This is a genomic window from uncultured Serinicoccus sp., assembly GCF_947487915.1.
In the GTDB taxonomy this organism is placed as follows: Bacteria; Actinomycetota; Actinomycetes; order Actinomycetales; family Dermatophilaceae; genus Ornithinicoccus.
Genome location: NZ_CANKYH010000001.1, coordinates 346,030 through 403,700, shown reverse-complemented (window position 1 = coordinate 403,700; position 57,671 = coordinate 346,030). Strand labels below are relative to the sequence as shown.

Genomic DNA, 57,671 nt, shown 5'->3' with positions numbered 1-57,671 from the left:
GGCTGGGGCGAGTCGATGTCGCGGCAGGCCGGTGGCCGGGTCGCCGGGGGTGAGGGCATCGGCTCCCGCGGCCCCGGTGAGACCAAGATCGAGCTCGACCGCCGCCGGATCAACACCCGCATCTCCCGGCTGCGCCGGGAGATCACCGGGATGAAGACGGTCCGCGACACCAAGCGCTCCTCGCGTCGGGCCCACCGGGTCCCGAGCGTGGCGATCGTCGGCTACACCAACGCCGGCAAGTCCTCGCTGCTCAACCGCCTCACGGGTGCGGGCGTCCTCGTCCAGAACCAGCTCTTCGCCACCCTGGACCCCACGGTCCGGCGCACCGAGAGCGAGGACGGGCGCGGCTACACCCTCTCCGACACCGTCGGGTTCGTGAAGCGGCTGCCGCACCAGCTGGTCGAGGCCTTCCGCTCCACGCTGGAGGAGGCCGCGGACGCCGACGTGCTGCTGCACGTCGTCGACGGCTCGCACCCGGACCCGGAGGGCCAGGTGGACGCCGTGCACGCCGTCCTCGCGGAGATCGACGACGGCGCCGCCCTGAACATCCCCGAGGTCGTCGCGGTCAACAAGGCCGACCTCGCCGACCCCGAGGTCGTGGACCGGCTGCGCCGGGCCTACCCGCGGGTGGTCGTCGTCTCGGCGAAGACCGGGGACGGTGTCACCGAGCTGCTCGAGGCGGTCGAGGCCGCACTGCCGCGCCCGGAGATCCTCGTGGACGTGCTGCTGCCCTACGACCGGGGCGACCTCGTCGCCCGGCTGCACGACGAGGGCGAGATCCTCACCGAGGAGCACACCGCCGAGGGCACCCGGGTGGAGGCCAAGGTCGACCCCGACCTGCACGGCCAGCTGAGCGGCTACGCGGTCTGAGGGCGCGTCCCGCGTTGCCCCGAGGTGCGGTCAGCCGCCGGAGCTGAACCTGTCGGAGGCGAGATCGGTCTCGCCGTCGGCGATGGCCCGCACGATCAGGTCGGCCACCACGCCGGGTTCCAGGCCCTGGGGCAGCCGCGGGGCCTGCCCGTGGATGGCCCGGTCGACCAGGCCGGTCTCGGTGTGCGGCGGGCGGACGTCGAGCACCTGCACCTTGGCCCGCCGCAGCTCGCCGGCGAGGGCGCGGTCCAGCGCCGTGAGGGCGGCCTTGCTCGCCGAGTAGGCGCCCATGCCCGCCATCGGGCGCTCGGCCAGGACCGCGCTGAGGTTGACCACGAAGCCCTGCGACTCCTGCAGCAGCGGCAGCAGCCGGCGCAGCAGGAAGGCCGGCCCGATGACGTTGGTCGCGAAGACCTCCTCGATGACCTCGTCGGGGGTGTCCACGAGGGACCCGAACGCGGCGACCCCGGCGGCGTTGACGACGCCGTCCAGACCGCCGAGGTGCTCCCGCGCGGCGTCGGCGACGAGGTCGCCGGCCCCCGCGTCGACGAGGTCCGCCACGACGACCGGCGCGTCCGGGCCGCCGTCGCGCAGGCGCTGCTCGTCGCGGCCGACGAGCAGCAGACGGGCTCCCTGGTCGGCGAGCTGGTGGGCGATGCGCGACCCGAGGGCGCCACTGGCACCCACGACGGCGACGCGCAGGTCGGCGAGGTCTCGCTGCGGCATACCCCCACGCTAGACGGGCCCGACCCCGGCGTCGCGTCGGCAGGTCGTCGGGACGCCGCGCGGTGTGCCACGCTTCGGTCGTGAGCACCGCAGAGCACGACCGCCTCGCCGACTCCGACGACGCGCGCGCCGCCTGGCGCCGGTGGGGCCCCTACGTCTCGGCCCGGCAGTGGGGCACCGTGCGCGAGGACTACAGCGCCGACGGGGACGCCTGGGCGTCCTTCCCCTTCGACCACAGCCACCTGCGGGCCTATCGCTGGGGCGAGGACGGGCTGGCCGGCGTCTGCGACGTCGACGGCTTCCTCAACCTCGGCCTGGCGCTGTGGAACGGGCAGGACGACCGGCTCAAGGAGCGGCTCTTCGGGCTCACCAACCCGCAGGGCAACCACGGGGAGGACGTCAAGGAGTACTGGTGGGCGCTGGAGGGCACCCCGACCCACAGCTACGCGTCCTGGCTCTACCGCTACCCGCAGGCCGCCTTCCCCTACGAGGAGCTCGTGCGGGTCAACGGGGAGCGTGGGGTGGCCGAGGAGGAGTACGAGCTCGCCGACACCGGGGTGCTCGAGCAGGACCGCTTCTTCGACGTGCAGGTCACCCACGCCAAGGCCGGCCCGGGCGATCTGTGCGTCGAGGTCACCGCGACCAACCACGGGCCGGACGCCGCGCCGCTGCACCTGGTGCCGCAGCTGTGGTTCCGCAACACGTGGTCGTGGGGGCTGGACGACCGCCGCCCCCGGCTGTGGGCCGGCGACGGCGGCGAGGGGTATGCCGTCGTGCTGGCCGAGCACCACGAGCTCGGTCGGGTGCAGCTCACCGCGGAGGGCGGTGCCGGGGCGGAGGGGGTGGCGCCGACCCTCGTCTTCTGCGACAACGAGACCCAGCTGGCCACGCTCTACGGCCCGGACGCCGTCCCCGACGGGGCGAGCGCCTACCCCAAGGACGCGGTGGACCGCGCCGTCGTCCACGGACAGGGGGACGCGGGCAACCCGGACCGCACCGGCACCAAGGTGGGGCTGTGGTGGGACCTGGGCGAGGTCGGCCCCGGCGGGAGCGTCACGGTGCGGCTGCGGCTGAGCGAGGCCGACAGTGGGGCGTCGCGGGCCACCTCCTTCGACGACGTCCTGGCCGCCCGGGCCGAGGAGTGCGAGGAGTTCTACGCCGCGGTCGTCCCCGCGGGCACCAGCGAGCAGGACGTGCTCATCGCGCGCCGCGCCTTCGCCGGGCTGCAGTGGGGCAAGCAGCTCTACCTCTACGACGTCCCGCGCTGGATCGAGGGAGACCCGGGCCAGCCGCCCCCGCCGCCGGGACGGCATACCCGGCAGACCGGGCGCAACACCCGCTGGCGGCACGTCAACCTCGCCGAGGTCATCTCGATGCCGGACGAGTGGGAGTACCCCTGGTTCGCCACCTGGGACCTGGCCTTCCACTGCGTCGCGCTCGCGCACGTCGACCCGTTCTTCGCCAAGTGGCAGCTGCTGCTCATGTGCCGCGAGTGGGTGATGAACCCCAACGGCCAGCTCGCGGCCTACGAGTGGAACTTCTCCGACGTCAACCCTCCGGTGCACCCGTGGGCGGCCTGGCAGGTCTACAGCATCGACGGCGGGCAGGACCGCGACTTCCTCGAGCGCATCGTGCTCAAGATGCTGCTCAACTTCCCGTGGTGGGTGAACCGCAAGGACTCCGAGGGCTCGGACGTCTTCGAGGGCGGCTTCCTCGGGATGGACAACGTCGGGCTCTTCGACCGCAGCGAGGCACTGCCGGGCGGGCAGCGGCTGGAGCAGGCGGACGCGACCGCGTGGATGGGGATGTTCTGCCTCAAGATGCTGCGGATGTCGGCCGAGCTGGCCCGGCACGACCCGGCCTGGGACGAGGTCTCGACCAAGTTCCTCGTGCACTTCCTGTCGATCGCGCAGGCGCTGGACGACTTCGGCACCCACCACACCTCGCTGTGGGACGCCGAGGACGAGTTCTTCCACGACGTGCTCGTCGACGAGGACGGCACCGCGCACCGGATGCCGGTCCGCTCCATGGTCGGGCTGCTGCCGCTCGCCGGGATCTCCCTCGTGCCCGACTGGGTGGCGACCGAGCTGCCCGACCTCACCGACTTCTTCCAGGGGTGGACCGAGCGGCGCCCCGAGCTGGCGGACGCGCTCATCCACACCAACCACCGGGGGGATGCCCGGCGCACCCTCTCGCTGGTGTCCCGCGACCAGTGGTCGGCGCTGCTGGCGCCGTTGCTCGACGAGGCGGAGTTCCTCTCCCCGCACGGCATCCGGTCGCTGTCGGCGGCGCACCGCGACGGGGTGGGTGCGCACGTCGACGGCACCGACCTGTCGCTGCGCTACGTGCCGGGGGAGTCCGACTCCGGGATGTTCGGCGGCAACTCCAACTGGCGCGGGCCGGTCTGGATGCCGGTCAACGCCCTGCTGCTGGACGCGCTGCGGATCTACGGTCGCGGCGCGGGTGCCGGGGTGGAGGTGGAGTACCCCACCGGGTCCGGCCGGACGACGGGGATGCCGCAGGTCGCCCACGAGATCGAGGAGCGGCTGGTCTCGCTCTTCCGGCCAGGGCCCGACGGGCGCCGCCCCGGTACCCCGCGCCACCACCCGCACGGGCCGCTGTGGGACGCGCACCCGACGTTCAGCGAGTACTTCCACGGTGACGACGGACGCGGTCTCGGCGCCTCGCACCAGACCGGCTGGACCGCCCTGGTGGCGCACTTCATCTGCGCGCCGGACGGCATTCCGAACCGGTAGGGCGGCGGGCGCTCCTCAGCGGAAGCGGTCGGCGGCCTGCTGGACCCGCGCGACGTGGGCGGCCCAGTCCGTGTCCTCGGCGAGGTTGAGCAGGTCGGGCCGCGCACCGATCCGTCCGTCGAGTCCCTCGCGGAGGATGTCGAGCTGGCCGGCGTGCCGGTGCGTCTCCGTGGTGAGGTGGACCAGCAGCGTGTGCAGGGTGGGGTGGCGGCGCTCCGCCGGCCACCACGGAACCGTCCCGGTCGCGTCCCGGCCGAGCTGCGCCACCGTCTGGTCCGACCAGGCCGCCGCGCGACGGTAGAGGTCGAGGACCTCCTCGAGACTCTGGTCCGGGTCGGCCACGAGGTCGGCGTCCGGGTCGGTCGCGGGGTCGTCGAGGTCCCAGGGCTCGGGCTCGGGGAAGGGGCGCCCGAGGCACGCCCCCAGGTAGCCGCAGTCCACCCAGGTCAGGTGCGTGACGACTCCCAGCATGCTCGTGCCGGTGGGGGTGAGGGGCCGGCGCGCGTCGTGCTCGCCCAGCCCCTCGACCTTCCACACCACCGAGTCCCGCCCCGCCTGCAGGTAGCGCAGCAGGGTGTCCGTGGCCTCGTCCATCCCTCGAACGTAGGGGATACCGTGCAGGTATGGCGAGGGTCACCCAGCGACGGCGCGTGCGCCGCCTCACTGCCGAGGGTGCCGTGCGCGAGCGGGCCGACCTGCTCGCCGGGGAGGAGCCGCTGGAGATCCGGGTGGGCGGCCGGTCCTTCTCGGTGACGATGCGGACCCCGGGGGACGACTTCGACCTGGCGGTCGGCTTCCTCCACGGGGAGGGTGTCGTGTCGTCCTGGGACGACGTGGGCCAGATCGACTACCGCTCCGGGATCGGGTCGGACGGTCTGCGGGACTACAACGTCGTCGACGTGCGGCTCGCCGAGGGCGTCGCACCCCCCGACCCGTCCCTGGAGCGGCACGTCTACACCTCCTCCTCCTGCGGGGTCTGCGGCACCGCCTCCATCGAGTCGGTGCGCCGCACGAGCAGCTACGACCTGGGCGCCGACCGGGCGCGCCTGCCCCTGGCCGACCTGCTGGCTCTGCCCGACCGGCTCCGCGAGGGCCAGGCCGTCTTCGACCGCACGGGCGGGGTGCACGCGGCCGGGCTCTTCGTGCCGCGCACGGACGGCCCCGGTCTGCACCTGGCGTGCCTGCGCGAGGACGTGGGGCGGCACAACGCGGTCGACAAGGTGGTGGGCTGGGCGCTGCGGGAGCGGGGTATGCCGCTGCCCGGCGCGGTCCTGCAGGTCTCCGGGCGGGCCTCCTTCGAGCTCGTGCAGAAGGCGGCGCTGGCCGGCATACCGGTCCTGTCCGCCGTCTCCGCGCCGTCCTCCCTGGCGGTGGAGCTGGCCGAGGAGGCCGGCCTCACGCTCATCGGCTTCAACCGGGGCCGCAGCCTCAACGTCTACACCGGCGGCGAGCGCGTCGTGACCGTCGAGGCCACCGAGACCTGAGCAGAGAAACCGCCCTGCGGCAGCGGTGCCTCCGGGTGGACGCCGCGTGCCGTGGGGAGAGCATCGACCGCCAGGACCGGGCTGTCGACGGCGGGCCTGGCCCGGCTGTGGACGGCGTCCCCGCGGGCGGGGGCCACGGCATACCCTGAGGTCATGCCACCGACCGCCGAGCTCGAGGACCTCATCGCGGCAGCCGTCGGCGGGGTCGGGGGCAGCGAGCGCCCCGGCCAGCTGCAGATGGCGCAGGCGGTCGAGCGGGCCGTCGAGCGCGAGGAGCACCTGCTCGTCCAGGCCGGGACGGGCACCGGCAAGTCCCTGGCCTACCTCGTGCCGGCGATCGCGCACGCCGTCCGGACCGGCAAGCCCGCCGTCGTCGCCACCGCCACGCTCGCGCTGCAGGCCCAGATCGTCGACCGCGACCTGCCGCGGATCTCGCAGGCCCTGGCCCCGCTGCTGGGGCGACGGCCGACGTTCGCGCTGGTCAAGGGCCGGTCCAACTACCTGTGCCAGCACAAGCTCGTCGGTGGCTTCCCGGACGACGACGAGGACGCCCTGCTGGCCATGGGTCAGGTGGACCGCGAGCGCTCCCGGCTCGGCGACGAGGTGGGTCGGCTGCGGGAGTGGGCCGAGCTCACCGAGTCCGGGGACCGCGACGAGCTCGTGCCCGGCGTGAGCAACCGCGCCTGGCGGCAGGTCTCGGTCACCTCGCACGAGTGCCTGGGGAGCCGGTGCCCCGTCGTGGCCGACTGCTTCGTCGAGCGCTCCCGGGAGGCCGCGGGCGAGGTCGACGTCATCGTCACCAACCACAGCTTCATGGCGATCGACGCCTTCGAGGGGCGGTTCATGCTGCCCGAGCACGACCTGCTCGTCGTCGACGAGGCCCACGAGCTCACCGACCGGGTCACCTCCACCATCACCGACGAGCTGACCGCCTCGACGGTCTCGGTGGCCTCGCGGCGGGCGGGCAAGGGCGAGGCCGCCGAGCGCCTGGCCGAGACGACCGAGCTGCTCGAGGCCGCGCTGGCCGACCTGCCCGAGGGCAAGCTCGCGGCGCTGCCGGACCGGCTGGTGACCGCGCTGCAGCTCGTCCGGGACGCCGCCCGCGCCACCCTCAGCGAGATCCGGCCGGAGAAGGGTGCCGAGGCCGACGGGTCCACCCAGGTGGCGATGGCCGCGGTCCAGGACGTCTTCGACACCAGCGAGCGGGTCCTCGGCGAGGCCGAGCTCGACGTCGTGTGGATCACCCACGACCAGCGGCGCGGCGGGGTCCTGCGGGTCGCGCCGATGAGCGTGGCGATGATGGTGCGCGACAAGATCTTCCAGGAGCGCACCGTCGTCCTCACCTCGGCGACGCTGGAGCTGGGCGGCACCTTCGACGCCGTCGCGGGCACCATCGGGCTGCGTGGCCCCGGCGCCCCGGCCTGGGAGGGCCTGGACGTCGGCTCCCCCTTCGACTACCCCGCCCAGGCCATCGCCTACGTCGCGGCGCACCTGCCGCCGCCGGGGCGCGACGGTGCCGGCCCGGCGGTCTTCGACGAGATGGAGCAGCTGCTCCGGGCGGCCGGGGGGCGCACGCTGGGGCTGTTCAGCTCGCGGCGGGCCGCCGAGGCGGCGGCCGAGGAGATGCGCAGCCGGTTGTCCGACACGGGCATCACCATCCGCTGCCAGGGCGACGACCAGCTCCCGACCCTGGTGCGCGAGTTCGCCTCCGACCCGGCGGCCTGCCTGTTCGGCACGCTCTCGCTGTGGCAGGGCGTGGACGTCCCCGGCTCGGCCTGCCAGCTCGTCCTCGTCGACCGCATCCCCTTCCCGCGACCCGACGACCCGCTGACCTCGGCCCGCACCGAGGCGATCGGCCGGATGGGCGGCAACGGGTTCATGGCGGTCTCGGCCACGCACGCGGCGCTGCGCCTCGCCCAGGGTGCGGGACGGCTCATCCGCCGGGGGGACGACCGCGGCGTCGTCGCCTTCCTGGACTCGAGGATGATCAGCGCGAGGTATGCCGGGTTCCTCCAGCGCTCCTTGCCCCCCTTCTGGCCCACCACCGACACCGCGCTCGTGCTGGGGGCGCTGCGGCGGCTGGACGAGACCGCGCCGGACCCGGTGCCGGTCGCCGAGCCCGGGGCCCGGGGTCTCGGCGGGGCCCCGCTCGTGGAGGCCGCCGGGGCGGTGCCGGTGGCGCGCTCGCCCCGCACCGCGGTGACCGGGGGACACGCCTGGACCGACGAGCAGGACGAGGAGCTGCGCGACGGCGTCGAGTCGGGTGTGGGCCTCACCGAGCTGGCCGACCACCTGGGCCTGGCGCCCGACCTGGTCACCGCCCGGCTCACCCAGCTCGGTCTGGAGCTGGAGGAGGCCGGGGAGGCGACCAGGTCGGCCTAGCCGCAGGGGTGTCGCTCAGTGCTGACGACGCCCGCGGGCCGCCAGCATCACCCCGCCGAGCCCGAGCGCCATGACACCGGCACCCAGACCGATGAGCATGGGGTCGCCGGTGCCGGGGGCCTCGCCGCCGGTCTCCGCGCCGCCCACCGGGATCTCCTGCAGCTGACCGCGCACGGCGCCGGGCAGGAACTCGGAGGTGTGGGTGTCGGCGGAGAAGCCGGCCGGGTTGGCCTCGATCTCGGCGAGCGAGAAGCCTTCGCCGGTGTCGGTGCCGTCATCGCCCTCGAGCCCGGTGGTGAACGGGCCCTGCAGGCAGCCCGCGCTGGTGCGCACGTCCCCGTCACCGGTCGGGTTGGGGAAGGCCAGGCGCGGGGGGCCGCCCTCGCCGGCGTCGGCCTGGTGGACGTGGGTCGCCGTCTTGGCGGGGCTGTCGTACTCGCCGGTGACGCCGGTGAGCTCGATGTCGTAGCAGATGATCTCCTCGTCGGAGTTGATCATGAAGGTGAACATCCCCATGGCGCCCTCCTCGCCCGGAGCGGGGTTGCCCTCGCCGTCCACCACGTTCTCCGGCGTGGCGGTCACCGAGAAGGCGGAGGTGAACGTGTCCGGCATGTCGACCTCGGTCTCGGCGGCGGCCGGCAGGGTGCCGGCGGCCACCAGGGCGAGGGCCCCGAGGCCGCTCGCGGTGGCGGTCAGGCCGCGGCGGGTCGGACGGGCGGTGTTCGTCGTCGTGCTCATGCTGACTCCCATCGTGGTCGGCCCCGCTTCAGGGCCGGTGTGCAGGGGTATACGGCGCCACACCTCCCGGCGTTCATCGCGACCCGAGATCGTTCTGCGAGACTGGTCGAACGTCGCGGACCCCGCCGACGTATACCCCTCCGACGACCAGCAGGAGGGAGTGGACCATGACCACGGTCGGCCTCGCTGTGCTGGACCGCGCTGCGCCACGGGAGGCGAGACCGCTGAGCCGACGGGACTTCGACGTCGCCCGCGCCTTCGACGAGCACGGGTCGTTGCTGCTCGGTCTCGCGGTCAACGCCCTCGGTGACCGGCACGCGGCCGAGGACTGCGTGCAGGAGACCCTGGTGCGGGCCTGGCGCGCCCGGGACACCTTCCGCGCCGACCGGGGGTCGGAGCGCACCTGGCTCATCGCCATCGCCCGACGCGTCATCATCGACAGCGCCAGGGCCCGGTCGCGGCGGCCCGTGGAGGTGCGGGCCGTGCCGCCCGAGCCGGCGCCGCAGCCAGGGGTGGACGGGCAGGTGGCCGACCGCGTCACCCTGCTGGCCGGGCTGGCCCGGCTCAGCCCCGAGCACCGCCAGGTCGTCGTGGAGGTGCAGGTGCGCGGGATGTCCTACGACGAGCTGTCCCGCCGCACGGGGGTCGGGGTGGGGACGTTGCGGAGCCGGATGTACTACGCCCTGCGTGCCCTGCGCGGGATCCTGACCGAGGAGGCCGACCATGACGACGCCTGAGGGCGACCGGGTGGAGCTGGTCCTGGCCGCGGCCGACGGGTCGCTGGACGACGTCCAGCGGCGACAGCTTGAGGCCCTGCGCGCGGTGGACCCGACCGTGGACGCGGAGATCGCCGAGCTCCGGTCGACCCTGGAGGCCGTGCAGCAGCTGGACGAGTGGGACGAGGACGTGATGCTCCTGACCCCGTCGCCGGCGGTGCTGCGCGGGGCCAAGGAGCAGATCGCCTCGGAGGAGGACGCGACTGCCCAGCCGGGCGTCGCGGACGAGCCGCAGGTGCGGCCCGGTGACGCCGACCGCGCCCGACCCGGTCGCCGTGCCCTCTTCGGGCTGGCGGCCGCCGGGCTGGTGGCCACCGGAGCCGTGGGCCAGGGCGTCGTGCGTCGCCTGCGCCCCGGAACCCCGGAGGGGGACCCGGGCACGCTCGGCGCGCTCGAGCGGACCGTGCTCGAGGACGTGGCACCAGGCGCCGAGATCGACCTCGGGGTCATCGCCCACACCTGGGGCACCGAGACGGTCTGGGTCGTCGAGGGGGCCGAGCCCGGGGTGGTCTACGACGTCGTGCTCCTGGACCGGTCCGGAGGGCGGACGGGCTCGGGCAGCTTCCTCGGCACCCGCGACCCGCTCGACTGCGAGCTCAACGCCGCGATCCTGCGCGAGGACGTCGCGGAGGTGCTCGTGGTCACGGCCGGCGGGCAGGTCTGGGCCCGTGCCCCGCTGCCCCCGGTCGGGGCCTGACCCAGGTGTGCGGGGCCTGTCCGACCCGCGTGGCAGAGTGGCGCCCATGAGCGAGCAGGAGCAGCCGGGGGAGGTCGCAGGGGTGCTGTGGCACCTCGCCGAGGAGACCGCGTGGGAGCGGGCGCTGGGCACGGGGAGCTACGACCGGTCCACCCGTGGGGCCGGGCTGGCGGAGGTCGGCTTCATCCACGCGAGCCGCCCCGAGCAGCTGCCCGGCGTGGCCCGTGCTCTCTACGCGGAGGCGACCGAGCCGCTGCTGGTGCTCGAGATCGACCCGGCGGTCCTCGCTCGGCACGGGGTGGAGGTCCGCGTGGAGCCCGGGGACCCGGCCGAACCAGGATCCGAGCACTTCCCGCACCTCTACGGCCCGCTGCCGGTGGCCGCCGTCCGGCGCGTGCGTCCGGCCCGCGTGGAGCGCGGCTGGCTCGAGCTCGGGCCCTGGGAGCCGGTCGCCGAGGAGCCGCACCGGTGAGCGGGCCACCGCCCCTGGCGCTGATCACCGGCCCGGAGGAGCTGCGGGCCGAGCGTGGCGTCGACTCGATCCTGGCCGCCGTGCGCGCGTCCGAGCCGGACGCGGAGCTGATCCGTGTGTACCCCTCGAGCTACCAGGCCGGCGAGCTGCTGGTCCACGCCAGCCCCAGCCTGTTCGGGGGCTGGAGCGTCATCGTCGTCCACGACATGGACGAGGCCGACGACGCGCTGGTCGAGGACCTGGCCAGCTATCTCGAGCAGCCCGCCGACGCGGTCACCCTCGTGGTGCGGCACAAGTCGGGCAACCGCGGCAAGCGGGTGCTGGACGCCCTCAAGAAGGGCGGCGCCCGGGTGGTGGAGGCCAAGGCCGTCAAGACCGAGCGGGACAAGCACGACTTCGTCACCGGTGAGTTCCGCGACGCCCGGCGCAAGATCGCGCCGGAGGCCGTGGGGGCCCTCGTGCTCGCGGTCGGCAAGGACCTGCGCGAGCTCGCCTCGGCGTGCGAGCAGCTCATCCGGGACGTCGAGGGCCTGGTCGAGGTCGACGACGTGACGACCTACTACGGCGAGAAGGTCGAGACGACCGGTTTCCGGGTCGCCGAGGCGGCCCTCCAGGGCGACGAGGCGACCGCGATGGCCCTGCTCCGGCACGTCATGCTCGGGGGCCTGGACCCGGTGCCCATCGTGGCGGTGCTGGCCATGCAGCTGCGCCAGGTCGGCAAGGTGGCCTCGGCCGGGCGCGGCGGCTCGGCCCAGCTCGCCCGTGACCTGGGCATGGCCCCGTGGCAGGTGGACGCCGCGCGACGCGTCAGCCAGGGCTGGGACGGCGAGCGTCTGGGCCGCGCCATCCGGGCCGTCGCGCAGGCCGATGTCGACGTCAAGGGCGGCATCCGGACGGAGGCGAGCGTCCGCAGCCCGGAGTATGCCGTGGAGCGCGCGGTGCTGGAGGTCTGCCGACAGCGCAACGGCTGATCGGCGGACTTGGGTCGGGCGCCCTCGCGCTGCTAGCCTTGGCTGTTGCGTGCGCGCTCGGTCGTGCGCGCTCGCAGGACCACCAGCACCATCCCGCGCACCGGGCATCGCCAGGTATCCCCACGCCAGTTCGCCCCGCGCGGGCGTCGCCCTCACGACATCTGACCAACGACTGACCAGGAAGTTCTCAGTGGCAAACATCAAGAGCCAGATCAAGCGCGTCAAGACGAACGCGGCCCGCACGGAGCGCAACCGCGCCCACAAGTCCGAGCTGCGCACCTTCATGCGCAAGTTCCGCGAGGCCGCCGACAGCGGTGACACCAGCAGGGCCTCGGACGCGCTGCACGCCGCCTCCCGCAAGCTGGACAAGGCGGTCACCAAGGGCGTCATCCACCAGAACCAGGCCGCCAACAAGAAGTCGGCCATGGCCAAGCGCTTCAACGCGCTCGGGGGCTGAGCCCAGCTCGCCCCGAGCACGGGCACCGGGCGTCCACCCCCACGGGGTGGGCGCCCGCTGCGCTACCATGACGGCACCATGGCGACCCGCTGCGAGCTCCTCCTTACCGGGCCGCGCTGAGCAGACGACCTACCTGCGAGCGCGGCCAGCCCCTCCTGCGTGAGGGGCTTTCGTCTGCACCGGGCACGACGACGACGACCACGTAGCGAGAACGAGACGAGAGCACACGATGAGCGAGCGCACCCCCCAGCACCGCTACACCGCCGAGCTGGCCGGCCGCATCGAACGGCGATGGCAGGACCGGTGGGAGCGGGAGGACACCTTCGCCTCCGCCAACCCGGCCGGCCCCTGGGCGACGCCGCAGGACCCGCGGCTCGCCGACGGGCGTGAGCACCGGGTGGTCATGGACATGTTCCCCTACCCCTCGGGCGCCGGGATGCACGTCGGGCACCCGCTGGGTTACGTCGCCACCGACGTCCACGCGCGCTTCCTGCGCATGACTGGCGCCAACGTGCTCTACGCCATGGGGTTCGACGCCTTCGGGCTGCCCGCGGAGCACTACGCCGTGCAGACCGGCCAGCACCCCCGGGTGACGACCGAGGAGGCGATGTCGACCTACCGGCGGCAGATGCGGATGATCGGGCTCTCGCACGAGCCGCGACGCACCTTCGCCACCATCGACCCGGACTACGTGCGTTGGACGCAGTGGATCTTCCAGCAGATCCACGACGCGTGGTACGACCCGGAGGCGGACCCCCGACCGGGGTCGGGACAGACCGCGCCGGGCCGGGCCCGGCCGATCGGCGAGCTCGTCGAGCAGTTCTCCGACGGGCGTCGCGAGGTCCCGGGCGGTCGTCCGTGGGGGGAGCTCTCGACCGCCGAGCAGGCCCGGGTGCTGGACGGCTACCGGCTGGCCTACGTCTCGGCGGCGCCGGTGAACTGGTGCCCCGGTCTGGGCACGGTGCTGGCCAACGAGGAGGTCACCGCCGACGGCCGGTCCGAGCGCGGCGACTTCCCGGTCTTCAAGCGCAACCTGTCGCAGTGGATGATGCGGATCACCGCATATGCCGACCGCCTCACCGACGACCTGGACCGGCTGGACTGGCCGGAGCGGGTGCGGCTCATGCAGCGCAACTGGATCGGTCGCTCGACCGGTGCGCAGGTCGCCTTCCCCGTCCCGACCACGAGCGGTGCCGAGGCGTCCCTTGAGGTCTTCACCACCCGGCCCGACACCCTCTTCGGGGCCACCTTCATGGTGGTGGCGCCCGAGCACCCGCTGGTCGGGCAGATCGTGCCCGAGACCTGGCCCACCGGCACCAAGGACGCGTGGACCGGCGGCGCGCCGAGCCCGCTCGCGGCGGTCACGGCATACCAGCGGCAGGCCGCGGCCAAGAGCGACGTCGAGCGGCAGACCGAGGGCAAGGCGAAGTCCGGCGTCTTCAGCGGCGCCTGGGCGACCAACCCCGTCACCGGGGCGCAGGTGCCGGTCTTCGTCGCCGACTACGTGCTCATGGGCTACGGGACCGGCGCGATCATGGCGGTGCCCGGTCAGGACGAGCGGGACTGGGACTTCGCGCTGGCCTACGACCTGCCGGTGGTGCGCACTGTCCAGCCGACGCCGGACCACCCGGAGGACCAGGCCTTCACCGGGGACGGCCCGGCGATCAACTCGGCCAACGACGAGGTCAGCCTGGACGGCCTGGGGGTCGAGGACGCCAAGGAGCGCATCGTCGCCTGGCTGGAGCAGACCGGCCGCGGTCGCGCGACCGTGACCTACCGGCTGCGGGACTGGCTGTTCAGCCGGCAGCGCTACTGGGGCGAGCCGTTCCCGGTGGTCTGGGACGAGGACGGCGTCGCGCACGCGGTGCCCGACGACCAGCTGCCGGTGACCCTGCCGGACGTCCCCGACTACGCCCCGCGCACCTTCGAGGCCGACGACGCCGACTCCGAGCCGGAGGCGCCGCTGGCGCGCGCGACCGACTGGGTGCACACGACCATGGACCTCGGCGACGGGCGGGGCCCGGTGCCGGTGCGCCGGGAGACCAACACCATGCCGAACTGGGCCGGGTCGTGCTGGTACTACCTGCGCTACCTGGACCCGGAGAACGCCGCCGCGCCGGTCGACCCGGCGGTGGAGGGCTACTGGATCGGCCCCCGCGAGGAGACCGTCCCCGGGGCGCCCGAGGGTGCCGCCGACCCGGGCGGGGTCGACCTGTACGTCGGCGGGGTGGAGCACGCGGTGCTGCACCTGCTCTACGCCCGGTTCTGGCACAAGGTCCTCTTCGACCTGGGCCACGTGAGCAGCGAGGAGCCGTTCCGGCGCCTCATCAACCAGGGCATGATCGAGGCCTACGTCTACCGCGACGCCCGCGGCTTCCCCGTGCCCGCGGCGGAGGTCGAGGAGCACACCTCCTCCGACGGCGGGCCCTCGACGTTCACCTGGCAGGGCCAGCCGGTCACCCAGGAGTACGGCAAGATGGGCAAGTCGCTCAAGAACGTCGTCACCCCCGACGAGATGGTCGAGCAGTTCGGCGCCGACACCTTCCGGGTCTACGAGATGAGCATGGGGCCGCTGGAGCAGTACCGACCCTGGGAGACCCGGGCCGTCGTCGGCAGCCAGCGCTTCCTGCAGCGCCTGTGGCGCAACGTGGTCGACGAGGACACCGGCGAGGTGACGGTGACCGACGAGGCGCTGAGCCCGGACCTGGCCAAGGCCCTGCACCGGACGATCGACGCGGTCGGCTCGGACTACGCGGCGCTGCGCACCAACACCGCGATCGCGCGGATGATCGAGCTCAACAACCTGCTGACCAAGCTCGACGCCGTGCCGCGGGCAGCGGTGGAGCCGCTGGTGCAGATGGTGGCCCCGGTCGCCCCGCACCTGGCCGCGGAGCTGTGGGAGCGGCTCGGGCACGACGACCTGACGTACGCGCCGTTCCCGCAGGCCGACCCGGCCCTGCTCGTGGAGGACTCGGTGACGGCGGTGGTGCAGGTCAGGGGCAAGGTGCGCGACCGGCTCGACGTCGCGGCCGACATCTCCGAGGCCGACCTCGAGGCGTTGGCGCTGGGCAGCGAGAAGGTGCAGCGCTTCCTCGACGGCGCACCCGTGCGCAAGGTCATCGTGCGGGCCCCGAGCCTAGTCAACATCGTCGTCTGAGCCGGCCGCCCGCCATGGACGTCGCCCTCGTCACCGACAGCGCCAGCTGCCTGCCCCCCGGGGCCGGGCGGGCGCTGTCGGTGGTCCCGTTGCACGTCATGGTCGCCGGGCGCCGCGGTGACACGCGCGAGGTCGGGCACGCGGAGGTGGTGGAGGCGCTGCGGCCGGCCACGCACCGGGTCAGCGTCTCCACCAGCCGGGTCTCGCCCGGGGAGTTCGTCGAGGCATACCGCGAGCTGGTGGGTCGCACCGGCTGCCGGTCCGTCGTGTCCGTGCACCTGTCGGGCGGGGTCAGCGGGACGGTCGAGGCGGCCCGGCTCGCCGCGGCGGAGGTCGCCGACGAGGTCGACGTGCGGGTGCTCGACTCCCGCACGGTCGGTATGACGCTGGGCTGGGCCGCCCAGGACGCCGCCGCGCTGGCGGCGGACGGCGGGAGCCTGGCGGAGGTCGAAGCCCTGGTGCACCGGCGGCTGGCAGGAGCGCGTGCCTGGTTCTACGTCGACACCCTCGAGCACCTGCGCCGCGGAGGCCGGCTCGGCCGGTCGCAGGCCGTGCTCGGGTCGGCGCTGGCCATCAAGCCGCTGCTGACCGTGGCCGACGGAGAGGTGGTGCTCGCCGAGCGGGTGCGGACCCGTGGCAAGGCGCTCGCCCGGCTGGAGACGCTGGTGGCCGACGCGGTCGAGCGGATGCGCGCCGGGGGCGGGCGGCCGCGGCTGGCCGTGCACGAGCTGGACGCGCAGGAGGCCGCCGCCGGGCTGGCGGGCCGGCTGGGGGAGCGGCTGGGTCTGGACCCGCTCGTGCTGCCCCTGGACCCCAGCCTGGGGGTGCACACCGGCCCGGGCACCCTCGGGGTCGTGGTGGCCGACGCCGGCTGAGCCCCGCCGGCCGCCACGGGCCGACCGCGGGCGCCCTCGGGGCTCGGGCGCCAGGTCGGACCGGGGCCCTCGCGCCGTCCACACCCTCCGCGGCGTGGCTGGCCCGTCCACAGATCGGCCCACCCCCCTCCCGCGCGGGGTGCGGTGCTCCTAGCGTGCCGACCATGGACTCGGGGGACATGGAGGCCCTGCACCAGGGCAGGCACCGCAGGCGGCGTGCGTCGGTGGACGCCGACCGCGGCGACCACGGCGAGCAGTGGCAGGGGGAGGAGGATCCCGACGAGCCGGAGAGCGGAGGGGACGACGAGCTCGGGAGGGGTGCCGTGGTCGGCGAGCACGTGGAGGAGGGCGGGCACCCTGGGCCCGGGGCGCACGGAGGCGAGGTGCGGCTCGTGCCGGTGCCTGGAGCGGGGCGCAGCGCCAGCATCGGGGTGGGCACCCGGTCCGTGGGCGGTCTGCTGCTCGTCGCCGTGGTCGTGCTCGCGGTGCTCGGGGGGCGGTGGTGGTGGGTCGCTCAGCAGGCCACGGCGCTCCCGGAGGCCCCCGGGCAGGAGCAGGCGGGGCCTGCGCCGTCGGGGTTCGTCGGAGGTGGTGAACCGTCGGCGACGTCCGCCGCCGGGGCGGGCAGCGACCCCGGTCCGCAGGCGGGGGTCGGGGAGCCAGGTGATGGTGAGCCAGGTGATGGTGAGCCAGGCGACGGTGAGTCGGGTGCCGGTGAGCCGGCGGCCGGGCCCGGGAGCTCCGCGGCGCCCACCCCGGACCGGCCCGTCCTGGTTCACGTGGTCGGACACGTCGCCGCCCCGGGAGTCGTCGAGCTGCTGCCGGGGGCGAGGGTCGTCGATGCCGTCGACGCGGCGGGCGGCCTCACCCCGGGCGCCGACCCGGGCTCGGTCAACATGGCCCGGGTCGTGGTCGACGGCGAGCAGGTGTGGGTGGGCGCGCCCGGCGAAGAACCCCCTCCGGGGTGGCTCGCCGGCGCAGGACGTGGGGGCCCGACGACGGGCGCGGGTGCCGGGGTCGGGGCGACCGGCACCGAGGCCGTCACGGCGCCGGTCGACCTCAACCGGGCCACCCAGGCCGAGCTCGAGGAGCTCCCCGGCATCGGCCCGGTCACCGCCGGACGCATCCTGGCCTGGCGGGAGGAGCACGCGGGGTTCACCGCCGTCGAGGAGCTGCTGGAGGTGAGCGGCATCGGCGACCGGACCCTGGAGCAGCTGGCGCCCCTGGTCACGGTCGGACCGTGAGCCGCCCGGGGTCCCCGGTGACCCCGGTGACCCCGGCGGGCGCAGAGACCGGGGGCCCCGAGACGGCGGCCCCGGCAGCGACGGCACAGACGGCCGGTGCGGAGAGGGAGGAGCCCCACGACGCGCGGCTCCTCCTGCCGGCCGTCACGGCCTGGGCGGTGCTGGTGGGGGTGCTGCCCGGCCCCGGCTGGTTACCGGCGGTGGTCGCCAGCGGCGCGCTCGCCCTGGCGGTGGCTCTCCTGGTCCTGGCCCCCGGTCCCTTCCACGGCGCGCTCGGTGGCCCGCCGGAGGGCCGCCGAGGTGGGCGCACGACGTGGTGGGCTCGCCGGGCCGAGCGGTCCGGACGGCGGGGCCGTCCGCTGGTGCCGGTGCTCGCGCTCGCGGCGGCGGCGGTGGGCCTGGTGTGCGGCGCCACCGCGCTGCACCTCGCCGTCGCCCGTGCCGGTCCGGTCGCCGGCTGGGCGCAGGAGCGGGCCGTGACCCGCGTCGAGCTGGTGGTGACCACCGAGCCCCGGGTGCTGGCACGCGCGGACGAGCGGGACCCCCTCGTCATCCTCGAGGCCCGCGTCGTCCGGGCCTCGGCCCGCGGGCAGACGGCCCGGCCGCAGACCCCCTCGCTGGTCATCGCCCACGCCGGTCAGGGCTGGGAGGAGGCCGCCTGGCGGAGCAGGGTGGAGGCGGTCGGCCGGTGGTCCCCCGCGGAACCCGGCGACCGGGCCGTCGCGGTCCTCGTGCCTCGCGGACCGCCCACGACCGTGGACCGGCCGACGGCACTGCTGCGGGGCGTCGACCACGTCCGGGACCGGTTCCGCCGGGCCGTGGACCCGCTGCCGGCGGACGCGCGGGGTCTCGTGCCCGGTCTGGTGATCGGCGACACCTCGCTGACGCCCCCGGACCTCACGCAGGCCATGCGCGACACCGGGATGACGCACCTGTCGGCGGTCAGCGGCAGCAACGTCGCGATCGTGGCGGGTGGGGTCGCGCTGCTCGCCGCCAGGCTGGGTCTGCCGCGCCGGTGGCGGTTGCCGGTGGTGCTCGTCGCGCTGCTCGGGTTCATCCTGCTCTGCCGTCCGGAGCCCTCGGTCCTGCGGGCCGGGGTCATGGGCGCGGTCGGGCTGATGGCCCTCACACGTGGCCGGCGACGGGCGAGCCTGCCGACCCTGGGTGCGGCCGTCATCGGCCTGCTGTGCCTCGACCCCTGGCTGGCCCGCTCCTACGGGTTCGCCCTGTCCACGCTCGCGACGCTCGGCCTGGTCCTGTGGGCGCGCCCGTGGGGGCTCGCGATGGCTGCGCGGTTGCCGCCCTGGGCAGCGTTGCCGGCGCGGGCGACCGCCGTGCCGCTCGCGGCGCAGGTGATCTGTGCCCCGGTCATCGTGCTGCTGCAGGGCACGGTCACCACGGTGGGCGTGCTGGCGAACCTCCTGGCGGCGCCGCTGGTGCCGCCGACCACGATCCTCGGCGTCGTCGCCGCCCTGCTGGCGCCGCTCTCCGTGCGGCTGGCGGCGGCGGTGGCCTGGCTCGCGGCGGCGCCCGCCTGGGTCATCGCCCGGATCGCCCGGGTGTGCTCGCGCCTCCCCGGCGGCACGCTGGAGTGGTGGGACGGCGCGGTGGGGGCCTGGGCGCTGGCCGCGGTGACGCTGGTCCTCCTGCTCACCTGGCGCTGGTGGTCGCACCTGCTGAGTCGTCGTCCCTGGGTGGCCGTCGCCGCGGGCTGCGCGGTGCTGGGGTGGGTGTTTCCGGTGCCCGGTCTTCACGGGTGGCCACCTCCCGGCTGGGTCGTCGCAGGTTGCGACGTCGGGCAGGGGGACGCCTTCGTGGTCCCCAGCGGCGCCGGCGGAGCCGTCGTGGTCGACACCGGCCCCGACCCGAGGGAGATGGCGGAGTGCCTGCGGTCACTGGGCGTGCGCCGGGTCGATCTGCTCGTGCTGACGCACTTCCACAGCGACCATGTCGGCGGTCTGCCGGCGGTGCTCGGTGCGGCCGAGGTGGGTGAGGTGCTGGTCACGCCGGTCCAGGAGCCCGCCGGTGCGGCGGCGTCCGTCGTGGCGGAGGTGAGCGCGGCCGGCATACCCCTGCGGCAGGCGCGTCCGGGGGACCGGTGGACGTGGGGCGACACCGCCGTCACCGTGCTCTGGCCCACGCCACGGCCGCCCGCAGGAGGGTCGGCGGCCAACAACGCCAGCATCGTGCTCGACGTCGAGGTCTCCGGGACGCGGGTGCTCATGACCGGTGACCTGGAGCCGGAGAGTGCCCGGCTGGTCGCTCGGGTGACGGAGGGTCGCGACTACGACGTGCTCAAGGTGGCCCACCACGGCTCGGCCGCGCAGGACGAACGGCTGGTGCGCCGGGCGCGCCCGGAGATCGCGCTCATCGGCGTGGGCGAGGACAACGACTTCGGGCACCCCGCCCCGAGCGCGCTGAGCCTGCTCTCCGAGGTCGGGGCCGTCGTGCTGAGGACGGACCTGCACGGCGACATCGCCGTCGTCCGCGACGCCCGAGGACGGCTCGTCCCGCACGCCCGCGAGGCAGGATGAGCCCAGGGCCGGTGACGGCGGAGCCGATCTCGACGTCGCTCGCGCTGACTTCCCAGAGGTGTCAGGGGGTGGGGGCCACGTGCGCGCACGGGGACCCGCCCAGCTCCCGCGCGCTGTGGCACAGGGCCTCCAGCGTGGCCGCGACGGCCGGCACGCGTTGCAGGTCCGGGGTCGTCACGACCTGGACGGTGCGCCGCGACGGCGGCGAGACGGGCCGGACGACCACGTCGGGGTGGGAGACGGTGCTGAGGATGAGCTGGGGGACGAGCGCGACCCCGAGCCCGGCCGCGACCAGCCCCAGGACCGCGACGTAGTCCTCGGTCTCGAAGGTCACGTCCGGGCTGAACCCGGCGCCGTCGGCCAGGGTGAGCAGGTGGCCGCGGCACCGCGGGCACCCGGCGATCCACCGCTCGGCGGAGAGGTCGGCGAGGTCCACCTCGTCCTGATCGGCGAGCTCGTGGTCCTGGGGGAGCACCAGCATGACCGGGTCGTCGAGGACGTCCATGACCACCAGCCCGGTCAGGTCGTCCTCGCCGCGGCCGGCGTCCGTGCCCTCGTAGGCGAAGGCCACCGCGAGGTCCACCGCCCCGGCCCGGACGGCCGCGAGGGACTCCGGCGGTTCGGCCTCGCTGAACTGCACCGTCACCGCGGGGTGGCTGGTGCGCAACCGGGCCAGCGCCCGTGGCACGAGGGTCGCGGACGAGGACGGGAAGGCCATGAGCCGGACGCGTCCGGCCTTGAGGCCGGCGATGGCCACGACCTCGGCCTCGGCCTCGTCGATGCGGTCCAGGATCTCGGCGGCACGCCGGGCCAGGAGACGGCCGGCCTCGGTGAGCCGCACGCTGCGCCCGATCCGCTCCACCAGAGCCGTGCCCGCCCGCTGCTCGAGCCGGCGGACCATCTGTGACACCGCCGGCTGGGTGTAGCCGAGGGAGGTCGCGGCCGCGGTGAAGGACCCCTCCTCGGCGATGGCGCGCATCACGCGCAGCCCTGCGGCGTCGAACATGCCTGCATCGTAGTCGGCCCAGCGCTGCTCACCCGAGCGACGCCGACACCACGGGTGACGTTCACGCTCCCGTCATCCTCTGCCGCTGTGCTGGGGACGTGCCTGCCGCGCACCACCACGTGCTTCCGCCGCCCCCACCCGGTGACCCGACCCTGGCCCAGCTGGAGGCCGCCCGGGCCACCGCGCACCACGGCCCTTCCGCCCTCCGACCCCGGCACGGGAGCGCCCTGTGTCTGTCCGGCGGGGGCTTCCGGGCGTCGCTGTTCCACCTCGGCGCCGTCCGACGCCTCGACGAGCTCGGCGTCCTGGGGTCGTTGCGCACCATCAGCGCGGTGTCCGGAGGGGCCGTGCTCGCCAACCTGCTCACGCACCCCGACCTGGAGTGGCCCGACCCCCTCAAAGGACCCGGCCGCGTGGGGGGCCTGGAGGAGCTGGTCGCCGCCCCGCTGCTCGACCTCACCCGGCGCAACCTGCGCACCCCCGCGCTGCTGTCCCGGATGCGGCCCCGTGGCTGGGGTCGACCGGACGCGAGCGTCGGGGTGCTGGCCGAGGGGCTGGAGCAGGCGGTCCCGTGGTGGGGCACGGACCTCCGCGAGCACGCCCGCACCCGTGGTCCCGTCGTGCTCACCGGCGCCACCGAGATCGGCTACGGCGTCTCCTGGGTCTTCGCCGACCCCTTCTCGGCCGGGCCACGAGGACGCATGGGTGACCACCGGCTCGGCCACTGCGCCCCGCCACCGGGGCTGCGCATCGTCGACGCGGTCGCGGCCTCCTGCGCCTACCCACCGTTCTTCGCGCCGCTGGAGCTGAACGGCGACGAGCTGGGCCTCGTGGGCGGTGCGCCGGACCCGGACGAGCCCGAGGACGTCCGGGCGGCGATCCGGAGGCGGATCCAGCTGGTCGACGGCGGGGTCTACGACAACCTCGCCCTCGAGCCGGTCTGGTCCGACCACGACACCGTCCTGGTCAGCGACGGGGGCGCGGTCTTCCGTGGCCGCCCTCCGGGTTCGTTGCTCTCCCGCCTGTGGCGTCTGCTGTCCATCGCCTCCAGCGGCGGACAGACCGCGCGCCTACGGTGGCTGCACGCCGGCTTCGCGCGGGGCACGCTGGCAGGGGCCACCTGGTCCCTGGAGTCCCCGGGCGACCTGGCGGGACCGACCGGGCGTGCCCTGGGGACGAGGATGCCGCAGGGACGCGCGCCCGAGGCCCTCGGCGCGATCCATCAGGTGCGGACCGACCTCGACGCCTTCAGCGCCGGGGAGCAGATGGTGCTCGAGCGGCACGGCTACCTCGTCGCCGACGCCTCCGTGCGGCGCCACAGCCCCGGGTCGGTGCTGCTGGACGCGCCGTCGCGTCCCCCGCACCCGCAGGTCGCCGGACCGACGGAGGTGGTGACGGCGCTCCGGGGCTCCGGGCGGGTCACGGCCCTCGGTCGTCGGTAGGCTCCGCGAGCCGTCCGGGCGCCCGGCTGGCAGGATGGTCCTACCATGTCGTCGCGTCCCGCCCCCGTCGCCGCCCGCGGCCGCCCCGCGCCCGCGTCCGGGCGCGCCACGGCGTGCGCCGGGTCGCCGTGAGCGTCGTGGGTCCGCTCGACCTGGCCCTGACGCTGCCACCCCCCACGCCGGTCGACCCGTTCGCGCTCGGAGAGCTGCGGGAGCTGCTCGCCGACGGGGACGTCGTCGTCCTCACCGGGGCGGGGATGTCGACAGCCAGCGGGATACCGGACTACCGCGGCCCCGACGGGACACGGCGGGTTCAGCCCATGCAGCACGGCGAGTTCGTCAGCTCCGCCGAGGGCCGGCAGCGGTACTGGGCGCGCGCCTTCGCCGGGTGGGGGAGGTTCGCAGCGGCCGAGCCGAACGCCGCCCACCGCGCGGTCGCCGACCTGGAGCGCCTGGGGCTCCTGCGGCACGTCATCACCCAGAACGTCGACGGCCTGCACCAGCGGGCCGGTAGCCGACGGGTGCTGGAGCTGCACGGCACCCTGGCGGCGGTCACCTGCCTCGACTGCGGCGAGCAGACCTCGCGCGAGCTGGTGCAGCAGTGGCTGGCCGACGCCAACCCCGACTTCCTGACCGGTCTCGACGCCCCCACACCGGTGCGGCCGGACGGCGACGTCGCCCTGCCTGAGGCTCTCGTCACCGGCTTCCGCACGCCGCGCTGCCTCGTGTGCGGAGGGGACCGGCTCAAGCCGGACGTGGTCTTCTTCGGCGGCTCCGTCGCCAAGGACGTCGTCGAGCGGGCGTTCAGCCTGGTCGAGGGTGCGAGCGCGCTCCTGGTGCTCGGCTCCTCGCTGCAGGTGATGAGCGGCTACCGGTTCGTGCGCCGGGCCGCGCGCGACGGCATACCCGTCGCGGTCGTGACCCGGGGCTCCACGCGAGGCGACACCGAGACCACCCTCCGGCTCGACGCGCTGGTGGGGGACGTGCTGCCCGGGCTCGTCGCCGACCTCGGTGGCTAGGCTGGGGCCGTCGGCCAACCGGGCCGCGACGAGGAGGTCGCCAGTGGTCACCTACGAGCAGCTGGGTGAGATGTATGACGCGGAGGTCGTCGACCAGGACGGCCACAAGGTGGGTGGGCTCGACCAGGTCTACCTGGACAACGGGACCGGCGAACCGGCGTGGGTGTCGGTGCGGACAGGGTGGTTCGGAGGGCGAAAGATCTTCTGCCCCGTGTCGAACGCCGTCATCAGGGACGGGCACATCGAGGTGCCCTACCCCGTCGAGATGATCAAGGACGCCCCGGACATCCCCTGTGACGGGCACCTGACCGAGGACGAGGAGGAAGCGCTCTACGACTACTACTCCATCGACGAGGGCCCGGCCCCGTCGGGGTGAGGGTGCGGCACCACCCCCCGACGAGGATGGAGGGGACGGGGGGCGGCGCCGCGGTCTGGGGGAGCCGGGTCAGACCCGGCGCAGGACCGCCGTCACCTTGCCGAGGACGACAGCGTGGTCGCCGTCGATCGGCTCGTAGGCGGGGTTGTGGGGGATGAGCCAGGTCTTCCCGTCGCGGTGGCGGTAGGTCTTGACGGTCGCCTCGTTGTCCAGCATGGCGGCGACGATCTCGCCGTTGACCGCGGTCGGCTGGCGACGGACCACGACCCAGTCACCGTCGCAGATGGCGGCGTCGATCATCGAGTCACCCACCACCTTGAGCAGGAACAGCTCGCCGTCGCCGACGATCTGGCGGGGCAGCGGGAAGACGTCCTCGACCGCCTCCTCGGCCAGGATCGGGCCACCGGCCGCGATGCGCCCGACCATGGGGACGTAGGAGGGCTGGGGGCGGGCGTCGTTGATCCCGGTCTCGTCGATCGTCTCGCTGGAGACCGGGCCGAGCACGGCGTCCTGCTCGCTGCGGCGGTAGCCGGAGCCCTCCTGACCGGGGGTGACCACCTCGATGGCCCGCGGCCGGTGCGGGTCCCGGCGCAGGAACCCCTTGCGCTCCAGGGTCTTGAGCTGGTGGGCCACGGAGCTCGGTGAGGTCAGGCCCACGGCGTCGCCGATCTCGCGCAGACTCGGCGGGTACCCACGCTGGTCCACCGCGTCGCGGATGACGTCGAGGACGCGTCGCTGACGGTTGGTCAGCTCGGCGCCGCCGTCGCGGTCCGGCATCTCGTGAATCGTGGCCATGCTCTCCATCCCCTCGTCCGGGCCCACCCTACCGACCGTCGCAGCACATCGGCCGCGAGCATCGTCGCTGGTCAGAGGGTATGTCAGTGGTGGGTGCTTGAGTTCCTGACATGAGATCAGCCTACGCCCGCCAGGAGCCGCAGACAAACATGTGTTCGGTCGGCGTGTCGACGTCGTCCGACAGGTGTGCTATCAATAGGACAGACGTGCTATCGGACACCTGTCCGCCTGGCACCGCCCCGAGGAAGGTGAACATCATGAGCACCGCCATCGCACACGACATCCTGAGCCCGCTGCCCGGGCCTCGCCCCGTCGCCGACGTGGCACCCCGCCGGCCGACGCACCTGCGGCTGGTCGGTGAGGACGACCGCCGCCCGTCCAGGGCGGTGCGTCGGCGTCTGCGCGCAGGCCGGCTGCACCTGACCCGCCGGGGTCGGCTCGCCGTCACGGCCACCACCGGCTTGGTCCTGGCTGCGGTCATCTGGTCGATGGTCGGTCTGCTCGGCCCGGCCGGTGCCAGCACCTCCGTGACCGTCGAGCGGGGGGAGACGTTGAGCCAGATCGCCAGCGAGCAGCTGCCCGAGCTCCCGTTGAGCCGGGCTGTGACAGCCATCCAGCGTGCCAACAGCCTGAGCACCACCTCGATCGCCGCCGGCCAGGAGCTGGTGATCCCCGGCCGCTGACCGGTGCTCACCGCCTGGGCGGTGACCAGGGTCGACGGGCCGGATCAGGGGGCCTGGTCGTCGGGGGCGTCGGCGGCGTTCACGGCGTCCCACACCACGGGGAGCTGGTCGGTGGGGATGAAGTAGCCCGACAGGTGGGGGTCGAACATCAGACCGGCGATGCCGGCGTCCGCGTAGGTCGAGGAGGAGTCGACGAGCTCGCGCGGCGTGAGGGCGATCGCCCGTAGGTCCTCGTCCGGGCCGACCATCTCGTTCTGCACCGCGAAGTGGCGGGCTCGCTCGGCGCTGGTGAAGGTCAGCAGCATCATCTGCCCGTCGATCTGGGCGGCCGCAGGGGACTCGGCGCCCGTCTCGCCCACCGCGACGAACCACCAGTGACCCAGGCCCATCGTGGCGCGCCACAGCTGGGTCATGCCGTCGTGGTCCTCCGGGCCGGTCACCCGCGCCGCGAGCACGTCCGTCTCCGTCTCCTCCGGCTCGCCCAGCCGGCCCAGCCGCGTGGTGCCGGGGGTCAGTGAGCGGTCGACGTCCTGCCGGCGGTCATCGTCCTCGCCCGCGTCGGCCCCGGTGCGGCGTTCCGCGCCGTTCTCGCCCGGACGCTCACCCTCGTAGATGGACTCCGGGCGGTGCTCGTCGTCCTGGAAGGGGAGATCTGTGGGCTCGCTCATGCCGTCCAGTCGACCACACGCCGGGCGGGAGGGCCAATCCCTCGCCTCGGGGGTCGCCCCGAGGGACTGCCATGATGAGCAGGTGACGGACAGCATCTCGGGACCCAAGGTGGCCATCGTCGGAGCGGGGTCGGTGGGCACCACTCTCGCCTACGCGCTGCTGCTGCGGGGCGTGGCCCGGCACGTCGTCCTGCACGACATCGACGCCGGGAAGGTCAGGGCCGAGACCCTCGACCTGCGTCAGGGACTGCAGTTCATGCCGGCCGCGCACGTCGACGGCTCCGACGACATCGACGTGTGCGCGGACGCCGATGTCGTGGCCGTCACGGCAGGGGCCAAGCAGCAGGCGGGTCAGAGCCGCCTGGATCTCGCGGCCTCGACGACCCGGCTCATGGTCGACCTCATGCCGCGGCTCGTGCAGGTGGCGCCGGCGGCGACCTACCTGATGGTGACCAACCCCGTGGACGTCATCACGTATGTGGCGCAGAAGGTCACCGACCTCCCGCCTGCGCGACTGTTCGGCTCGGGCACGGTCCTGGACTCCGCCCGGTTGCGGGGTCTGGTGGCGCAGGCCTGCGGGGTCGCGGTCCAGAGCGTCCACGCCTACATCGTCGGCGAGCACGGGGACTCCGAGATCCCCCTGTGGAGCAGCGCGACGGTCGGCGCGGTGCCCATCACCGAGCTGACCACCGACGAGCAGCGCGAGCAGATGGCCCACGATGTGGTGCATGCGGCCTACGAGATCATCGCCGGTAAGGGGGCGACCAACTACGCGATCGGTGCCTCCGCCAGCCGCATCATCGAGTCGGTGCTGCGCGACGAACGGCAGGTCCTGCCGGTCTCGACCCTGCTCACCGGCACGCTCGGGCTAAACGACGTGTGCCTGTCGATCCCGACCGTCGTGGGTGCCGGGGGCGCAGAGCGTCCGCTCGCTCCGACCCTGTCCGAGGACGAGCTCAGCGGGCTGCGTGCCGGCGCCGACTCACTGCGCGGTGCGGCGAGGCGGCTCGGCTTCTGACCGGGCTCGCGCCCGTGGCACCGCGCCGGTGGACTCCCACTGCTCCTCGGGCCAGCTGTGCGGGACGACGCCGCTGGGGCGTCCCGGCATACCCCTGCGCCGATCGGTCGGGATGCTGCCGCTGGACACCGCCTCCGAGGTGGGTGCGCCGTCCCGGCGCGACCCGTGGCCGTCGAGCGTGACGGTGAGCTCCTGGTCGCCCACCTCCACCTCCTCCCCGCGGACCTGGAGCGTGACCGGCCCGCCGACCTCGACCGCCAGACGGACCTGGTCCTGCTCGACGGCGACCCGCAGCCGCGAGCCGTGCCACCGCATACGCCACGTCAGGCCGGGCCAGCTGGTCGGCAGCCGCGGGTCCAGCGACAGGACGCCGCCATGGTCGCGCATCCCCCCGAACCCGGCGACCAGCGCGCTCCAGACACCGCCGGTGGAGGCGACGTGCACCCCGTCGCTGGCGTTCCCGTGGCGGTCGTCCAGATCGACGAACAGGGCGGCGTAGAAGTAGCGGAGCGCAAGGTCGTGGTAGCCGACCTCCGCCGCGACGATGGACTGCACGACGGCGGAGAGCGTCGAGTCACCGGTGGTGATCGGGTCGTAGTAGGCGAAGTCGGTGAGCTTCTCCTCGGCGGTGAAGGCGTCCCCGGCGAGGTAGAGCGCGAGGACGACGTCGGCCTGCTTGAGCACCTGGTAGCGGTAGATCACCAGCGGGTGGTAGTTCAGCAGCAGCGGCCGCTTGTCCGCGGGGGTCGCGTCGAGGTCCCACACCTCGCGCTCGAGGAAGTGGCTGTCCTGGGGGTGGACGCCGGTCGCCTCGTCGAAGGGGATGTGCATGCCGTCCGCCGCCCGCTGCCACGAGTCGACCTCGTGCTCCCCCAGATCCAGCCGGGCGACGGCTCGGGCGAACTGGGCGGGGTCGGCGACCCGGAGGCGGCGGACCGCCTCGACCGCGGCCCGCAGGTTGAGCTGCGCCATGACGTTGGTGAACAGGTTGTCGTTGACGATCGTCGTGTACTCGTCCGGGCCCGTCACCGCGTGGATGTGGAACTGCGGGGTGCCGTTGGACTGCCAGAAGCCCAGGTCCGCCCACAGGCGCGCGGTCTCGACGAGCATGTCGACACCCTGGTCGAGGAGGAACTGGTCGTCGCCGGTGGCCCGCGCGTACTTCATCAGCGCATAGGCCACGTCGGCGTTGATGTGGTACTGCGCCGTCCCGGCGGCGAAGTAGGCCGACGCCTCCTCCCCGTTGATGGTGCGCCAGGGGAAGAGCGCGCCGTACTGGGCCATCTCCGCGGCCCGCCGCCGGGCGGCCTCGAGCATGCCGTGCCGGAAGCGCAGGGCGTTGCGGGCCGCCTGGGGGTGGGTGTAGACGAGGAAGGGCAGGACGTAGCACTCGGTGTCCCAGAAGTAGTGCCCGCCGTAGCCGGAGCCGGTGAGCCCCTTGGCGGGGATGCCGTGCGACCCGGCGCGGATCGAGGCCTGGCCGAGCTGGAAGAGGTTCCACCGGACGGCCTGCTGCAGTGCGGGCTGGTCGGGCAGCTCGATGTCGGACTCCTCCCAGAACCGGGACCAGACCCGCGCCTGCTCCTGCTGCAGCACGGCCACCCCCCGGTCGACGGCACGGTCGAGGGTCCTCGAGCAGCGGTCGGCCAGCTCCTGCGGCGGCACCCCTCGGGAGGTGTGCACACTCACCAGCTTCTCGATCCGCACCGGCCGGCCCTCCCGAGCCTCCACCCGGACGACATGCTTGGCGAGGTCGTCGGTGACGCTGAGCTTCTCCGTCCAGGTGTTGTCGGTCTCGACGACGTGCTGCGCCAGGGTGGCGATCGTCATCCCCGAGTTGTGGCAGCGGTAGCCCAGCAGGAGGCGGCGGTCATGCACCTCGGCGAGGACCGGGTCGAGCACCCGGTGCTCGAAGGCCTCCGCCTGACGGGGGTCCACACCCTCCCCCATGGCCGCGCTCGTGACGTGGTACTCGTCCGAGCCGTCCTGGCGGTTGAGGATCTGGCTGGAGATGTCGAGCGCCGCATGCCCGTCGAGCATCTCGACCTCGAAGGTCATGACGGCGAGGTGGCGCTCCACGACACCGGTCATCCGCGTGGAGGTGATCTTGACCCGCTTCCCGGCGCTCGTGCGCCAGATGACGCAGCGGCGCAGCAGGCCCGCGCGGAAGTCGAGGGTGCGCTCGTAGTGGTCCAGGTCGGCGGTGGAGATCAGCAGCGGCTCGTCGTCGACGTAGAGCTTGATCGTCTTGGGGTCCGGCACGTTGACGATCGTCTGGCCGACCCGGGCCAGGCCGAAGGCCTCCTCGGCGTGCCGGATCGGCCAGGTCTCGTGGAAGCCGTTGACGAAGGTGCCGTGGGCGTAGGTGTCCCGGCCCTCCTCGACGTTGCCGCGCAGGCCGAGGTAGCCGTTGGAGGTGGCGAAGAGGGTCTCGGTGACCCCCAGGTCCCCGTCCTCGTAGGCCGTCTCCCGCAGCTGCCACGGGTCGGCGGGGAAGCGGGTGCGGTCGAGCGGGTCGACGGGGGCCGGCGGACGGTGGTGCGACATGGTCGCCATCGGGCGTCTCCTCTCGGACGTGCGGGCGGCTGGTCAGACGAGGTCGGCGAGGTCGGACACGACCTCGTCCGCGCCGGCGTCGCGCAGCACCGAGCGACCGGCACCCCGGTCGACCCCGATCACCCGGGCGAACCCGCCGGCCGCTCCGGCCTGCACCCCGGACACGGCGTCCTCGACCACCACGCACGTGGCGGGCTCGTGGCCGAGCTCGGACGCGGCATACAGGAAGGTGTCGGGGTGGGGCTTGCCGGGGAGCTGCTCACGACTGGCGACCGAGCCGTCGACGACGACCGGGAAGCGGTCGGCGATGCCCGCCGCCGCGAGCACCGAGGGCGCGTTCTTGGAGGAGGAGACGACGGCCATCGCGATGCCGCGCTTCTCCAGGGCGTCCAGCAGGCGCAGCGACCCCGGGTAGGCGCGGATGCCCCTCTCGGCGAGCACCTCGTTGAAGATCTCGTTCTTGCGGTTGCCCAGGCCGCAGACGCTCGCCAGCTCGGGCGGGTCCGAGGGCTGGCCGTAGGGGAGGTCGATGCCGCGGGCGTCGAGGAAGGACTGCACGCCGTCGTAGCGTGGCTTGCCGTCGATGTAGGCGAAGTAGTCCTGGTCGGTGTAGGGCTCCTGAGGGATGGGCTGCTGGTCCAGGAGTCGGGTGAACATCGTCTCCCACGCTCGCATGTGGACGTCCGCGGTCGGGGTCAGGACCCCGTCGAGGTCGAAAAGGACAGCGGTTACCGGGTCCCAGTTCACGCAGCACACACTAGTGGAGGTCGGTGCTCCTGCGGGGTGCTCAAGATCTGGTGGCGTGCGGGGTGGCCGCGCTGCGGTCGGGGTGCGTGCGCGGCTCGGCGGGTCGTGGGTGTGGGGGTGGTGGCGGCTACGGTCGGGGTATGCAGCAGGTGAGCGGGCAGGAGCTGGTGACGGCGGTGCAGGAGGCTCTGCGGCGGCTCGTGGGCCGGGACGACGCGCAGTTCCGGGACGGGCAGCTGGAGGCTGTCGAGGCGCTGGTGCGCGAGCGGGCGAGGGTGCTGGTGGTGCAGCGCACGGGGTGGGGCAAGTCGGCGGTGTACTTCGTGGCGACGGCGCTGCGGCGGGCCGAGGGGTCCGGGCCGACCGTCATCGTGTCCCCGCTGTTGGCGCTGATGCGTGACCAGATCGCCGCCGCGGCGCGGGCCGGGGTGCGCGCCGTGACGATGAACTCGGCCAACGCCACCGAGTGGGACGAGGTGCGGGCGGCGCTCGCCGCAGACGAGGTGGACGTGCTGCTGGTGAGCCCGGAGCGGCTCAACAACCCGCGTTTCCGGGAGGAGCAGCTGCCCGACCTCGCCGCGCGGTGCGGGCTGCTCGTCGTCGACGAGGCCCACTGCATCAGCGACTGGGGTCACGACTTCCGGCCCGACTACCGCCGGATCCGGACGCTGCTGGACGCGTTGGCCACGGGGACCCCGGTCCTGGCGACCACCGCGACGGCCAACGAGCGGGTGGTCGAGGACGTCGTCGAGCAGCTGGGGGTGGGCGGGCGCGAGGTGCGCACCATCCGCGGGCCGCTGGCCCGGTCCTCCCTGCGCCTGGGGGTGTTGCCGAGGCTCACCCCCGAGCAGCGGCTGGGGTGGCTGCTGGCGCATCTGGAGAGCCTGCCCGGGAGCGGCATCATCTACTGCCTCACCGTGTCCGCCGCCGAGGACGTCGCCGAGGCGCTCGCCGCCGCCGGGCACGAGGTGGCGGCCTACACCGGGCGCACCGACACCGAGGACCGCGAGCGGCTGGAGGGTGCCCTGCGGGACAACCGGGTCAAGGCCCTCGTCGCGACGAGCGCCCTGGGGATGGGGTTCGACAAGCCCGACCTCGGCTTCGTCGTGCACCTCGGGGCACCCAGCTCGCCGGTGGCCTACTACCAGCAGGTCGGCCGCGCCGGCCGTGCCACGGAGCGCGCCGACGTGCTGCTCCTCCCGGGGTCCGAGGACCGCGACATCTGGAACTACTTCGCAACCGTGTCGATGCCTCGCCAGGACCAGGCCGACGCCGTGCTGGCCGCGTTGGCAGACAGCGACCGGCCGTTGTCGACGCCGGCGCTGGAGACGATCGTGGACGTGCGCCGCACCCGTCTGGAGCTGCTGCTCAAGGTCTTGGACGTCGACGGGGCCGTGGAGAAGGTCCGCGGGGGCTGGGCGGCGACCGGGGAGCCCTGGGTCTACGACCGGGAGCGCTACACCCGGGTGGCCGAGGCGCGGGTGCGTGAGGCCGAGCTGATGGTCGCCTACCAGCAGGGCGAGCGGTGCCGGATGGAGTTCCTGCAGGAGTGCCTCGACGACCCCAGCGCCGAGCCCTGCGGGCGCTGCGACCGGTGCGCCGGGGCGTGGTTCCCGACGGAGGTGCCGACGGACGCCGTCGGGGCTGCTCGCGAACGGCTGGGGGCCGTCGGGGTGCTCGTCGAGCCGCGGGGACAGTGGCCGACGGGTATGCCCCGGCTCGGCGTCGACGTCAAGGGCAAGATCACCCCGGAGGAGCAGGCGGGTCCGGGTCGGGCGCTGGCCCGGCTCTCCGACCTCGGATGGGGTCAGCGGCTGCGCGGCGTGCTCGACGCGGGGACGTCGAGGGTCGCCGACCCCGACGACCCCGATCAGGAGATGGCCCCCGTGCAGCCGGTGCCGGACGACGTCGTCCGGGCGGTCGTGCAGGTGCTCGCGGGCTGGGGGTGGACCAGCCGACCCGTGGGCGTGGTGGCCATGCCCTCGCGCCGCCGGCCGGCGGTCGTGGGGTCGCTGGCCGAGCAGATCAGCCAGATCGGGCGGCTCCCACTGCTGGGCTCCCTCGACCTGGCCCACGGGGGCCCAGTGGGCGAACCCGGGGGCAACAGCGCCTTCCGCCTCGCCAACGTGTGGGACCGGGTGGTCGTCGGGTCCGAGCTGGCCGGGGCGCTGCAGGACGCCCGAGGGCCGGTGCTCCTCGTCGACGACGTCGTGGACTCGCGGTGGACGATCACGGTGGCCGCGCGGGCGCTGCGCCGGGCGGGGGCGGAGGCGGTCCTGCCGTTCGCTCTGGCGATCGACGGCTGAGGGGCGGCTCAGTAGATGAAGAACGGGAAGATGCTGCGGTCGTGCGCGTGCACGATCGCGAGGAACACCACGGCGTCGAAGAGCAGGTGGATGATGACGACATACGTCAACGACTTGGTGCGGGTGAAGATGTAGCCCTGCAGCAGCGCGAACGGGATCGTCAGCAGGGGACCCCAGGAGCGGTAGCCGAGCTCCCACAGGAACGACACGAAGATCGTGGCCTGCAGGATGTTGGCCGTCCACAGCGGGAAGTGTCGACGCAGCAGCGCGAAGCAGATGCAGATGAAGAACAGCTCGTCCCAGAGGCCGACGGCGTTGACCCCGACGAAGAAGCGGCCGAACTCGCTGGGGGTCTGGATCGGCGGCCAGTTCTGGTAGCTGCCCGAGTGGATGAAGTAGGCCGGCAGGATGAGGTAGCCGAGCACGGGGACGGCGACGACGTAGGCCCACTGCAGACGGGTCCAGCGGCGCCGGGTGATCCACGGGAAGGTGATGGCCTGCCGGCGGTAGACGAGACGGTCGACGAGCACGGGCGCGGCGACCGCGGCGGTCAGGACGGCGCCGAGGAGGAAGAACATGTCCCAGCTGATGTCCGCCTCGACCGAGGTCGTGGAGACGATGCCGATGCCCAGCGCGATGAGCAGCAGGTCCTGGAAGAGGGGGCGGTGCAGGACGAAGGCCGCGGCCAGGCTCGCGACCAGCAGCGCGTAGCCGGCCCACGGGAGGTGCACCCCGAAGAGCAGCAGTGCCGAGACGGACACCCCCGCTGCCGGAAGCAGGGTGCGCGGGCTGCGGGAGGCGTCGAGCTGGGTGGGCACCGCACCATTGTGCCGGTGCCCGGATCAGGCCCTGCCCTCCTCCCTCGCCGCGTCCACCACGACGTCGATCTCGTTGCCCTCGGGGTCGGCCAGCGTCCACCGGGTCGGGCTGTCGTCGCGCACGACGGTGCCTCCGGCGCGCAGTGCTGTCGACACCTTGGCATCGGCCACGTCGTGGGGGACGGCGGCCTCGAGGTGGAGACGGTTGCGCTGGGTGCGACGCGCCGTGTCGTCGGGGTCCAGGGGCTGGAAGAAGAGGACGGGGCCGAGGCGGTTCGGGTCGACGATGTCGGTGACGTCGCTGCGGGGGTCGGCCTCGTAGCCCAGGACTGCCTGCCAGAACGAACGGGTCGCGGGGACGTCGGCGGCCTCGATGCCGACCTGGACGAACCGCGCCCGCTCGGGCGCAGCCGTGAGCCCCAGCGACCGGGCCTCCTGCTGGACCCGCCGGCAGAGCGGGAGGTAGCGCTCGTCCATCTCCCAGCGGTCCTTGCCCGTGTCGAGGACCACAACCGTCTGCGGGGTGCGACCGGCGGGGTCCCCTCCCGGCGCTGCGCGTCGCACGTCGAGCAGCAGCGAGATGCCAGCGCGGTCGGCGATCTCGGCGGCGACGGTGACGAGCCGATCCGCCTGCTCGATCGTGGCGGTCGGGTAGACGGCGACGGCCGAGAACACCAGTCGCCAGTCATCGATGTCCGGCACGTCCCAGCGATCGGTATCAGCGGGCAGGGGCAGCAGGTCGACCTCGTTGCCCTCGGCGTCCGCGACCGTCGCGTAGTAGCCGTGGTGGGCCACGAGGGCACCTGCCGAGGCGAGACAGTCCACCGTGCCGGACGCGACCGGCTGGGCGGCCACGGAGTCGAGGTGCAGCCGGTTGCGCAGCGGGCGTGGGGCGTCCATCTGCTGGAACCGCAGCGGGGGGTGTCGGCGCAGCGGGTCGGCGAGGCCGTGCTGGGCCTGCCGCTGATACCCCAGCGCGGACTCCCAGAACGCCGTCACGGTCTCGACCTGCCGGGTGTCGATCCTCAGGCCCAGCTCCTGGAGGACGCCGGGTCGTGGCTCCAGACCGAGCCGCCGGGCGGCGTCCGAGATGGCGCTCGCGAGGTCGGCGACCGCAGCGCTCACCGTGGCGTCGCTGCCGAGGCGCACCCGGACACCGGTGGAACGCAGGTCCAGGTCCGGCAGCGCGAGCCCGGCACCGCCACAGAGCTCGCTCACCGCGCGCGACAGCAGCGCTGCGTCCGAGTGCGACCCGGCCGCGAACCAGGCGGTGGCGCGCCCGCCGAGGACACGCCAGCCTTCCGTGCCGGACAGGTCCGGGAAGGCGTCGTCAGTCGTCGAGGGTGTGCTCGGTGCCATGGGTCCCAGGCTGCCACCGGCAGCCCGGTCGCGTCAGACCGAGGGATGGACACCGGGACAAGGAGCGTCCGCGACGTTCCGTGCCGGAGAGCTCAGGAAGCGATCTCGACCGGGGAGGCGGAGGGCATACCCCAGGCGTCCGCCAGCATGCGGTAGCTGCGCCGGCGCATCTGCGGGTCGTAGGTGTAGGTGGTGACGATGAGTTCATCGAGCTCGTGGGCCGTGGCGAAGCCCTCGAGCTGCTCGACGACGGTGTCCGGTGTGCCGACCATCTTCACGGACTGGTGGGCGTCGGCCAGGGGGAGCAGCTCGGTCGGTACGACGGAGGCGAGGCTGTCGACCGGCGGGTCGAGCGGCGCCGGCTGGCCGGAGCGGATGCGGATGGCCATGAGCTGCGCCGTCGTGAAGAGGTAGTCGGCCTCCTCCTGGGTCGGAGCCACCAGCACGTTGACACCGGCCATGGTGGTGGGGCGGTCGACCTGCGCGGTGGCGGCGTCGGCGCGGAACCGGTCCCGGTAGATCATCAGGGCCTCCCGCAGCTGGTCGGGGGCGAAATGGGACGCGAAGGAGAAGGGCAGTCCGAGGGCGGCGGCCACCTGGGCGCCGCCGGTCGAGGAGCCGAGCATCCAGAGCGGCACCTCGGTGCCCTCGCCGGGAAGCGCGCGCACCCTCGCGCCGGACCGAGGGGCTCCCAGGTAGCCCTGCAGGTCCGCCACCTCGGAGGCGAAGTCCGGCAGGTGGCCGCTCGAGCGCGACAGCGCAGCCGCCGTCATGGGATCCGTGCCCGGCGCCCGCCCCAAGCCCAGGTCGAAACGGTCCCCGTGGATGGTGGCGAGCGTCCCGTAGTACTCGGCCACCATGAGCGGCGAGTGGTTGGGCAGCATCACCCCGCCCGACCCCAGCCGGATGCGGTCGGTCGCGTGGGCCACGTGACCGAGCAGCAGGGCGGTGGCCGAGGACATGAAGGCCTCGGACCCGTGGTGCTCGGCCATCCAGAACCGGCGGTAGCCGAGCTCGTCGACCTCACGGGCGAGCGTGACGGACTCCTGGATGGCGGTGGCGGCCGTCATACCCTGCGAGCGGGGCACGAGGTCAAGCACGGACAACGGGATGCGAGAGGTGGGCATACCCGCTCAACATCACCCGCCCATGGAGTATGCCTGCACCACTGCTTCGGCCCGCAGGCACGACTCGGAGCCGGACCAAGGCGGGCCGGCTCCGGGGCGGGGTCCTCAGACGTGCCAGGTCACGGTGCCACCGCGGATGGAGGCACCCAGCTCGTGCTGGTGCACGATCGTGTGGTGCCGGCCACACAGCAGCGCCATCCGGTCGACGTCGGTGCGACCACCGCGGCTCCACCAGTCGACGTGGTGGCTGTCGCACCACTGCGGGAGGGCGCTGCAGCCGGGATAGCTGCAGCCGCGGTCCCGCGCCACCAGCGCCTTCCACTGGGCCGGTGAGGCGTAGCGTGCCGTGCGGCCGAGGGCGAGCGGTTCACCGTCGGCCGCCATCCACACGGGAGTGACGTCCGCGGAGCACGCCAGCTCCGAGGCCTGTCGGGGTGCCACGTAGCCCCCGCCACCGGTCGTGGCCGGTCCGGAGGGCAGGCCTCGCTCGGGGTCGAAGGGGATGGTGAGGATGACCGTCGCCCGCGCGGTCGACGGCGGGGCGCCCGGATGAGTCGTGCCCCGGTTGATCACCGCCATCAGTGCGTCGAAGCGACGCTGTGTCGCCGTCCGCGGGTCCGGCTCCTGGGTCGTCTCGTCGGGCGCGGGTGCCGCCAGCTGGGAGGTGAGCACACCGCTGATCGTGGCGGCCGCGCCGTCAGGGGCGTCGATGGTGAAGCGGGTGAGCCCGGGGGCGATCGTCCGGGACGAGACACCGCGCAGGGCGATGGCCGCGCGCTCCCGCTCACCCGGCGCCTTCTCGTGGAGCAGGTCCTCCAGCAGCCGGTGACAGACGACCGACAGGTCCTTGTCCGACACCTCGGGACGGCCGGCCGCCTCCGTCGCGATCCGGGTGTAGGACTCCTCCTGGTCCGGGTCCAGTGACTCCCCGAGGCGTCCCATCGTCCGCGCCACCATCGCAGCCCGGTGCAGCGGCACGTCGCCGCCGGCGACGGCCTCCCCGATCTGCGCTCCAACGGATGCCTCCGACGCCGTGACCACCGACACCACCTGCGCGGCGTCCCGGCTGCTCAGCCACGGGCAGCGCACCCGCAGCCAGTCCACCAGCGTCATCCCGGACTCCTGGTGCAGGCCCCGGGCCGCCGCCTGCTGGGCGAGCCGGAAGCCGATGGCCCCGAGCCGGGTCTGGAGCCGGCCGACCGCTTCGAGCGCGCCGGTCAGCTCGTCGTCCTGCACCGTCACGACCTCGTCGCGCCCGAGGGCCGCGCGGCCCAGGGAGAGGGCGGCGCCCTCCAGGCCGGCCTCCAGCTCCTCGGACGGCAGCCCCCGCGCGTCTCGCCCGTGCATCTCCCCGAGCACGGTCGAGACCTCGTCCATGAGTGCCTGATAGTCCGCGAGACCCAAGGCGTCGAGCTCGTCCAACGCCTCGCCCCAGTCCTCGTCGACGACCACCGGCGCATCCGCGGTGGGAGACCACGCACCCGCGCCGCCCCGCTCGCCCACCGTTGAGAACTCCATACCCTCACTCAAGCAGCGCCCACCGACAGACCCGCTGACCTGCACCGACAGCGGTGACAGACGTCATGGCCACGCAGCGCGCCCGGTGGCAGAGTGGAGGCATGAGCCCAAGGACGTCCGGCACCGACGCGTGGGGCCGCTGGGGGTGGCTCTTCGGCGCGATCTGGCTGGTCTTCTTCGCCTTTCCCCTGACCTACATCTGGGCCACGGACGGGTCGATGGCGTGGCGTGTGACCTCGACGGCCGTCGTCCTGGCCTTCATGGCGGCCTACGTCCTGACCGTGCGGCGGGCGACGCGCCTCGTCGCTGCCGGTGAGTACGACCGTGCCGCCCGCGGCGGCATGGTCGGGCTGGCCGCCATGGTCGCCGCCGCGATCGTGCTGGCGATGCTGATCGGCCCCAACTCCCTCACCACGTTGCCGTTCATCGTCGCCGTGCCGGTCTTCTTCCTGCCGTGGCGGGCCATGTGGACGACCTCGTTGGTGCTCTTCGGGGTGGGCGTCGTCGCGAGCACGATCGCCTGGGGACTGCCGCGCTCGGTCATGCTCTGGGGCATCGCCCTGCTCGTGCTGGCCACCAGCGTGCTGTCCCGGCACCTCGAGGAGCGGCAGGAGTCCGCGCGCGCAGTCGAGGGGCAGCTCGCGCTCACCGAGGAGCGGGAGCGCGTCGCGCGCGACGTGCACGACGTGCTGGGGCACTCGCTGACCGTGGTGACGGTCAAGACCGAGCTGGCCCAGCGGCTCATCGACGTCGACCCGCAGGCGGCGAAGCGGGAGCTCGCCGAGGTGCAGGATCTCTCCCGGCAGGCGCTCGCGGAGATCCGCGCAACCGTCGGCGGGCTGCGGGTGGCGCGACTGGCGGACGAGCTCGAGGCGGCGCGGGTCGCCCTGGCGGGGGCAGGCATCGAGATGGAGGTATGCGGCTCCGTCACCGATGTCGACCCCCGGCGTCGCATCACGCTGGCCTGGGTCCTGCGGGAGGCGGTGACCAACGTGGTGCGGCACAGCGCCGCGAGCCGGTGCACCGTGGAGCTCGGTGAGTCGTCCCTGAGGGTGCTCGACGACGGCGTGGGTGGGGGAGTGGTCGAGGGGAATGGCCTCTGTGGTGCCGGAGAACGGGTGCGCCAGGCGGGTGGTCAGCTGACCGTCGGTGCACGGCGAGATGCAGCAGGCACCGCTCTGGAGGTGCGGTGGTGATCCGGTTGCTTCTGGCGGACGACCAGGCCCTGGTGCGGGGAGCGCTGGCGGCCCTCCTGGACCTGGAGCGCGACATGCAGGTGGTCGCGCAGGTGGGCCGCGGGGACGAGGTGCTGGAGGCTGTGCGCAGCACATCACCCGACGTGTGCCTGCTCGACATCGAGATGCCAGGACGTGACGGCATCGGTGTCCTCGAGGAGCTGCGGGAGCAGGCTATGCCGACCCGTTGCCTCGTGGTGACGACGTTCGGCAGGCCGGGCTACCTGCGGCGGGCGATGGACGCCGGGGCCCGCGGCTTCGTCGTGAAGGACACGCCCGCGCCCGAGCTGGCGGAGGCGGTGCGCCGGGTGCACGCCGGGGTCCGCGTCGTCGACCCCGCGCTGGCGACCGAGTCGCTGATCGGCGGACCGAACCCGCTCACCGAGCGCGAGCGCGAGGCCCTGCGCGCGGCCCTGGACGGCTCACCGGTCCAGGTCATCGCCGGCCGGCTCTACCTCTCGCCCGGCACGGTGCGGAACTACCTCTCCTCGGCGATTGGGAAGACCGGGACCTCGACGCGGGTCGAGGCGGCGAAGTTCGCCGAGGACCGCGGGTGGCTCTAAGGGATGTTCAGCGGTCGTTGCTGTAGAGACGGTTCGTCGAGGTCAGCACCTCCAGGGGAGTGGCCGGGCCGTCGATCGTCACGGTGCTCGGTATGGCGCTCCACTCGCCGCCGTCGACGCTGACCTCCCCGCCGTACTCCACCGAGATGTAGGGGCTCACCTCGGCGGCGGAGAGGTACTCGTGCGTGATGTCGCCGCCCGGGTAGGGGCCGCCCAGGCTCGTGGTCGGGCCGATGACTGTGCCGTCCCCGGTGACGTAGGTGGCACCGACGAGCGTCGGACGGATGCGCACCTCGTGGCCGATCAGCGTCGTCACGTCGACCTCTTGGGGCTCGAACCCACCTTCGGGCCAGGCGAGCTCGAAGTAGACCGGCAGGTTGACCAGCGTCCGGTTGCCGGGTGGCTCCATCACGGTCTGCGGCAGCGCGAACTGGGTGCGGTGGAACTGCTCGATGATCATCGCTTCGGTGAGCTCCTGCGCGGGCTCACCCGAGCGGGCTGGAACGACATCGGTGAAGCAGGTAGGGGCGACTTCCGTCCAGTCGGACGTCGGACCCGACGCGTCAACTGTTCTGCGGTAGATCCAGGAACGGGGGCCGGAAGAGTCAGGGACGAACTCCTCGCAGAAGTTGACCGCGAAGCCGCAGATCTCGAGCCGTGGCTGTGTCGGAGTGTTGGGCGGGCGGCAGTCGATGACCGCGACGTACTCGAACCACGAGTCGGGGCTTTCCTCGCTCGACCCTTCGGGCCATTCCTCCGCCTTGTGCTCCACTTCCGACTTGGTTAGTCCTACCTCGGCACCTCCACCCCCGTGTTCGCAATCGAAACCCCCGCATGGTGGCGGTTCGGTGCCCCCCGCCAACCAGCCGACGGCTCCCAGAAGGATCGGGAGAATGTGGCTAGTGGGGTTCATTGCTCGATCGTGATCTCTTCAATTTGCCACCCCTCAGCCCAGGTCGTTCTGAAAACTAGGGTGGCCTGTTCGGACTCCAGCTCGCGGCCGATGGGTTCTCCCTCACGAAGGTAGTGCTGGCCTGGTTGTTCGACAGCCACTGAGATTCGCGAGGAGTCGTCCATAAAGAGTGACTGAACCTCTCCCGGAATAAATGTATCTCCTGCCAGATAGTCACCGTTCTCAACCGCGTAGACAACTGACTCCTCGTGGTTGAGGCAGGATGCGCAGTCATCACCGCTCAGGTCCTCTAACAGTCCGACCTGCGGAAAGCGACCGGTGAAATTAATGAGGTCGATGTAGTGAAGGACAAAGGCTTCCGCCCCCGCTTCCGTCTGTTCCTCCGCCTCGGCCGGCATCTCCGGCGGCCCCTCCGCCGCCGGCTCCGACGTCTCCTCCTCGGTCTCGACCGGCTCCGACGTGACGGCCACGTCCTCGGGCTCCTCCGTCGCGGTCGTGAGGGCGTCCTCCGACGTGGGCATGGGGGAGGGCTCGCTCTGCTCCGTGCAGGCGGGGAGCAGCACCAGGCTGGCAGCGGCGGCGATGATGGTGGTGCGTCTCACGGCATACCCCTTCTTGCTCCTGCAGTCGCGACTCCCCAGCGACCGTGGTCTGGCCCCAGTCTGCCCCAGCTCGGACCTCCAGAACCGTTGTCCACAGTAGAGACTCTCGCCCGATCTGACCAGACCTCGACACCTCTCAGACCCCGAGATCCGCGCCGTTCCGGGCTTCCTGCCACCCCACCAGGACGGCGACACGCGGGACCCTTGCATCTAGTAGCCAACTGACCTACGCTCACCACATCTAGTAGTTACAAGCCTGTGGTTCGTCCACATCTTGTGCACAAGCAGGTATCCTGTACCCACAGGTCATCCACACACAGTCCCCAGATCCACCCACAGAGCGCCCCGACCAGGAGGCGTTCGCGCCGCGCTGCCGCGACACCGAAGGAGCCGAGTGATGCATTGCCCGTTCTGCCGTCATACCGACTCCAAGGTGGTCGACAGCCGCGTCCAGGAGGAGGGGACCGTCATCCGTCGGCGTCGCCAGTGCCCCGAGTGCGGGCGCCGCTTCGGCACCGTCGAGACCGCGACCCTCTCGGTCATCAAGCGGTCCGGCGCGACCGAGCCGTTCAGCCGCGACAAGGTCATCTCCGGCGCCCGCAAGGCCTGCCAGGGGCGCCCGGTCTCCGACGCCCAGCTGCAGCTCCTCGCGCAGCAGGTGGAGGAGTCCATCCGCTCGCTGGGGCAGGCCGAGGTGGACGCGCACGAGGTCGGCCTGGCGATCCTCGAGCCGCTCAAGGCGCTCGACGAGGTCGCCTACCTGCGGTTCGCGTCCGTCTACCAGGCGTTCGACAACCTCGACGACTTCGAGTCGGCCATCACGCTGTTGCGCTCCGAGCGCGACGTCGAGGCTGCCTCACCAGGGCAGACGCCCTAGACCACGGGTATGTCAGTACCCACCGCTTGACTTACATCAGCAACTCCGAGCACGACACCACACACAGGGAGAGCTAGTCATGACAGAGACGACCGGGGCGAAGACGCGTGCACGTAGGGGCGGCAAGGGCCTGACCATCGAGCGCATCTTCACCACGCCTGGTGTCCACCCCTACGACCAGGTGACCTGGGAGAAGCGGGACGTCGTCCAGACCAACTGGAAGACCGGGGAGACGATCTTCGAGCAGCGTGGTGTGGAGTACCCCGACTTCTGGTCGGCCAACGCCTCGACCATCGTCACGACCAAGTACTTCCGCGGCGCCGTCGGCACCGAGGCCCGCGAGACCGGCCTCAAGCAGCTCATCGACCGCGTCGTCCTCACCTACGTCAAGGCGGGCAAGGAGCACGGCTACTTCGCCACCGACGAGGACGCCGAGATCTTCGAGCACGAGCTGACGTATGCCCTCGTGCACCAGGTCTTCTCGTTCAACTCTCCCGTGTGGTTCAACGTCGGCACCCAGAGCCCGCAGCAGGTCAGCGCCTGCTTCATCCTCTCGGTCGACGACTCGATGGACTCGATCCTCAACTGGTACAAGGAGGAGGGCTTCATCTTCAAGGGCGGCTCGGGCGCCGGCCTCAACCTCTCCCGCATCCGCTCCTCCAAGGAACTGCTGTCCTCCGGCGGCACCGCCTCCGGCCCGGTCTCCTTCATGCGCGGCGCCGACGCCTCCGCGGGCACCATCAAGTCCGGTGGCGCCACCCGTCGCGCGGCGAAGATGGTCGTCCTCGACGTCGACCACCCCGACATCGAGGAGTTCATCGACACCAAGGCGCGCGAGGAGGACAAGATCCGCGCCCTGCGTGACGCCGGATTCGACATGGACCTCGGCGGCAACGACATCGTGTCGGTCCAGTACCAGAACGCCAACAACTCCGTGCGCGTCTCCGACGAGTTCATGCGCGCCGTGGAGGAGGAGTCCGAGTTCGGCCTCACCTCCCGCAAGGACGGCTCGGTCGTCACCACCGTCGACGCCAAGCACCTCTTCACCAAGATGGCGCAGGCCGCGTGGGAGTGCGCCGACCCGGGCATCCAGTACGACGGCACCATCAACGACTGGCACACCAACCCGGAGACCGGCCGGATCACCGCGTCCAACCCCTGCTCCGAATACATGTCGCTGGACAACTCCAGCTGCAACCTCGCCTCGCTCAACCTCATGAAGTTCCTGCGCGAGGACGACACCTTCGACGTGGAGACCTACCAGAAGGTCGCCGAGCTGGTCATCACCGCGATGGACATCTCGATCTGCTTCGCGGACTTCCCGACCGACCCGATCGGCGAGACCACCCGCAACTACCGCCAGCTCGGCATCGGCTACGCCAACCTCGGCGCGCTGCTCATGGCGACCGGCCACGGCTACGACTCCGAGGGCGGCCGCGCGCTCGCCGCGTCGCTGACCTCGCTCCTCACCGGCGCCGCCTACAAGCGCTCCGCCGAGCTCGCCGGTGTCGTCGGCCCCTACAACGGGTATGCCCGCAACGCTGACGCGCACAAGCGGGTCATGCGCAAGCACCAGGCGGCGAACGACGAGATCCGCACGCTGCACACGATGGACTCCTCGGTGCACAAGGCCGCGACCAAGGCCTGGGACGCCGTCGTCAAGACGGGGGAGAAGAACGGCTACCGCAACGCGCAGGCCTCCGTGCTCGCCCCCACCGGCACCATCGGCTTCATGATGGACTGCGACACCACCGGCATCGAGCCCGACTTCTCGCTGGTGAAGTTTAAGAAGCTCGTCGGTGGCGGCTCGATGCAGATCGTCAACCAGACCATCCCCCGGGCGCTCAACCGCCTGGGGTATGCCGACGAGACCGTCGAGGCGATCGTCGAGTTCATCGCCGAGAAGGGCCACGTCATCGACGCCCCGGGTCTCAAGCCGGAGCACTACGAGGTCTTCGACTGCGCCATGGGTGCCCGGGCGATCCGCCCGATGGGCCACGTGCGGATGATGGCCGCGGTGCAGCCGTTCCTCTCCGGTGCCATCTCCAAGACTGTCAACGTGCCGGAGTCGGCGACCGTCGAGGACATCGCCGAGGTCTACCTGCAGGGCTGGAAGCTCGGCCTCAAGGCGCTCGCCGTCTACCGCGACAACTGCAAGGTCGGTCAGCCGCTGTCCGACGGCAAGGCGGACAAGGAGAAGAAGGCCGACGAGGTTGAGGCCCCGGCCGAGAAGGTGGTGGAATACCGCCCGGTCCGCAAGCGGCTCCCCAAGCGCCGGTCCAGCCAGACCACGAGCTTCGCTGTGGGCGGCGCGGAGGGCTACCTCACCGCCGGCACCTACGAGAGCGGAGACCTGGGCGAGCTGTTCCTCAAGTTCGGCAAGCAGGGCTCGACCCTGGCCGGGGTCATGGACGCCTTCTCGATCGCTGTGTCGATCGGCCTGCAGTACGGCGTGCCGCTGGAGACCTTCGTCGAGAAGTTCACCAACCTGCGCTTCGAGCCAGCCGGTATGACGGACGACCCGGACGTGCGCATGGCGCAGTCGATCATGGACTACGTCTTCCGCCGCCTGGCACTGGACTACCTGGACTTCGAGACTCGGTCGTTCATGGGCATCCACAGCGCCGAGGAGCGGGCCCGCCAGCTGGAGACCGGGTCGTACGCCCCGCTCGAGCCGTCGAACGACGACGACGACTACGAGGACGAGCTGGAGAACTACAGCCAGACCGCGGCCACCACGCCGGCCAAGAAGGCCGACAAGGTGGAGAAGGTGGCCGACCAGTCCGGTGCCGGCGCAGCGGGCGCTCGCAAGGTCGACGCGGAGATCCACTCCTCGGCCGAGCTGCTCGAGCAGTTCCAGGGCAAGGTCGCTGACGCGCCGATCTGCATGACCTGCGGGACGAAGATGCGTCCGGCTGGTTCGTGCTACGTCTGCGAGGGCTGCGGAAGCACCAGCGGCTGCAGCTGACGAGATTGCTCATCGCAGGGGCTGTTCGGACTCATCCGAACAGCCCCTGCGGCGTCTCGCTAGGGCAGTCATAAGCGGCGGAATGTCGCACCCACTGGTAGCGCGGCCTCCCCGGCCTCGATCGGGTGTCGGTGAGTTCGCCCAAAGGCGTGGAGTCCTTGGCTGTGACGCCGCTCGCACGGCGTCGTAGGGTCGTGGGGTCACGCAGAAGTCGGATGAGGGGTGTTGGGTGATGGGTATTCGCGATTGGCTACGCAAGGCGAAGGGCAATGGCGCCGACGTCCCTGGGAAGGCTCCACTCCCCGGGAGTGACCGCGGGCAAGGTGGGGCCCTTACGGTCGAGGCGATTCTGCGCCCTGGATGGGGTGCGTGTGAGCCGGTAAAGATGGCGGGCACTACTACGTCCACTGCCGACGAGTGCAGACATCTCTTCAGGTTCGCGGGGCTCCCTGAAGGCGGACACTTCGAAGCGCCAGCGACGCTCGTCGCTATGGGTGTGGAGGGCCGAGAACGGCCTGTGATTGCGGTGCACGTGGAGGGTGCCCGGGTCGGCTTCCTGCCCCGCTACCTGGCCGCACAGGTTAACCCGCAGAACCGGCCGCTCGTGGGTGTTGCGGCTGAGGCGCGGGTGCAGATGTGGGGGGCTGGGGTTGGTGACGGGCTTCGGGTGATCGGGTGGGTGGCGCCGGGTCCAGGATCGGTGGCGTGGCCGCACGATGACGAGAACCCGGCCGCGGTGACGGTAGAGGATCAGCGTGCCGAGGAGCATGCGGCGAGGACAGCCATGGTTCGAGGGGCGCTTGAGGGGGACGACCCCCGCCGCGCAGAGCAGTTCGAGCGCGGTCTGGTCGGTGGAGTGCACTACCTGGAAACCGTCGAGCCCATTAAGCAGCTCAAGCGGGACGGAAAGTTGGAAGAGGCTCTCGAGCTCTGCTATGCCGCCATTGAGGGTGCTGAGGCTGCCCGAGACGGCCGTGAGCCTGCGCCTTGGTACACGGAGCAGGCAGCCATCATCCATCGCAAGCGAGGCGAGCGGGCCGAGGAAATTGCGGTCCTGCGCCGCTGGTTGATGGCGTGCCCCCCTGAGCGTCGAGCGGGGTCGAGGCTCCAGGGGCGGCTCCAGAAAATTGAGGTCTGAGTGCTCAGCTTCCACCGCACCGCAGGCTCCCAAATCTGCTGTCATCCGTTTGGTCTAAGTGGCTGCCGCGCATTATGGGGCGTAGTTTTCGTGACTGATCACACAAGTGAAAGGTGTAAAGATGGCAAGACGGGGATTCTTCGCGGAACTGAACTACCAGGCCCAGCAGGCGGAGAAGAGGCAGAGGCAGCGGCAGGTTGCGACGGTGAGGGCGCACAACGCGGCCGTGCGGGAGGCCGACCGTGCGGCAAAGGCGGCCGAGCGTGCCAGGCTTGCAGCTGAGCGGGCCAACGACGCTGACCGGAAGGCGGCGGAGAAGGAGGCTAAGCGTCTTCACGTTGAGGCGCGTGAAGCTGAGGTCGAAGAGCTGAACACAAATCTCACGTCCATTTACGAGGAGATTGACCGACTTCTTGAGGCGACGCTCGGAGTCGACGACTACGTCGACCTCGAGACGCTGAAGTCTGCAGCCGTGCATCCAGAGTTCGCGCCCGGTGCGTTGGGCGAACCCATCAGGCCGCCCCTGGCGCCGCAACTGCGAGACGCCCCTGTCTTCACCGAGCCTGAGCCACCGAAAGGCCTCGCTGGGGCGTTCGGTGGGAAGAAGAAGCACGCCGCGGCCGTCGAGCAAGCGCGGGCCGCGCATGCTCAGGCGGTCCGGTACCACGAGGCGTACGTCGCCGAGCGGACGGCGGAGCACGACCGCGCGCTGGAGAAGCATGCAGCGGCGGAGCAGGACCGACTGGCGAAACTCGCGAGGGCTCAGGAGCGGTACCAAGCCGAATGCGCGCAGCGTGACGCAGACGCGCAGGCACACAACGCGGACTTGGCGAAGTTCATCAACGACCTTGCCTTCGACGTCCCCTCGGCGATCGAGGAGTACGTCGGCATCGTGCTGTCAAACTCCGTGTACCCGGACGCTTTCCCAGTGGAGTACGACCACTCCTTTGACTTGTCCTCGCGTGAGCTGACCCTATCGGTGTACATCCCCGAACCCTCGGTGCTGCCGTCCGTGAAGGATTACCGGTACGTGAAGACGAAGGATGAAATCGTCGCCACGCAGCTGTCCGCAAAGGCGCAGAAGGACCGCTACTCCTCTGCCGTGCACGAGACGGCCTTGCGGACGCTGCATGAGGTGTTCGAGGCAGAACGTGCCGGCAAGATCCAGTCCATCGCGTTGACCGTCGGCGTCAATCGAGTCTCCCCAGCCACCGGACTGCCGGAGACCGTACCGCTAGTCCAGGTCGCAGCCGGTCGCGACACGTTCGACCAGTTCGAGCTGGTCAACGTGGTTGCTGTCGAGACGCTCAAGCATCTCGGTGCGGCGCTGTCGAAGAACCCGTTCGACCTCGCCCCGGCCGACACCAGCCGCGGCGTCCGCCAGCAGGGCAAGTGATGCGGTACAACCCGCCGCCCGGATGGCCTCAGCCTCCAGAGGGGTGGGTACCGCCAGCCGGGTGGAAGCCGGATCCGTCATGGCCCGATCCACCTGAAGGGTGGCAGTTTTGGGTCTCTGACCTCGAGACAGACGAAGGTCACGAAGGCGGAGCCGCGTCGGCTGAATCAGAATCTTCCCCATTGTTCGACCCGATACCGGACTCGGCGAAGGACACGGGCGGTGGCCGGGCAGGAGATAGCGCCCCACTTGAACGGCAGTCAGCTGAGGCGTCCCCTCTCGCCCCGGCACCGACGAGATCAGCTGTGAGCCCACCCGCGGACCCTTCGGCATCCACCTTCGTAGCCGACAGCTCTGCAACGGGCTCCGGCGACCCCGCCCTTCTGACGCGGATCCGCGAACTCGAGCACGCCCTCGCGGTGGCTCATGCCGACGAAGGCGGCGATGGCGCGGTCGTCGAGTTGAGCGACCAGCGGGTGCTCCAAGATGTCGGCATCTACCGCTATCACCATCCCCTCGAGGACGCGGCGGCGTACAAGGATCGGCTCGACGCCATCAACGTCCGCGTCGACAAGTTCGTGAAGACCGGTCGCGCCGTCCTGGCCTCCGACATGTTCACGTTAGATGGGTCACTGGCCAAGGGCCGGAAGATGACAGCGGACTTCTCCAAGCTGATGCTGCGCGCTTACAACGCTGAGGCGGACAACTGCGTACGGTCGCTGCGCTCGGGCAACGTCCACACCGCCAAGGCGCGACTCGAGCGCGCGATGGCAGCCATCGAGAGGCTCGGCGCCATTATGGAGATGCGCGTCAACCCTGACTACCACCAGGTGCGGGTCGAGGAGCTTGAGCTCACTGCGGACTTCCAGATGAAGGTGCAGGAGGAGAAAGAGCGCGCTCGCGAGCAGCGTGCAGAGTTGCGCGAGCAGCAGCGAGTCGAGAAGGAACTTGCAGCTGAGCGGGAGCGCTTGGACAAGGAACGGGCCCACTACATTGGCGTCCTCGAGGCGTTGCTGGCAAAGGGCGACGATGCAGCGGTCGCCGAGCTTGAGGGCCGCCTGCATGACATCGACGCCGCCATCGAGGCCAACGACTACCGGGCAGCGAACATCCGCGCCGGCTACATCTACGTCATCTCCAATGTTGGCGCGCTGGGGCCGAACGTGGTGAAGATCGGCATGACGCGCCGGCTGGAACCGCGTGATCGTGTCCGGGAGCTCGGGGATGCGTCGGTGCCGTTCCTGTACGACACGCACGCGCTCTTCTTTTCTGAGGACGCCATCACGTTGGAGAACGAGCTGCACAAGGCGTTCGCGGACCGGCGGGTAAACCATGTAAACGCCCGTCGGGAGTTTTTCTTTGCTTCGCCCGCGGAAGTTCGTGAATTGCTGATAGAGAAGGTCGGGGGGCTACTCGAATTCAATGAAGATCCGCAGGCACCAGAGTACTTCCAATCCCGCGGACTCTGGCCAAGCTTCGACTCCTGATCGCAAGCTGCAGGCCGTGCGCGCTGGCGGCGGACCGACTCGCGAGAAGCGCGCTGAGTTGCCGAGAGCCGCAGCCCAAGAGTGCACCCCGCGTACGCGGCGGAATGACGCACGCTTGTCGGCGACGGACGCCACGATTGACCCGCGGCACGAGCGTGAGCATCTTCTTGCTTGGTTGAGGGTCCTGGCCGTCACGTTGTCCACTGTTGCGTAGAGCTCGCCGGTCGACTCTGAGATGTGTATCCCGAACGGAGGCATCACGTCCGCCTACTGACCCGCGAGCAAAGTTGCCTCATTGCGGCGAATGATCGACTCCGCCTCGGGGTAGTCGACGTTCCAGATGTTCGAAAGCGATAGGCAGGCAACTGCAATGTCCCACGGCTCTAGAGGGGCTCGGCGGAGTTGCGCGAACGGACCGTCGGTTTCTAAGAGGACACGGCTACGCGGCATCGCAGCCACGAGGCTTCGGCCCTTGGCGCCAGCGATCATCGCCGGTCCTACGCTGAACCAGCAGCCTCGGCTGATTGCCCTCTCAAGCTCAGCGCGGCTGCCGGAGAACCAGTGCAACAGGGACGATCGGACGCCATCGAACTCCTCTAGCAAGTCTAGTACTGGTGTGGCTGCTCGGCGGCTATGGATCGAGATGATCTTGTTTCCCGCGTCGTTACACGCATGGAGGATATGCCGGAAGACTCTTGACTGATCTGTCCAACTCGCCTTAAATCCGGGAGACCCATCGAGACCCACCTCGCCAATGAAGCGCGCCTTGTCGAGCAGCGCGTCAAAGGTCTTCAACTCGTGCTTGCGCTCGCTGGCCAACTGCGGATGGAGCCCGAGGGCAGTTCTAATGGCTGGGCGCCCTTGACCCAGCCGCGAAGTACCGATCCACGCTGAAGGTGTGGTCGTCACTGACAACACGCCAATGCCTCTGCGCTGGACTTCATCAGCCGTCTCGACAGGGTTGGGGTAGAGATCGAGATGAGAGTGGAAGTCGATCACGCCAGACCGTAATTGCCGTGCAGCGCACCCAGTTCTTCGAGCCCTCGCCGAAGCATCTCGCGTAGCGCCGCTCGGTTCGAGATCCGCGGCGAACTAAGGGTAGGGCCGAGCCACCGGTCGAAACCTTCCTCGGCGACAACTAGCCGGGCGAGGCCCACGGAACGCACATCGTCGAAGGCAGCGTGATCCTCGTCGGGACGACCAAGGTCGGCGTATACGTACTCCGTGGGATCGTTGCGACCCCAGGCGATAAAGGCGGCTCGACGAATCTGGCAGGGGACACACCGTCCGCAGTGTCTGTAGTTGAACCGCTGAAAACGTCCACAACTGGTGGAGACCGACGCTTCGGTCGACAGGAGCGGTTGGTCCAGACACTCGCGGAGCATCTCCCCCTTGGTTTTTTCCGCGTACGGGTTCAAGATGTTGATCCGCAGTCCCACCCCATCGAAAATCTCCTGCATCCGACCGAGGAAATCTGGATGTGCGGTGCGGGTACTGAGACTCCCAATTCGCGCGATAGTAAGCGGAGGATTGATCGCAATGAACCCGTTCTCGCAGGCATATAGCGGAACGGCCTCCCCGTTGCGATATCGTTCTGTTGAGGTGGCAGCCAGAACAGCGAAGGCGAGAAAGATCAGCGAACGCGAGCGCTGTGACGTCTCTTTAAGCCCGCGTCTAGTGCTCGCATTGTGATTGACCTGTAGGTGCTCGAGGCCGCCGCCAATGATACGCGCAAATCGATTCTGCTTTTCGGCGTCTCCGCGCACTGTTTGACTCACAGCGAAGAGTTGCCGGCCGTTCACGGCGAGATCGATGGCGCCGATCAATGAATCCAACCCTCCCGATAGCAGCACGACTGCATCGGTATCGGGATAGCGCGGCTTCTTGGGGGGCTTCGGGACCGTACCTCCTTCTCGGAATGTGACTTGCCACCGGTCGGTGGTGAGGAACGCGAGTGCCGACGACAACGAGGAGGCGAACGGTTCCCAGCGCGCTGAGTCGTGGAGGGCGACGTTGAGATCGAGCTCCCGAGTCCATCCATCCGAGCTGGTGTCTCGCTTCGTCGCCCCGTCGGCGACAACAACCGAGAGTGCGATCGCCAACAGGTCCCACGCAGCGGAGTCGGGAACTAGCTTCTGTCGCCGCACGGTGACCGCAGCTGACCCACCCGCGCTCGCCACGTCGTTCGATGTCGCTCGACCAAAAAGCACAACGGGGGTAGATGTCTCATCGACCTTCGTGAGCGCTGAGGTTGGACCGCTGACGTATCTCATGCCGTGTACTCCTCGAACACATTGAGCGTCTCGCGGAGCGCTTGTGCGGTGAGACGCGCCACGTTTGCTGTCGTCGCCGGGGCGCCCCGTTCGCGGACAGTTCTGAACGCCGCAGCGACTTGCTGGCTGATGAACTCCCGTACCTGCCTCAGACGACGTAGGGCTGTCGCCGGGTCGGGCGCCTTATCCATGATGGTCTTCTTGAGGTCCAGACAGAATCGACCGTAGACGTCGAGCGCCGCGTATCGCTCGATGACGAACTCTCGTTGCGCGTTGGTGAGCGCGAGTAGATCAGCATCAGGGAAGCGCACCAAGAGGTCGGTGAGGGCGTCACGAACCGCGTGTCGAGAAGACTCCCTGTCTTGCGTTCCGTCAGCGGGGCTCGCAGCTTCGACGATGGCGTCCAAGACCACATTGACATCGTTACCGCTCGCAAGAGCTGCGTCCCGGAGCGCGCTGCCATCGGGTGAGCGCCCTGACTGGAGTACGCCGTTCAAGCGCCCGGCGGTTGCCGCGACGCCGCCCACGCGACGGCTCATTGTTGCACTGCCGCCGTAACCGGTTCTCACGTAGTGGCCCAGCGTCCGACGCAGGTAGCGGTTATCACCCGACTGAGCGAAGCGGCCGAGTCCTCGTCGAGCGTCGCGGAAGCGGGCGCGAGGCGCCAAGGCCCCGGGCTTTGGCACGTCCTCGCCTTCAGGAGGCGAGCCCCCGTCCGGTGGTTCATTCGGGTCGATGTCATCGGCCCAAGGTGGTACCAGCGGGACTCCTGCCCCCGGCCCACTGCTACTCTGCGAGGTTCCCATTCTGGCCCTGACTGTCGATGATCCTCTTTACAGGGCCTGCGACGCCTGGCGAACCTTTCCAGTGCGCAAGCACGTCGGAAGCCCACGGTAGTGACGCAATCTTGGGAACGATACTGGGCTCGATCTGTCCACCCGGACGCTCGATGAGGAAGCCGGCAATCGTGGTGCCCTGTGACTCGTCAGCATTGGCGACAGAAATGCAGGCTTGCAGGATCGCCGGAACGCCCCATGCCTGTTCCTGCCGTGCGCGGGCAAGCAGGCGTTCCATAATGATGCCAATCTCCGTTCGCTGGAGACCTCGCAAGTCACTCTCTAGCGCCTCGGCTTCCTCAGGACTCTCCAGCAGCGCTGTGAGCAAGGCGGCAGCCTCAGACGAGAGTCGGTCTGCCGAAGTGATCAGTGGGGCTTGTTCACGTCCCACATACAGGGCTCCTCGAAGGTCTTCGTCGGCGAGGACTGGAGGGAGTGCGAGCCATTCGCGGATGAACGCGTCATCCCACGCTCCCGTGAGCTCATACCTTTGTCCGGCTAGCGCAGCCTCTTCCCAATCTGCGAGAAGCCGTGGCTTTCCATCTGGGTCGGCGTTAACAGCGGACGTGAGCGCCGCGTAAGCGGTCTTGGGCGCGAGGCGCTCGAACAGGAGCAACTTCGCTAGCACGGCTTCGTCCACGCCAACGCTTTGGGCTGCCGATATTGTCATCCGAATTGAAAGCGCGTTAAGGAAGCGCTTGATGAGTCGAGGGTTACCGGAGATTCGGTTAGAGGTCGTCATGAGCGGGGCGAGGCGTTCAGCCGTATCTAGCCGCGCGACGAGGGCAGCCGGCAGTTCTACGCCGAAACTGGAAATGTAGTTCTTGTCGACCCGCTTTCCCTTCCAAGAATCCCGGAGCTGGGAAGCAATTGCTCTCCGCAAGGCATCTTTTTGCCCGGCATCGAGTGCGCTGTTCTCGATGAAGAGCATCATCATATAGGCCCTCACCTCTTGCGTGCCGAGGGCGGGGACTCGAATCGGAACCTGAATGAGCTTGTCGAAGTAGTTGGTGACTAGCGTGTCGTCGTTGAGTTCGCCGAAGTGCTTCTTTACCGCGTGTTTGATCATGTTGTCGTCAGCGGCGATTACGAAAGCTGTGTTCTTGAGGAACAAGAACAACCGAATCGCTTCGAGCGTGGATATTGTAGTATCGGGCAGGCATCGATCGAGGTCATCAATGAGAACGACTAGTGTGACCCCGATTTCTCCTAGCGCGTCCTCGAAAGAATCTCGAAGCGCCTGAATCTCCTTCGGAGGCGAGTACTCCTTCTGCGGGTCCAGCAAAGCGCGCCCTGCCGTTGCAACTGTCGACGCAGCGGCACCGGCTCTCTCCAACCCCTGCTCATCGATCTCGCCCGCTGCTCCGTCCTTGACGAGGCCGGCAACTTCTGCAGGGAGGCCGACCGGAGGAAGGCCCAAGGCGACCGCCGCCGCCGGCAACGCGAACAGTTTCGCCAGACGAAACCACTTGACGCGCCCCAGGAACTCTCGGGCCTTATCAACTCCCGACTCCCTCTCGGCAGCCTCAGCAGCAAGTTTGCTCGCAATGACATCCAGGAGTGCGGCTCGGGCATCGTCGTAGCCCTGATAGAGCCAAGCGTTGAACTCTACGAAGAGGTACTTTTCCGGAGCGCTCTCGGGTTGATGCTTGCTTAACGATGCCTTCGTCAGCTTGATCATCGACGACTTGCCCACGCCCCAGTCGCCTGAGACCCCGATGGAAACGGGCCGGCCATCCGCGCCGACGATCATCTCGGCGATCGTGTCCGCTACGCCTTCGAAGTTGAGGAAGTCTCGATCGGTCTCGTTGTCGGGCCACATGGTGCGTTGGCCCCCCTCCTGAGTCCGGCAAGTGAGTCCTCTCTTAGCCTAAAAGTATCCCCCGCAGTGGCACCGTGGAGGGAGGCGCGCCGTGCCGAACGCCCAAGAGTCCAGGTTATGGCAAGTCAAAGGACCCGGCCGTCATGTTCCGGTGCGACCGATCGCTGTGGGGCGATCCGACCGTCGCGCTTCGCGTTCCTGGTTGCGTATAGAGGGTAAGCGCTGCCGCCGGAGCCAACTCAGGTGCGACTGTCGCCCCTCTCTGCCGAGATGCGCGACTCGCTGTAGCCAATACTGGGCGGAACTGACGCCAGCCGTGGGCAACGGACAGGTTCAGACGCCGGCGACGTAGGCGGTGAGGAAGTGGACGCCGTGGCGGTCGAGGTTGCCGCGGGCCCGGTCGTAGTGCTCGGTGGTCCTGGGATCAGCATGACGGGCGAGGATCTGGACGTCGCGCAGTGGCACGCCGGCGTCTAGGGCGTTCGTGATGGCGGCGTGGCGTAGCGAGTGGGGGCTGATGTGCCGGGGGATCCGCGCGGTCTTCGCGATGCGCTGCACCATCCGGTAGACGTCACGACGGTCGATCGGTCTCCCAGAGACCGGGCGCAGCACTAGTCGCCCGGTGGTGCGCTCACCGCGGCAGGCCTCCAGGACCCGCAGCACGGGGACCGTCAGCGGCATCGTGGCCGGCTTGTTGCCCTTGCCGACCAGGTGCAGCACCCGGTGGCCCCGCAGCACGCCGGTGTAGTCCTCGATGCGAACGGCTGCGGCCTCAGAGGCGCGCAGCGCGTTGATCCCTAGCAGGTAGGCCAGCGCGCCGTGGTGGACGGTGATCGTCTGGGCGACCTGGAGGAAGCGGATCAGCTCCAAACGGTCCAAGCCCTGGGTGCGGGACTCGTCCCGGTGGACCTTCGGAAGCCGGGCATACACGGCCGGGTCGGCCGCGATGATGCCGTCGATGTGCGCGAACCGGAAATAGCCCCGGACGGCGTGCATCATCGTGTTCACAGAGGAGTCCGCCAAGCCCGCTTCTCCAAGCTCCCGGATGTAGAGCTCCACATGGGCCCGCTGGATCCCGACCAGAGGATTTAGCCCGTTGCCCTCGCACCAGGCGAACCAGCGGCCCAGTTGGGTCCGGTACAAGGCGTGGGTGGCTCCGGAGTAGCGGGCCAAGAACGAGACAGCCGCAAGCTGTGCGGGGCTCATCGAGGACGGTTGGAACGGCAGTGCCGCCGTGGAGCTGGTCGTGGTGGACATGGTCGCCTCCTGCGGCGACCTGGGTCCGGGCCAAGTCGGTGCCCGCCGCCAGCCCGACGAGGCTGTCGACTCCCACGACGCTACGCCGACCCCAGGCCCAGTGTCCGGTCGCGGCGGTGAGACGCACCTGTCACCGTGCGTGCAGCACACTCAGCTGGCTTGTCCACTATCTCTGGATCCTAGGGAACAGGGCGGGCACTATGGCTCAGAACCAGTCCATGACCACAAAGACGTACACCCCGAACGTCGCCATTGCCCCAAAGAAAAACATTGCAAATAAGACGTACCTGGCCAAGGAGGGCAACCTCCGCAGGCCGCCGGCAATTATCAAGCCACCAGACAAGGCGATGAGCGGCGGAAGAGTCATGACCCCGATGACAACGGTTCGCTGGCCCTCGGGCTTGCTCACGTATCCGGCCGCTATGGCCCACAGCCACGCCACGCTGGCCGCTAGAAGAGTGCCCGCCGCCTGCACGAGTACGTCACGCACGAAGCTAGGTCTGTCCGCCCATGACGGCGGCTTAGTTACCTCATCATCCATGCGACGCATCCTCACACATTGGAATGGCCCGCAAGTGTGAGTGCGAAGTGGTGACACTAGCGGGCGATTGAGAGCCACAAGCCCGTGCGGGGTAGGTGCGCGATCACCTGCTCGTGTTACTTGATGCTGAAGCCCTTCCCGCGGCCTCGGGCGCCGGGTGCGTTCTTGACTACGTCGTCGGGGACCAGCTTTTTGAAGTCCGCGCGCGTGACGACGATGTCTCGACGGTTGCCGTTGCTGCCGACCTAGATCACCACGAGGTTGTCCGCAGGGCTGAGGCTGTCCACCTCTCCGAGGAGGATGTCCAGTTGCTTGGGCTCGTCCACGCTTGGCTGGGAGCAAACCAACTTCTTGACAGAGTCAGCCTCGTTAACGGGCTCTTCGTCTTTGAGGGTGGGGTGAGCCGCCTACGCCGACTGGCTCGAGGCCCGCGGGCAGGAGTTCACCAACGGTGTCGACGTGGCCACCCTGGACCCGTTCCAGGGGTACAAGAGCGCCATCGACGATGAGCTCGCCGACGCCACCGCGGTCCTGGACGCCTTCCACGTCGTCGCCCTGGGCACGAAGTGCGTGGACGAGGTGCGCCGGCGGGTGCAACAGGACACACCGGCCACCGCGGCCGCAAAGGCGACCCGCTGTACGGGATTCAGACCATCCTGCGCGCCGGCGCTGAGAACCTGACCGACAAGCAGCGCGCCCAGATCGAGCGGGCGTTCGCCGCCCGCCCCGAGCACGAGGTCGTCGACCTGACCTGGCGGTGCGCCCAGCAGCTGCGCGCCGCGTACAAGCACGCCGACAAGGCAGAGGGCCGCAAGATCGCCGAGCGCATCGTCGCCTCGTTCCCCTCCTGCCCGATCCCCGAGATCGCCCGCCTCGGCCGGACACTGCGCACGTGGAAGGAAGCGTTCCTGGCCTACTTCGACACCGACGCCACCAACGGCGGCACCGAGGCCATCAACGGCCTCATCGAGCTCCACCGACGGATCGCCCGAGGACTGACCAACTTCGAGAACTACCGCCTCCGCATGCTCCTCATCGGGGGCCTGAACCTATGACCCCACCCTCAAAGACGAAGAGCCCGTTAACGTCTTTACCGGCGACGTCGGACCCCAGCTCGACTGCACGTGCCATCTCGCGCGCCCCTCTCTCGGGTAGAAGTTCTGCCACAGCTCAGCCTTGGCTGAACTTGCTTATGAAGGACGCACTTGCATATGCAAGCCCGCGTTGACGACCGCTGATACGATGTGGCGTGGCCAATATGATTATCGAAGTCTCGAGGACCGTGGGGAAGGTCATCTTTGATGCCTACGGCCCCATCGGCCGGGTGTTCCTTGACGCTGTCACGTTGATATCTGAATCGTTCTACCGCGCGCTTTTTGGGACTGAGCCGCCTACGCGGGGAACCGACAAGCATCAAGCTAGTCAACGACCAGACAGAGGCGCGGAGCTAGATAGTGCATTGCTGCGCCTGGCGCGAGCTGGAGGTGACGCAACGGCTTTGATTGAGGAGATCGAGAGCGAGGCGCGCGAGCGACAGCGGCGGATCCAGCATCTGCAAAATTCTTTGAAAGAATTGTCGGATGAAGAGGCGAAGCTGAAGCAGCGCGTTTCCGCACTGCAGGATGCCGACCCAAAAGCAGCCGAGATATTTGCCAATCTGATTCGGGAAGACCTTGATCTGAGGGGTCGGTCAGACAGGCGCAGGGATTGGCTGATTTTCATGGTGGGTTGCTTCTTCTCCGCTGTGATCTCCGTAGTAGTAGGTCTTCTCCTCTAGCGCTGGACAGCGTTCGTCATTCGCAGCATAATTAGCGCTCCACATGAACACCGAAAGGATTTTCTTCTACTTGCACAAAGCGGTCCGGAGTTTCGGCAAACAAATTGGCGATAAAGGTTCTTGTGCTCGCCTTAGCGACGAAGTCGACGACCTGATTTGGCTCTTTTTAGTTGAGCGGGGCGCCCGGTAGGTGATCGGGCTCGTGGCCCCGACGTGCTGTTGGTCTCTCACCACCGACAGCGACGAGGCCACGAGCATGGATGACGGTACGGCAGGACTTCTGGGCCTGGAGGACGAGTCCACCGCCCTGCTGATCGAGCGGATTCACCCGGGGCGGGTGACAGCGCTCATCGAGGCTCTTCCCGGTTGCGGTGGGGGTCATAGGTTGAGTCCTCCGCCAATGAGGAGC

At 70.7% G+C, this 57,671-nt stretch carries 47 protein-coding genes and 2 pseudogenes (2 of these 49 only partly in view); 28 read left to right on the top strand and 21 right to left on the bottom strand.

Annotated features, from left to right (window positions below):
- On the top strand, positions 1–870 hold the 3' portion of the coding sequence (hflX, locus tag Q0795_RS01650) for a GTPase HflX (protein WP_298885694.1). 681 nt of this gene lie to the left of the window's left edge; 870 of the gene's 1,551 nt are visible here — the last part of the coding sequence; its start codon lies beyond the left edge, outside the window; it ends in the stop codon at positions 868–870.
- A gap of 30 nt (positions 871–900) precedes the next feature.
- On the opposite strand, the gene Q0795_RS01645 is transcribed toward hflX, so the two are convergent.
- Positions 901–1,596 carry an SDR family NAD(P)-dependent oxidoreductase gene (locus Q0795_RS01645; RefSeq protein ID WP_298885692.1) on the bottom strand — a complete coding sequence of 232 codons (696 nt, stop codon included), beginning with the start codon at positions 1,594–1,596 and terminating at the stop codon, positions 901–903.
- Between the two features lie 80 nt (positions 1,597–1,676).
- Between Q0795_RS01645 and Q0795_RS01640 the strand changes: the two genes are divergently transcribed.
- Positions 1,677–4,352: a glucosidase gene (locus Q0795_RS01640; protein WP_298885690.1), complete on the top strand. Its 2,676-nt coding sequence runs from the start codon at positions 1,677–1,679 to the stop codon at positions 4,350–4,352.
- 15 nt (positions 4,353–4,367) lie between these two features.
- Here the strand turns inward: Q0795_RS01640 and Q0795_RS01635 are convergent, their stop codons facing one another.
- Entirely contained in the window at positions 4,368–4,946 is a 579-nt protein-coding gene (locus Q0795_RS01635; RefSeq protein ID WP_298885688.1) for a DinB family protein, read from the bottom strand.
- A gap of 29 nt (positions 4,947–4,975) precedes the next feature.
- Here Q0795_RS01635 and fdhD point away from each other — a divergent pair, with 29 nt between their 5' ends.
- Together fdhD and Q0795_RS01625 are read left to right on the top strand one after the other, a co-directional pair.
- On the top strand, positions 4,976–5,836 hold the full coding sequence (gene fdhD, locus Q0795_RS01630; RefSeq protein WP_298885686.1) for a formate dehydrogenase accessory sulfurtransferase FdhD: 861 nt from the start codon (positions 4,976–4,978) through the stop codon (positions 5,834–5,836).
- Positions 5,837–5,989: 153 nt separating this feature from the next.
- Entirely contained in the window at positions 5,990–8,218 is a 2,229-nt protein-coding gene (locus tag Q0795_RS01625; protein WP_298885684.1) for an ATP-dependent DNA helicase, read from the top strand.
- Between the two features lie 15 nt (positions 8,219–8,233).
- Here the strand turns inward: Q0795_RS01625 and Q0795_RS01620 are convergent, their stop codons facing one another.
- The gene (locus tag Q0795_RS01620; RefSeq protein ID WP_298885682.1) at positions 8,234–8,956 is read right to left on the bottom strand and encodes a CHRD domain-containing protein; all 723 of its coding nucleotides are present in this window, start codon (positions 8,954–8,956) and stop codon (positions 8,234–8,236) included.
- A gap of 167 nt (positions 8,957–9,123) precedes the next feature.
- Between Q0795_RS01620 and Q0795_RS01615 the strand changes: the two genes are divergently transcribed.
- The 9 genes from Q0795_RS01615 to Q0795_RS01575 all read left to right on the top strand — a co-directional run bounded on the left by Q0795_RS01615 (position 9,124) and on the right by Q0795_RS01575 (position 20,139).
- Entirely contained in the window at positions 9,124–9,693 is a 570-nt protein-coding gene (locus Q0795_RS01615) for a sigma-70 family RNA polymerase sigma factor (protein ID WP_298885680.1), read from the top strand.
- Positions 9,680–10,429 (top strand): hypothetical protein, encoded by a 750-nt coding sequence (locus Q0795_RS01610; RefSeq protein WP_298885678.1) that lies wholly within the window; start codon positions 9,680–9,682, stop codon positions 10,427–10,429. Before Q0795_RS01615 ends, Q0795_RS01610 begins: the two co-directional genes overlap by 14 nt.
- Positions 10,430–10,475: 46 nt before the next feature.
- Positions 10,476–10,901: a DUF952 domain-containing protein gene (locus Q0795_RS01605; protein ID WP_298885676.1), complete on the top strand. Its 426-nt coding sequence runs from the start codon at positions 10,476–10,478 to the stop codon at positions 10,899–10,901.
- Positions 10,898–11,872: a DNA polymerase III subunit delta gene (gene holA / locus Q0795_RS01600; protein ID WP_298885674.1), complete on the top strand. Its 975-nt coding sequence runs from the start codon at positions 10,898–10,900 to the stop codon at positions 11,870–11,872. Before Q0795_RS01605 ends, holA begins: the two co-directional genes overlap by 4 nt.
- Before the next feature lie 190 nt (positions 11,873–12,062).
- On the top strand, positions 12,063–12,329 hold the full coding sequence (gene rpsT / locus Q0795_RS01595) for a 30S ribosomal protein S20 (protein ID WP_298885672.1): 267 nt from the start codon (positions 12,063–12,065) through the stop codon (positions 12,327–12,329).
- A gap of 229 nt (positions 12,330–12,558) precedes the next feature.
- Positions 12,559–15,486 (top strand): leucine--tRNA ligase, encoded by a 2,928-nt coding sequence (leuS, locus tag Q0795_RS01590; protein ID WP_298885671.1) that lies wholly within the window; start codon positions 12,559–12,561, stop codon positions 15,484–15,486.
- A gap of 14 nt (positions 15,487–15,500) precedes the next feature.
- The gene (locus Q0795_RS01585; protein WP_298885670.1) at positions 15,501–16,361 is read left to right on the top strand and encodes a DegV family protein; all 861 of its coding nucleotides are present in this window, start codon (positions 15,501–15,503) and stop codon (positions 16,359–16,361) included.
- A 164-nt stretch (positions 16,362–16,525) separates the two neighbouring features.
- Positions 16,526–17,605 carry a helix-hairpin-helix domain-containing protein gene (locus tag Q0795_RS01580; protein WP_298885669.1) on the top strand — a complete coding sequence of 360 codons (1,080 nt, stop codon included), beginning with the start codon at positions 16,526–16,528 and terminating at the stop codon, positions 17,603–17,605.
- Positions 17,602–20,139: a DNA internalization-related competence protein ComEC/Rec2 gene (locus Q0795_RS01575; protein ID WP_298885668.1), complete on the top strand. Its 2,538-nt coding sequence runs from the start codon at positions 17,602–17,604 to the stop codon at positions 20,137–20,139. Before Q0795_RS01580 ends, Q0795_RS01575 begins: the two co-directional genes overlap by 4 nt.
- A gap of 61 nt (positions 20,140–20,200) precedes the next feature.
- On the opposite strand, the gene Q0795_RS01570 is transcribed toward Q0795_RS01575, so the two are convergent.
- Positions 20,201–21,145, bottom strand: a complete 945-nt coding sequence (locus Q0795_RS01570; protein ID WP_298885667.1) for a LysR family transcriptional regulator — start codon at positions 21,143–21,145, stop codon at positions 20,201–20,203.
- Between the two features lie 98 nt (positions 21,146–21,243).
- Between Q0795_RS01570 and Q0795_RS01565 the strand changes: the two genes are divergently transcribed.
- The 3 genes from Q0795_RS01565 to Q0795_RS01555 all read left to right on the top strand — a co-directional run bounded on the left by Q0795_RS01565 (position 21,244) and on the right by Q0795_RS01555 (position 23,982).
- The gene (locus Q0795_RS01565; RefSeq protein WP_298885665.1) at positions 21,244–22,587 is read left to right on the top strand and encodes a patatin-like phospholipase family protein; all 1,344 of its coding nucleotides are present in this window, start codon (positions 21,244–21,246) and stop codon (positions 22,585–22,587) included.
- A gap of 128 nt (positions 22,588–22,715) precedes the next feature.
- Positions 22,716–23,606 (top strand): NAD-dependent protein deacetylase, encoded by an 891-nt coding sequence (locus Q0795_RS01560; protein ID WP_298885663.1) that lies wholly within the window; start codon positions 22,716–22,718, stop codon positions 23,604–23,606.
- Positions 23,607–23,649: 43 nt separating this feature from the next.
- Positions 23,650–23,982 carry a PRC-barrel domain-containing protein gene (locus Q0795_RS01555; RefSeq protein ID WP_298885661.1) on the top strand — a complete coding sequence of 111 codons (333 nt, stop codon included), beginning with the start codon at positions 23,650–23,652 and terminating at the stop codon, positions 23,980–23,982.
- Positions 23,983–24,051: 69 nt separating this feature from the next.
- Here the strand turns inward: Q0795_RS01555 and lexA are convergent, their stop codons facing one another.
- Positions 24,052–24,777, bottom strand: coding sequence for a transcriptional repressor LexA (gene lexA, locus Q0795_RS01550; RefSeq protein ID WP_298885659.1), 726 nt, complete (start codon positions 24,775–24,777; stop codon positions 24,052–24,054).
- Between the two features lie 257 nt (positions 24,778–25,034).
- On the opposite strand from lexA, the gene Q0795_RS01545 reads away from it, so the two are divergent.
- On the top strand, positions 25,035–25,460 hold the full coding sequence (locus Q0795_RS01545) for a LysM peptidoglycan-binding domain-containing protein (RefSeq protein WP_298885657.1): 426 nt from the start codon (positions 25,035–25,037) through the stop codon (positions 25,458–25,460).
- A 44-nt stretch (positions 25,461–25,504) separates the two neighbouring features.
- Here the strand turns inward: Q0795_RS01545 and Q0795_RS01540 are convergent, their stop codons facing one another.
- Positions 25,505–26,128, bottom strand: coding sequence for a hypothetical protein (locus Q0795_RS01540; RefSeq protein WP_298885655.1), 624 nt, complete (start codon positions 26,126–26,128; stop codon positions 25,505–25,507).
- An 82-nt stretch (positions 26,129–26,210) separates the two neighbouring features.
- Between Q0795_RS01540 and Q0795_RS01535 the strand changes: the two genes are divergently transcribed.
- Positions 26,211–27,146 (top strand): L-lactate dehydrogenase, encoded by a 936-nt coding sequence (locus Q0795_RS01535; protein WP_298885653.1) that lies wholly within the window; start codon positions 26,211–26,213, stop codon positions 27,144–27,146.
- Here Q0795_RS01535 and Q0795_RS01530 read toward each other — a convergent pair.
- A complete protein-coding gene (locus Q0795_RS01530) occupies positions 27,111–29,702 on the bottom strand; it encodes a glycosyl hydrolase family 65 protein (protein WP_298885651.1) in 2,592 nt (863 codons plus the stop codon). The two genes, Q0795_RS01535 and Q0795_RS01530, sit on opposite strands and share 36 nt — an antisense overlap.
- A 33-nt stretch (positions 29,703–29,735) precedes the next feature.
- Positions 29,736–30,449, bottom strand: coding sequence for an HAD family phosphatase (locus tag Q0795_RS01525; protein WP_298885649.1), 714 nt, complete (start codon positions 30,447–30,449; stop codon positions 29,736–29,738).
- A 140-nt stretch (positions 30,450–30,589) separates the two neighbouring features.
- Between Q0795_RS01525 and Q0795_RS01520 the strand changes: the two genes are divergently transcribed.
- Positions 30,590–32,755, top strand: coding sequence for an ATP-dependent DNA helicase RecQ (locus Q0795_RS01520; protein WP_298885647.1), 2,166 nt, complete (start codon positions 30,590–30,592; stop codon positions 32,753–32,755).
- Positions 32,756–32,763: 8 nt separating this feature from the next.
- Here Q0795_RS01520 and Q0795_RS01515 read toward each other — a convergent pair whose 3' ends face one another.
- The 4 genes from Q0795_RS01515 to Q0795_RS01500 form a co-directional block, all read right to left on the bottom strand.
- Positions 32,764–33,573 (bottom strand): CPBP family intramembrane glutamic endopeptidase, encoded by an 810-nt coding sequence (locus Q0795_RS01515; protein WP_298885645.1) that lies wholly within the window; start codon positions 33,571–33,573, stop codon positions 32,764–32,766.
- Between the two features lie 24 nt (positions 33,574–33,597).
- Positions 33,598–34,932, bottom strand: a complete 1,335-nt coding sequence (locus Q0795_RS01510) for a VOC family protein (protein WP_298885643.1) — start codon at positions 34,930–34,932, stop codon at positions 33,598–33,600.
- A 92-nt stretch (positions 34,933–35,024) separates the two neighbouring features.
- Positions 35,025–36,059, bottom strand: a complete 1,035-nt coding sequence (locus Q0795_RS01505; protein WP_298885641.1) for an LLM class flavin-dependent oxidoreductase — start codon at positions 36,057–36,059, stop codon at positions 35,025–35,027.
- A 105-nt stretch (positions 36,060–36,164) separates the two neighbouring features.
- Positions 36,165–37,577: an HNH endonuclease signature motif containing protein gene (locus Q0795_RS01500; protein ID WP_298885639.1), complete on the bottom strand. Its 1,413-nt coding sequence runs from the start codon at positions 37,575–37,577 to the stop codon at positions 36,165–36,167.
- 101 nt (positions 37,578–37,678) lie between these two features.
- Here Q0795_RS01500 and Q0795_RS01495 point away from each other — a divergent pair, with 101 nt between their 5' ends.
- Entirely contained in the window at positions 37,679–38,773 is a 1,095-nt protein-coding gene (locus tag Q0795_RS01495) for a histidine kinase (RefSeq protein WP_298885636.1), read from the top strand.
- Positions 38,770–39,375, top strand: a complete 606-nt coding sequence (locus Q0795_RS01490) for a response regulator transcription factor (protein WP_298885634.1) — start codon at positions 38,770–38,772, stop codon at positions 39,373–39,375. The genes Q0795_RS01495 and Q0795_RS01490 overlap by 4 nt, the downstream gene beginning before the upstream one ends.
- Positions 39,376–39,382: 7 nt before the next feature.
- Here Q0795_RS01490 and Q0795_RS01485 read toward each other — a convergent pair whose 3' ends face one another.
- Complete coding sequence (locus Q0795_RS01485; RefSeq protein ID WP_298885632.1) at positions 39,383–40,147, bottom strand: hypothetical protein; 765 nt, start codon at positions 40,145–40,147, stop codon at positions 39,383–39,385.
- Positions 40,148–40,284: 137 nt separating this feature from the next.
- Complete coding sequence (locus tag Q0795_RS01480; protein WP_298885631.1) at positions 40,285–40,890, bottom strand: DUF6318 family protein; 606 nt, start codon at positions 40,888–40,890, stop codon at positions 40,285–40,287.
- A gap of 397 nt (positions 40,891–41,287) precedes the next feature.
- On the opposite strand from Q0795_RS01480, the gene nrdR reads away from it, so the two are divergent.
- The 5 genes from nrdR to Q0795_RS01455 all read left to right on the top strand — a co-directional run bounded on the left by nrdR (position 41,288) and on the right by Q0795_RS01455 (position 48,756).
- Positions 41,288–41,767 carry a transcriptional regulator NrdR gene (gene nrdR, locus Q0795_RS01475; RefSeq protein ID WP_298885629.1) on the top strand — a complete coding sequence of 160 codons (480 nt, stop codon included), beginning with the start codon at positions 41,288–41,290 and terminating at the stop codon, positions 41,765–41,767.
- Positions 41,768–41,846: 79 nt separating this feature from the next.
- Entirely contained in the window at positions 41,847–44,735 is a 2,889-nt protein-coding gene (locus tag Q0795_RS01470) for a vitamin B12-dependent ribonucleotide reductase (RefSeq protein WP_298885625.1), read from the top strand.
- Positions 44,736–45,120: 385 nt separating this feature from the next.
- Positions 45,121–45,873 carry a hypothetical protein gene (locus Q0795_RS01465; protein WP_298885623.1) on the top strand — a complete coding sequence of 251 codons (753 nt, stop codon included), beginning with the start codon at positions 45,121–45,123 and terminating at the stop codon, positions 45,871–45,873.
- A 121-nt stretch (positions 45,874–45,994) separates the two neighbouring features.
- Positions 45,995–47,269 (top strand): hypothetical protein, encoded by a 1,275-nt coding sequence (locus Q0795_RS01460; RefSeq protein WP_298885621.1) that lies wholly within the window; start codon positions 45,995–45,997, stop codon positions 47,267–47,269.
- A 305-nt stretch (positions 47,270–47,574) separates the two neighbouring features.
- Positions 47,575–48,756: a DUF4041 domain-containing protein gene (locus tag Q0795_RS01455; RefSeq protein WP_298885619.1), complete on the top strand. Its 1,182-nt coding sequence runs from the start codon at positions 47,575–47,577 to the stop codon at positions 48,754–48,756.
- Positions 48,757–49,023: 267 nt separating this feature from the next.
- On the opposite strand, the gene qatD is transcribed toward Q0795_RS01455, so the two are convergent.
- From qatD to Q0795_RS01425, 6 genes are all read right to left on the bottom strand, one after another.
- On the bottom strand, positions 49,024–49,755 hold the full coding sequence (qatD, locus tag Q0795_RS01450) for a Qat anti-phage system TatD family nuclease QatD (RefSeq protein WP_298885617.1): 732 nt from the start codon (positions 49,753–49,755) through the stop codon (positions 49,024–49,026).
- Positions 49,752–51,029, bottom strand: a complete 1,278-nt coding sequence (gene qatC, locus Q0795_RS01445; protein ID WP_298885615.1) for a Qat anti-phage system QueC-like protein QatC — start codon at positions 51,027–51,029, stop codon at positions 49,752–49,754. Before qatC ends, qatD begins: the two co-directional genes overlap by 4 nt.
- On the bottom strand, positions 51,026–51,835 hold the full coding sequence (gene qatB, locus Q0795_RS01440) for a Qat anti-phage system associated protein QatB (protein WP_366942442.1): 810 nt from the start codon (positions 51,833–51,835) through the stop codon (positions 51,026–51,028). The genes qatC and qatB overlap by 4 nt, the downstream gene beginning before the upstream one ends.
- Positions 51,816–53,687, bottom strand: a complete 1,872-nt coding sequence (locus tag Q0795_RS01435; protein WP_298885612.1) for a P-loop NTPase fold protein — start codon at positions 53,685–53,687, stop codon at positions 51,816–51,818. The genes qatB and Q0795_RS01435 overlap by 20 nt, the downstream gene beginning before the upstream one ends.
- Before the next feature lie 333 nt (positions 53,688–54,020).
- Positions 54,021–54,944: a tyrosine-type recombinase/integrase gene (locus tag Q0795_RS01430; RefSeq protein WP_298885610.1), complete on the bottom strand. Its 924-nt coding sequence runs from the start codon at positions 54,942–54,944 to the stop codon at positions 54,021–54,023.
- Between the two features lie 205 nt (positions 54,945–55,149).
- A complete protein-coding gene (locus Q0795_RS01425) occupies positions 55,150–55,485 on the bottom strand; it encodes a hypothetical protein (RefSeq protein WP_298885608.1) in 336 nt (111 codons plus the stop codon).
- A gap of 405 nt (positions 55,486–55,890) precedes the next feature.
- Between Q0795_RS01425 and Q0795_RS01420 the strand changes: the two are divergent.
- Positions 55,891–56,540: pseudogene (locus Q0795_RS01420) on the top strand (transposase); the annotation flags it as partial.
- A gap of 194 nt (positions 56,541–56,734) precedes the next feature.
- The gene (locus Q0795_RS01415; protein ID WP_298885606.1) at positions 56,735–57,262 is read left to right on the top strand and encodes a hypothetical protein; all 528 of its coding nucleotides are present in this window, start codon (positions 56,735–56,737) and stop codon (positions 57,260–57,262) included.
- Positions 57,263–57,640: 378 nt separating this feature from the next.
- On the opposite strand, the pseudogene Q0795_RS01410 reads toward Q0795_RS01415, so the two are convergent.
- Positions 57,641–57,671: pseudogene (locus tag Q0795_RS01410) on the bottom strand (transposase); its annotated part runs 458 nt beyond the window's last position; the annotation flags it as partial.

Coding starts and splice junctions, on each gene's coding strand:
- Q0795_RS01645 (WP_298885692.1), bottom strand. CDS start 1,596: ATGCCGCAGCGAGACCTCGCCGACCTGCGCGTCGCCGTCGTGGGTGCC.
- Q0795_RS01635 (WP_298885688.1), bottom strand. CDS start 4,946: ATGGACGAGGCCACGGACACCCTGCTGCGCTACCTGCAGGCGGGGCGG.
- fdhD (WP_298885686.1), top strand. CDS start 4,976: ATGGCGAGGGTCACCCAGCGACGGCGCGTGCGCCGCCTCACTGCCGAG.
- Q0795_RS01625 (WP_298885684.1), top strand. CDS start 5,990: ATGCCACCGACCGCCGAGCTCGAGGACCTCATCGCGGCAGCCGTCGGC.
- Q0795_RS01620 (WP_298885682.1), bottom strand. CDS start 8,956: ATGAGCACGACGACGAACACCGCCCGTCCGACCCGCCGCGGCCTGACC.
- Q0795_RS01615 (WP_298885680.1), top strand. CDS start 9,124: ATGACCACGGTCGGCCTCGCTGTGCTGGACCGCGCTGCGCCACGGGAG.
- Q0795_RS01610 (WP_298885678.1), top strand. CDS start 9,680: ATGACGACGCCTGAGGGCGACCGGGTGGAGCTGGTCCTGGCCGCGGCC.
- Q0795_RS01605 (WP_298885676.1), top strand. CDS start 10,476: ATGAGCGAGCAGGAGCAGCCGGGGGAGGTCGCAGGGGTGCTGTGGCAC.
- leuS (WP_298885671.1), top strand. CDS start 12,559: ATGAGCGAGCGCACCCCCCAGCACCGCTACACCGCCGAGCTGGCCGGC.
- Q0795_RS01585 (WP_298885670.1), top strand. CDS start 15,501: ATGGACGTCGCCCTCGTCACCGACAGCGCCAGCTGCCTGCCCCCCGGG.
- Q0795_RS01580 (WP_298885669.1), top strand. CDS start 16,526: ATGGACTCGGGGGACATGGAGGCCCTGCACCAGGGCAGGCACCGCAGG.
- Q0795_RS01570 (WP_298885667.1), bottom strand. CDS start 21,145: ATGTTCGACGCCGCAGGGCTGCGCGTGATGCGCGCCATCGCCGAGGAG.
- lexA (WP_298885659.1), bottom strand. CDS start 24,777: ATGGCCACGATTCACGAGATGCCGGACCGCGACGGCGGCGCCGAGCTG.
- Q0795_RS01545 (WP_298885657.1), top strand. CDS start 25,035: ATGAGCACCGCCATCGCACACGACATCCTGAGCCCGCTGCCCGGGCCT.
- Q0795_RS01540 (WP_298885655.1), bottom strand. CDS start 26,128: ATGAGCGAGCCCACAGATCTCCCCTTCCAGGACGACGAGCACCGCCCG.
- Q0795_RS01530 (WP_298885651.1), bottom strand. CDS start 29,702: ATGGCGACCATGTCGCACCACCGTCCGCCGGCCCCCGTCGACCCGCTC.
- Q0795_RS01520 (WP_298885647.1), top strand. CDS start 30,590: ATGCAGCAGGTGAGCGGGCAGGAGCTGGTGACGGCGGTGCAGGAGGCT.
- Q0795_RS01510 (WP_298885643.1), bottom strand. CDS start 34,932: ATGGCACCGAGCACACCCTCGACGACTGACGACGCCTTCCCGGACCTG.
- Q0795_RS01505 (WP_298885641.1), bottom strand. CDS start 36,059: ATGCCCACCTCTCGCATCCCGTTGTCCGTGCTTGACCTCGTGCCCCGC.
- Q0795_RS01500 (WP_298885639.1), bottom strand. CDS start 37,577: ATGGAGTTCTCAACGGTGGGCGAGCGGGGCGGCGCGGGTGCGTGGTCT.
- Q0795_RS01495 (WP_298885636.1), top strand. CDS start 37,679: ATGAGCCCAAGGACGTCCGGCACCGACGCGTGGGGCCGCTGGGGGTGG.
- nrdR (WP_298885629.1), top strand. CDS start 41,288: ATGCATTGCCCGTTCTGCCGTCATACCGACTCCAAGGTGGTCGACAGC.
- Q0795_RS01470 (WP_298885625.1), top strand. CDS start 41,847: ATGACAGAGACGACCGGGGCGAAGACGCGTGCACGTAGGGGCGGCAAG.
- Q0795_RS01465 (WP_298885623.1), top strand. CDS start 45,121: ATGGCGGGCACTACTACGTCCACTGCCGACGAGTGCAGACATCTCTTC.
- Q0795_RS01460 (WP_298885621.1), top strand. CDS start 45,995: ATGGCAAGACGGGGATTCTTCGCGGAACTGAACTACCAGGCCCAGCAG.
- qatC (WP_298885615.1), bottom strand. CDS start 51,029: ATGAGATACGTCAGCGGTCCAACCTCAGCGCTCACGAAGGTCGATGAG.
- qatB (WP_366942442.1), bottom strand. CDS start 51,835: ATGGGAACCTCGCAGAGTAGCAGTGGGCCGGGGGCAGGAGTCCCGCTG.
- Q0795_RS01435 (WP_298885612.1), bottom strand. CDS start 53,687: ATGTGGCCCGACAACGAGACCGATCGAGACTTCCTCAACTTCGAAGGC.
- Q0795_RS01430 (WP_298885610.1), bottom strand. CDS start 54,944: ATGTCCACCACGACCAGCTCCACGGCGGCACTGCCGTTCCAACCGTCC.
- Q0795_RS01425 (WP_298885608.1), bottom strand. CDS start 55,485: ATGGATGATGAGGTAACTAAGCCGCCGTCATGGGCGGACAGACCTAGC.